The organism is Pseudomonas zhanjiangensis, from assembly GCF_041027545.1.
In the GTDB taxonomy this organism is placed as follows: Bacteria; Pseudomonadota; Gammaproteobacteria; order Pseudomonadales; family Pseudomonadaceae; genus Aquipseudomonas; species Aquipseudomonas zhanjiangensis.
In genome coordinates, this window is sequence record NZ_JBFTEG010000008.1 from 1 (window position 1) to 57,386 (window position 57,386).

Genomic DNA, 57,386 nt, shown 5'->3' on the forward strand with positions numbered 1-57,386 from the left:
GGATGACCCGCTTTCATGGCGTGGCCACCCGCTACCTCCCCAATTACCTGGGCTGGCGCCGCATGCTTGAGCGCTACCAGCAAAGCATTCGGCCAGTTCACTGCATCCAGGAGGCGGTAGGACGCACCGCGCAACACGCTATTGGGACATAGCCATAAAAAAGGGCAAGCATGCCAGGCATGCTTGCCCTCTACTTTTCCACGGCCGCCTACCCGGCCGTGGTCCAGTTCGTTGCAATCAGAAGTGGTATTTGACCAGGGCCTGTACGGCCGTCTGATCGAAACCATCGGTGCTGCCGTCGATGGGCTTGATGCCGTACTTGTTGTGCCACATGTTCAGCTCGGTACCGACGTAGAGCTTGCGCTCCTTGCCGAACAGCGCCTTGCCGGCGTCCCACTTGACCTGGATCGAGGAGCCGACCGAGGTCTGGGTGCCGGCGTCCTTGGACGGCGAGCGCCAGTCGACATAGCCGTCGATCACGAAATCCTGCTCGCCGATGGCGAAGGGGTAGGCGCCGGCCACGGTCAGCTGGGTGGCGTAGCCGTTACCCGCATCGCTGGCTTTGAAGTCATGATCGAAGAAGATGTGGTTGTTGATCTTGACCCGGTACAGGTTGGTCTGCAGGAAGGCGAAGCCGGGTACGTCCCAGTCGAAGCCCAGGCCGTACAGGTAGTTCTCGGTGCCGGGGCCGCCGTTGCCTTTTTCGTAGGTGAACGCCGCCTTGACGTCTTTCAGCGGGCCGGCGGACAGGTCCTGGCCGCTCAGCCAGCTGAGGCTGACCCGCGGGGAGAACTCCATGTAGTAGAAGTTGCTCTTGTCCTTGACCTCGAGGTTGCCGAAGTTGCTCCCGCGGTACTGCAGGTTGTCGGCATCGATGTAGTCGAGGAAGAAGAAGGCATCGCCCCAGACCCAGCCGCTGGCGTGCTCGAAGGTGTAGGTGGTCTGCGAGCGCTGCTCCTCGCCGTTGAAGTTCAGACGCTGGAAATTGCTGCCGTTGAGGTAGGTCAGGCTGTTGTCTTGCCAGAACAGGGTGTCGCCGGCGAGGGCCTGCTGGCCGCCGAGCAGGCCGGCAGAAAGCGCAATGCAGTGAGGCAGATGCTTCAGTTTCATCGGGTTTTCCTTATTTTTGGACTTACAGGGGTTCTCGGCCCTGCGGCGAACCGCAGGGCCGTACGGGAATAGCAGGGACAAGTCAGCTGGCCGGGTTGGCCGAGCTCAAGCCATCGCCGGGAGCCAGCGACGCTTGCTCGGGCTCGGCGTCCTGCGAGTTTTGCAGCACGCTGTGCAGATGGGCCTCGGGGTCGTAGTCGTTTTCTTCCAGCGCCTGATGCTCTTCGGGCAGGAAGAAGTTCAGCAGGATGGCGCTGAAGGCGCCGATGGTGATCGGCGAGCCGAAGATGTTCTTCAGGGCGTCGGGCATCTGCGACAGCGCCTCGGGTACGCCGGCCACGCCCAGGCCGAGGCCGAGGGAGATGGCCACGATCATCACGTTGCGCCGGTGCAGGCCGGCCTCGGTGAGGATCTTGATCCCGGCCACGGCGACGGTGCCGAACATGATCAGGGTGGCGCCGCCGAGCACCGGCTTGGGCATCAGTTGCAGCACCGCACCGACCGTCGGGAACAGGCCGAGCAGGACCAGGATGGCGGCGATGTAGAAGGCCACGTAGCGGCTGGCCACGCCGGTCAGCTGGATCACTCCGTTGTTCTGGCTGAAGGTGGTCATCGGCAGGCTGTTGAACATGGCCGCGAGGGCCGAGTTGCAGCCGTCGGCCAGCACCCCGGACTTGATCCGGCGCAGGTACAGCGGGCCACTGACCGGCTGCTTGGAGATGATCGAGTTGGCGGTCAGGTCGCCGGCGGTCTCCAGCGGGGTGATCAGGAAGATCACCGCGATGGGCACGAAGGCCACCCAGTCGAAGCTGAAGCCGTACTTGAACGGCACGGGCACGCTGACCAGCGGCACTTCGGCCATGTTGGCGAAGTCCACCTGGCCGTTGAACCAGGCGACGGCGAAGCCCAGGGCCAGGCCGACGATCACCGCCGACAGGCGCACCGATTGCGACTGGAAGCGGTTGAACACGACGATGGTGCCCAGCACCAGGCCGCCCAGGGCCAGGTGGTGCAGGGCACCGAGGTCCGGCGCGCCGAAGCCGCCGGCGATGTCGGTCATCGCCACCTTGATCAGCGACAGGCCCATCAGGCAGATGATGGTACCGGTGACCACCGGGGTGATGACCCGGCGCAGCCTGTTGATGAACTGGCTGAAGGCGATCTCGACGAAGGCGGCGCAGAAGCACACGCCGAAGATGGTCGAGAGGATCTCCTCCTCGCTGCCGCCGCGGCCCTTGACGATGAAGCCGGCGCTGAGAATCACGCTGAGGAAGCCGAAGCTGGTGCCCTGCAGGCACAGCAGGCCGGAACCTATGGGGCCGAAGCGCCTGGCCTGGACGAAGGTGCCGAGGCCGGAGACGAACAGCGCCATGCTCACCAGGTAGGGCACATGGGCACCGAGGCCGAGCACGTTACCGATGATCAGGGTGGGGGTGATGATGCCGACGAAGCTGGCCAGTACGTGCTGCAGGGCGGCGAACAGGGCCGGAGCGAGCGCCGGACGGTCGTCCAGTTGGTAGATCAGGTCACTGCCGCCTGCGGACGGAGTGGTGGCGGGGGTGGTGCGTGTCGTGGTCATCTCAGAGCCTGCCAGTTGTTTTTATATGGTCATGGGCTTGCATGAGGCTTCACGGCGCCTCTTCCTGATCGAATAAGCTGTCCGATCGGTCAGGATGTGGCGACTATACAACCTGTCGACAAGGTAAAAAACAATTTATTTGTAAATTGTGCACAAAAATGCCGGCCGGCATCTCTGGCATGCTGTCGAGGGGGAGGGCGAGGGCGAGGGTGGAGGCCGGCGCCGTGCGCCGGGGGTCAGCTGCCCGGTTGCAGGCCGCGGGCGACGTGCTCGGCCAGGCCGGTGCCGGCCTCGCTCATGGTCAGGTAGGTGCGGTCGGCGCCGGCGGCCTGGATGCGCTGGGCGATGTCTTCGTACATGGCATGGGAGACGATCAGCCCGGTGAAGCCGCGTTCGCGCAGCTTCTGGGTGGAGATGACCTTGGCCTCCTGGTCGTTCATGGCCAGGATCACCGCCTCGACCGCCGGCATCTCCAGGCGCTGCCAGAACATCTGGTCCTCGGCGTCGGCGAACTGCACGCGGCGCCCGGCCTGGGCACTGAGCTCGATCATGCCCGGGTCGGAGTCCAGGCTGAACAGCTTGAAGCCCTTGTCCTTGAGGTGGTCGTAGGCGGCGCGGCCGGTGCGGCCCATGCCGATGATGAGGATCTGCGCATCGCCGAGGGAGATCGGCTGTTCGTCCGGGTGGCGGATGTCGCGCTCCAGGGGAATCAGGCGCCTGGCCAGGCGCTCGTAAAGCGGGTGGGCGATGCGGTTCAACTGGGCGGAGATGACCAGTGACAAGGCCATGGTCAGCGCCAGCGGGATGGTCCACTGCGGCAACACCACGCTGGTCACGATCAGGCCGAACTCGCTGTAGTTGGTCAGGCTGACGCTGGTAAGGAAGGCACTGCGCGCGCGCAGGCGGAAGATCAGGAACAGGCCGAAGAACAGCACGCCCTTGAGCGGCAGCAGCAGCGACATCAGCAGGGCGAAGATCAGCGCATCGCCGTCCGGCAGGCCGCCGATGCCGATCTGCAGGAAGAAGCCGACCAGGAACATTTCCTTGATGCTCCACAGCGAGTTGGACAGCTCGACCGCGCGCTTGTGCTTGGCCAGCAGGGCGCCGAAGGCCAGGGCGCCGAGCTCCGAACTAAGGCCGAGCAGCTCGAAACCATAGCCACCGACCACCAGGGCCAGCAGCAGCCCCAGCAGCACCATCAGTTCCTCATGGCCGCTGGCGTCCAGCAGGCGGAACAGCAGCGGCCGCAGCAGCGGCAGGGCGAAGACCAGCAAGGCCCAGGGCGAAGGGATATCACCGCCGGCCAGGCTCATCACCACCAGGGCGATCAGGTCCTGGATGATCAACACGCCGATCGCCACCCGGCCGTGGAAGGCGCGCAGCTCGCGCTTGCTTTCCAGCACCTTGGCCGCCAGCACCGTGCTGGAAAAGGACAGGGCGATGGCCAGCAGCAGGCCCTGTTGCCAGGGCATGTCCACCAGCAGGAGTACGGCCGGCAGGAAGATCAGGCTGGACAGGGCGAAGTGCAGCAGGCCGCCGCCGATGACTTCGCGCCTGACCAGGTTGCTCAGCTTGAGCTTGAGGCCGACGGTGAACAGCAGCAGGAGTACGCCGACGTGGGCGATATGGGTCAGTGCCGCGCTGTCGTGCGGACCGATGCCCAGCCGTTCGCCGAGCGCCGCCAGGGCGAAGCCGGCGCCGAGGTAGCCGACCAGTGGCGGCAGGCCATAGGCGCGCGCCGCCAGTCCCATGATGAAGGCGAAGGCGATCCAGGTGGCTTCGATCATTGGCTGTCCTTTGTCGGCGTGACGCATGGGGTCGAGGCCGCATTGTACCGGGCTGGCAGAAGGCTATGTCTAGCGCGGGGTGCCTGGAGGCAAGGACGAACTGGCCGGACATGAAAAAGCCCGCATGGAGGCGGGCTTCGAGGCAGGGCAGGCCAGGCCTGCCGGAGACGGCACTCAGTCGATCTGGGCGCCCTGGGCGATCCAGGCGCCGATCAGCTCGCGCTCCTCGGTGGTCATCTGGGTGATGTTGCCCAGCGGCATGATCTGGCTGGCGACAGCCTGAGCCTCGATCTTCGCCGCCAGCTGATGGATCTGTTGCGGGCTGTCGAACATCACCCCGGCAGGTGCCGAGCTGAACATCGGGCTGCTCGGGCTGGCCGAATGGCACACGGTGCAGCGCTCCTGAATCACGCTGTTGACCTTGGCAAAGTCGCTGCCGGCGCTTGGCGCGGCTGCTGCAGCCGAGTCGCTGACCTCCACCTTGGCCACGGTGGCGGCAGGCGTGCTGCTCGCTGCAGCGACCGGGGCGGCGCTCGGTGCCTGGCGTACCGGTGCGGTGACGTAGGCCAGGCAGATCATGCCCAGGGCGGCGGCCGGCAGGGTCCAGGCGAACCTGTTGCTGTCGTGGCGGGTGTTGAAGTAGTGGCGCACCAGCACGGCCAGGATGGCGATGCCGGCCAGGATCAGCCAGTTGTATTGGCTGCCGTAGGTGCTCGGGAAGTGGTTGCTGATCATGATGAACAGCACCGGCAGGGTGAAGTAGTTGTTGTGCCGCGAGCGCAGCAGGCCCTTGGCCGGCAGGCGCGGGTCCGGGGTGGTGTTCTCCTCGATCGCCTTCACCAGGGCGCGCTGGGCCGGCATGATGGTGAAGAACACGTTGCCGACCATGATGGTGCCGATGATGGCGCCGACATGGATGTAGGCCGCGCGACCGCTGAAGATCTGGCTGAAGCCATAGGCCGCCGCGATCAGCAGGACGAACAGCACCGCACCGAGCAGGGCCGGTTGCTTGCCCAGGGCCGAGTCGCAGAGGAAGTGGTAGGCCACGTAGCCCGCCACCAGCGAACCGAGGCCGATGGCGATGGCGACGGCCGGGGCCATGTCACTGCCCGGGGCGATCAGGTAGAGGCTGGGGTTGAGGTAGTAGACCACCATCAACAGGGCCACGCCCGACAGCCAGGTGAAGTAGGCCTCCCACTTGAACCAGTGCAGGTTGTCCGGCATCTTCGGTGGGGCCAGCTTGTATTTTTCCAGGTGGTAGATGCCGCCGCCGTGGATCGCCCAGAGGTCGCCGGCCAGGCCGTCGCGTGGGTTCACCCGGTTGAGGTTGTTCTCCAGCCAGACGAAATAGAAGGATGCGCCGATCCAGGCGATGCCGGTGATCATGTGGATCCAGCGGATGCCCAGGTTCAGCCATTCAGTCAAATGTGCTTCCACAGTGTTTACCTCTTACCCGGTACCGGCAGGCCGGCGCCGGGCTTCTCTTATTGGTGGGGGTCGAGCAGTAACTGCTCTTGCTCGGTAAAGAAATGCTCATCGCAGTTGTTGCCGGAGCCACTGCGATCAACCACCAGGAAGTCATCCCGCTTTTCGATCGTCAGCACCGGGTGGTGCCAGACGCCGCGATGGTAATTAATGCCCTGCCTGCCGTTGCTGCGGAAGGCGCGGACCAACTCTGATGCAGGTGCATCGCCAACTGGCGCGACCACGATCAGAAAGGGGTGGCCGAGCAGCGGCACGAAGGCCTGGCTGCCCAGCGGATGGCGCTCCAGCATGCGCACGGTCAACGGCATCTGCAGCGCCTCGGCGCTGAAGATGCTGATGATGGCCCTGTCCTCGGGCAGGGCGGTCTCCACCGTGGCCAGCTTGTGGTAGCGGCGGGTGGAGCCGTTGTTGATCATGAAGAACTCGCTGCCCTCGGTCTCGATGACGTCGCCAAAGGGGGCGAAGGCTTCTTTGCTCAGGGGCTCGATGATCAGTTTGCGCATGTCGGTCTACTTGTTCTCTGTTGCGTGATGCCCCGGCTGTCAGCCGGGGGCCATGGCCTTACTTGCTGACTTTGCCGAACAGGCGCAGGCGGCTGATGCCCCCGTCGGGGAACACGTTGACGCGCACGTGAGTGATCGGGCCGAGGGCGTTGATCTGCTCGACGAACTCGTGCTCGGCGTGCATCGAGAGCTTCTGGCTGGGCAGCAGTTCGCGCCAGAACAGGCTCTGGGTCTCGATCTGCGCGTCGGTGCCGCCCTTGACGAAGGCGCCCTGGATCGAGCAGCTGTCCGGGTAGTTGCCCTTGAAGTGCAGGGTGTCGACGACGATGCGCTCGATCTCGCCCGGGTGGCCGAGGGCGACGATGACCCAGTCGTTGCCGGGGGTGCGCCGGCGCGCGGTTTCCCAGCCGTCGCCCATGTTGACGCCGCGGCCCGGGTTGAGGATGTTGCTCATGCGGCCGAAGTGCTCATCGGAGCAGGCCAGCGCGCGGCCACCATTGAGCGCGGCGGCCAGGTCGACCTGCTCGTTGTCGCCGACATTGCTCCAGTCGCGGAACGGCACGCCGTAAACGCGCAGGCGCGCCACGCCGCCATCGGGATAGATATTGAAGCGCAGGTGGGTGAAGGCCTGGGCGTTGTCGATCTCGTGGTAGTGGTGACTGTTGCCTTGCAGGGTCACCGCCGGCAGCACCTCGCTCCAGACGGTGGCGTCGGTCGGATCGCCGTCGGCGACGAAGCAGCCCTCCAGTGAGGCCGATGGCGGGAAGTTGCCGGTGAAGTGGCTGGTATCGATGTCCACGCCCTTGATCGAGCCCGGCACGCCGAGGCGGATTACCGCGTAGTCGTAGCCCTCGAAGCGCTTGCGCCGCGACTCCCAGCCGTCCATCCACTTGCCGTTGTCGTCGAACACGCCTTCCTTCCATACCGCGGGGGTCGGCTGGAACAGGCGGTTGACCTCGGCGAACCAGTCGTCGGTGACGAAGATGGCCTGGGTGCCGAGACGGGCATCGGCCAGGTTGACGTATTTCTCGAAGGGTACGGCGTAAGCTTTCATGTCGTATCTGCCTTGATGGTTAGGGCGTGAAAGGGGCGACTACAGCGCTTGCAGGCGGAACAGGGCGATCTTGTTGATCTCGCTCAGGGCGCGGGCGAATTCCTGCTCCGGCGAGTTGTGGATACGCTCTTCGAAGGCCGCGAGAATCTGGTGCCGGTTGCTGCCTTTCACCGCCATGATGAACGGGAAGCCGAACCTGGCCTTGTAGGCGTCGTTCAGTTCGGTGAAGCGGGCGAACTCCTCTGCGGTGCACTGGTGGATGCCGGCGCCGGCCTGTTCGGAGGTGCTCGATTCGGTCAGCTCGCCCTGGATGGCGGCCTTGCCGGCCAGGTCCGGGTGCGCGTTGATCAGGGCCAGCTGCACCTCATGACTGGCGCTGAGCAGCAGGTCGGCCATGCGCTGGTGCAGGCCGTCGACCTCGTCGATGCTCGAGTCCTGGCCCAATTCATAGGCCTTGTCGGCGACCCAGGGCGAGTGCTCGTAGATGTCGGCGAAGACCTTGACGAAGTCTTCGCGGCTGAGTCGGGAGGGGGTCAGGGTCTGGAAACGGCTCATTTCGCACTCTCTTTGAAGGGGTGGGTGGCGTGCCAGTGGCGGGCGATGTCGACGCGACGGGCGCACCAGACCTTGTCGTGGCTCTTCACGTAATCGAGGAAGCGCGCCAGAGAGGCCAGGCGGGCCGGGCGGCCGAGCAGGCGGCAGTGCATGCCGATCGACAGCATCTTCGGCGCTCCCTCCACGCCCTCGGCGTAGAGCACGTCGAAGGCGTCCTTGAGGTATTTGAAGAAATCGTCGCCCGTATTGAAGCCCTGCACCTGGGTGAAGCGCATGTCGTTGGTATCCAGCGTGTAGGGGATCACCAGGTGCGGCTTCTGCGCGGTGCTGGCCGGGTCCCAGTAGGGCAGGTCGTCGTCGTAGGTGTCGGAGTCGTAGAGGAAGCCGCCTTCCTCGCGCACCAGGCGGCGGGTGTTCGGGCCCAGGCGACCGGTGTACCAGCCCAGGGGACGCTCGCCGGTCAGTTCGGTGAGGATGCGGATGGCTTCGAGCAGGTGTTCGCGCTCGGTGGCTTCGTCCAGGTACTGGTAGTCGATCCAGCGGTAGCCGTGGCTGCAGATCTCGTGGCCGGCGCCGACCATGGCCTTGATCACCTCGGGGTGACGTTGGGCGGCCATGGCCACGGCGAACACGGTCAGCGGAATGCCGTGCCTGTCGAACAGCTTGAGCAGGCGCCAGACGCCGGCGCGACTGCCGTACTCGTAGAGCGACTCCATGCACAGGTTGCGCTCGCCCTGCAGGGGCTGGGCGGAGACCATTTCGGAGAGGAAGGCCTCGGATTCCTTGTCACCGTGCAGCACATTGCGCTCGCCGCCTTCCTCGTAGTTGAGGACGAACGACAGGGCGATGCGGGCGTCGCCCGGCCAGTGTGGGTGTGGTGGGTTATTGGCGTAACCGATCAGGTCGCGTGGGTAGTCAGCGCTCACTGCAGTCTTCCTTCTTGGTGTTGTGGCGATCTCTGCGCAGCCGGCGTTTTCGGTTGCGCAATCGCGATGAGCTAATTGTATACAAAGTGATTGGTATTTTGTAAATCTAAAATTCATCTGTTTTTCCACTGCTTGCTCATCTACAGGACTGAAGTCCAGTGTCGGCTACAGCTGGTGGGGCTGCAGCGGCGATTGCCTCGGGGCAACCCGGCGAAAGCAGGCGGCACAGCTATGCGCCGGCAAGTGATGTGAAAAAAGTGTGTACAATGTTTGTGTTAATTGTCTGTTTTAATGTTGCTGCGTGCTATGCTCGTGCCAGTTCCAGGCCGCCAAGGCCGGCTGCGTTCAACCGTATTCAATAAAAGTAGAGGAGGTGCGGCGTCTGCGGGGTGCGAATCCAGGCCGATGCCCATGACCAATGGGAAGACTGACGACACATGTTCTAGATGCGGCGCACGGCTGTCCTGGCAGTGCAATCAAGGTCGAGCTGTTTCGGGTCGAGAATGGACAGACCGAATTGCTCGGTACTGTGCTGACCAACCAGGACGGTCGCTGCGATGCCCCCATCCTGCAGGGCGATGACTACCGTAGCGGCGTCTATCAACTGCACTTCCATGCGGGCGACTACTACCGCGCGCGGGGCGTGGAATTGCCCAGCCCGGCTTTTCTCGATGTGGTGGTCTTGCGTTTCGGCATCGATGCCGACCAGGAGCACTATCACGTGCCGCTGCTGATCTCGCCGTACAGCTACTCCACCTATCGCGGTAGCTGAACGGTCGAGTGCTGCGCCGCCGCTGGCCAGCGGCGACGAAGCTGATGGCAGGGCCGTGAGCGCCTGCCATTTTCCTTGTCCATGGGGCCTCGGAGGACTCAGGTCCTGAAGCGGTTGACCAGTTCGTTGAGCTGGGTGGAAAGACCGGACAGGTTGTGCGAGTCGCTCAGGGCCGACTCTGCCAGCCCGGCAACCAGCTGCGCGTCGCCATGGATCATGCTGATGTGGCGGTTGATGTCTTCGGCGACCTGGTGCTGTTCTTCCGCTGCCGTGGCAATCTGCGCATTCATGTCGCGTATGACATCGACCGATTCGCGGATCAGGCCGAAGCTCGAGCGGGCCTCGGTGATGCTGGTGACCGTGCTTTGCGAGACCTCCAGGCTGGCATGCATCTGCTTGCCCATCTCCCGGGTGCGCTGGGCCAGGTTGCTCAGCAGTCCGTCGATCTCGGCGGTGGAGTCCGCGGTGCGCTTGGCCAATGCGCGAACCTCGTCAGCCACCACGGCAAAGCCTCGTCCTTGCTCGCCGGCGCGGGCCGCTTCGATGGCCGCGTTCAGGGCCAGCAGGTTGGTCTGTTCGGCGATCGAGCGGATGGTGCTGAGAATCGACTGGATGTTGTTGTTGTCCTGCTCCAGCTGCTGCATGGCGGCGGCGGACTGGGACAGTTCGCGGCTCAGTCGTTCGACACTGTTGACCGCCGCGTCGATCTGCAGCTGACCCTCCTGGGCTTGTTTCTGTCCGCTGTCGGCGGAGTCGGCGGCCTGCGAGCAGGAGCGCGCCACTTCGTTGGCGGTGGCGACCATCTCATGGAAGGCGGTGGAGACCATGTCGACCGACTCGCGCTGGCGCCCGGCGGCCTCGGCCATGTCCCCGGAAACCTTGGAGGAGGTGCTCGAGGTCTGCTGGATATGCTTGGCCGCCTGACCGATGCTGAGGATCAGCTGGCGTATGGCGGTGAGGAATTGGTTGAACCAGCCTGCCAGTTGCGCGGTTTCATCCTGGCCACGGACCGTCAGGGACTGGGTCAGGTCGCCTTCGCCCTGGGCGATGCCTTCCAGGCCATTGGCCACGGCACGGATCGGGCTGACGATGAGGCCGGCAAAGCTCGCGCCTACCAGGGCGAATATGGCGGCGAGCACGATGGCCAGCCCTGCGATGATCCAGGTCAGCTGGGTGACACTGGCCATCGCTTCCTGTTCGCTGATCAGGCCGACGAAGCGCCAGCCCAGTTGTTCGGAGGGCCAGACGTTGGCCATGTAGCGTTCACCGTCGATTTCGATCTCGACCAGGCCCTTGCCGGCGGAGGCCAGTGCCGCATAGCCGCCCTCCAACTCGCCGAGCTTCTTGAAGTTGTGCTCCGGATTGCGCGGGTCGACCAGGATGGTGCCGTTGTTTTCCATCAGCATCAGGTAGCCACTGTCGCCCAGCTTGATCTGCTTGACGATATCGGTCAGCTGCTTGAGCGAGACGTCGATGCTGATCACCCCGCCCGGGTTGCCGAGGGCATTGGCCACGCTGCGCACGGTGGCCAGCAGCACCGCATCATCGGGCGCCCAGTAATAGGCATCGGTGCGTACCGTTTTGCCCGGATTGTCGAGGGCCTTCTGATACCAGGGGCGTTTGCGCGGATCGTAGTTGCTCATCTTGGGATCTTCCGGCCACATGACGAAGCCGCCTTGGTGGGTGCCCAAGGATACGTAGGAATAGGCCGGGTGACTGGCACCGAGGCCGGCCAGCAGGGGGAGGATCTGCTTGTCCTTCTCGCCCGTGGGGATGCTGGCGGCGTCGGCACTGATGTATTGCTTGAGGCTGCCGTCGGACTGAGCGATCAGCGGGTGGTTGGCCAGGTATTCGACGTTCTGGTTGATGCCGTCGAAAAACAGCCGCATGGCGTTTTCGACCTGGCGGATCTCGCGTGCGCTGGTGTCGACGAATTCGGTCTTGGCGTCGCTGCGCAGATTGAACACCACCAGGGCGGCGACCAGCATGATGGGCACGCAGGCGATAACCGCGAAGGCCCAGGTCAATTTTTGTTTGATGTTCATAGAGGTTCCTGCTGGGTAGGCGCGCAGACGGTAGATGGTGGCTCCTATTCTGTCGGCTAATTGGCGCCTGGCTTTAGTCAATTACGACACAAACAGGATCGACATGCGCCGACCTACCGCCGAGTGTCGGCAAGCTGACTGGCTGTGGGACGAACAATCGCGGCGGTGGCAGCGCCTTGGGGAGGCGCTGCAGGGACTTGCGTGGCGCAGCGACTGGGTGAGCCGCTGCCTGGCGAACTCAGCGGCTGAGCAATGAGGCCGCGCCGGCGCCGCCGAACAGTGCCGCACTGGTGCGGTTGAACCATACCTGGCCTCTGCCCGAGCGCAGGTAACGCGCCGCGCCGTGGGCGCCGAGCCCGTAGAACAGCTTGCAACCCAGGTCGAGCGCGGCCCAGGTGGCGATCATCAGCAGCAACTGCGTGAGCATCGGCTGCTCGGCGCTGATGAACTGCGGCAGGAAGGCGGCGAAGAACAGGATGTCCTTGGGGTTGCTGGCGCCCAGGCCGAAGGCCTTCCAGAACAGGGCGCGAAAGCCCGGATTGACCGGTTGCTCTTCTACCTGTTGCGGCCGGCCTGCCAGGCGCGATTGCTGCCAGCTCTGCCAGGCCAGGTAGAACAGGTAGAGCGCGCCGGCCAGCTTGAGCAGGCTGAACAGGCGTTCCGAAGCCAGCAGCAGGGCGCCCAGCCCCAGGGCCGAGGCGCTAAGCAGGCAGATCGAGGCGGACACCCCTCCGAGAAAGGCCGGCAGCGAACGGCGCAGACCGTAATTCAGGCTGTTGCTGACCATCAACAGCGACAGCGGGCCCGGGATCAGGATCACCACCAGCGCGGCGCCGGCAAACAGCAGCCAGGTATCCAGACTCATTGCAACTCACTCCAGAAGTGGAAAAGCCCCGGCGCGGGTGCGCCGGGGCTCGATTCAGCTGAACGAAGCTTACAGGAAGGCAAACTTGGCGATAAAGATGATGCACAACGCGTACAGGCTGAGCGACACCTTGTTGCGCTGGCCGGTGAGCAACTTGAGTGTGGCGTAGGTCAGGAAGCCCAGGGCGATGCCGTTGGCGATGGAAAAGGTCAGCGGCATCATCACCACGGTGACGATGGCCGGGATGGTGTCGGTGAGGTCTTCCCAGTCGATGTGGGCCATGCCGCTCATCATCAGCATCGCCACGTAGATCAGCGCACCGGCGGTGGCATAGGCAGGGATCATGCCGGCCAGGGGAGCGAAGAACATCGCGGCGAGGAACAGCACGCCCACGGTCACGGCAGTCAGGCCGGTGCGGCCGCCGGCCGCGACGCCGGATGCGCTTTCCACATAGCTGGTCACCGGCGGGCAGCCGACCAGGGCGCCGACCACGCTCGAGGTGCTGTCGGCCTTCAGGGCCTTGGACAGGTTCTGGATCTTGCCGTCCTCGTCGACCAGCTTGGCACGATGGGCCACGCCCATCAGGGTGCCGGCAGTATCGAACATGTTGACGAACAGGAAGGACAGGATAACGCTGACCATGGCGACGTTGAGGGCGCCGGCGATGTCCATGGCCAGGAAGGTCGGCGCCAGGCTCGGCGGCATCGACACCAGACCGTTGTACTCGACCAGGCCCAGTCCCCAGCCGATGGCGGTGACGCCGAGCATGCTGAAGAGGATGGCACCGAACACGTTGCGGTGGCTGAGCACGGCGATCAGCAGGAAGCAGATCGCCGCCAGCAGGGCCGATGGGTCGCCGAAGGAGCCCATGGTCAGCAGGGTGGCCGGGCTATCGACGACGATGCCGGCGGTCTTCAGGCCGATCAGGCCGAGGAACAGGCCGACCCCGGCGCCCATGGCGAAGCGCAGGCTCATGGGGATGCTGTTGAGCAGCCACTCGCGGATGCGCGACAGGCTCATGATCATGAACAGAATGCCGGAGATGAACACCGCGCCCAGGGCAATCTGCCAGCTGTAGCCCATCTCGCCGACCACGGTATAGGTGAAGAAGGCGTTCAGGCCCATGCCCGGTGCCAGGCCCACCGGCCAGTTGGCGTAGAGGCCCATGAGGAAGCAGCCGAGCGCCGCCCCTATGCAGGTGGCGACGAAGGCGGCGCCGTGGTCGACACCCGCATTGGCCATGATATTGGGGTTGACGAAGATGATGTAGGCCATGGTGACGAAAGTCGTCAGGCCGGCAAGCAGTTCGGTCTTGATGCTGGTGCGGTGCTCGGTGAGCTTGAAGAAGCGATCAAGCAGGCCGGTGCCACCTATGACTGGGGCGTGAGTCGCAAGTTGTTCTTGTTTGGCGCTTTCCACAGCGGTACTCCTCATCTCTCTTGTTGTGTACCACCCAGAGTCAGTGCAAGGCACGGTGCGACTCTCTGAGGCAGGTGGTGCGTTGGGTGTGCTCTTCGGTGCATTTGTTGACCGTTGAGTCAGGAAGATGCACTGGCGCGATTATGCGTTTGTATACAAAAAAAGCAAATAATGTTTTTGGAGCGTTTTGCCTGGGCTTGCCGTCCTCGCTATCGCCCGGCTGAGGTCGGGAGGGGCTCTGCGAGAAACTGCTCTATCCTTAAAAAGATAATTAAAACAATGAGATGAATCCTTGTTTTGGGCCACGGCACGGCGCCGATCGACAATCTCTAGGCTGTTTGGCAGGCAGACACCGGCAACGGGATAAGCGTTTGGGTGATCAAAAAAGCTGCTTTTTATAAGAAATGGGTTTACGGCTCGTCCCGGGAGAACGCTGTTTCGGGCGGCGCAACGGGCAGCATTGAGGACGCTCGAGGCGCGGCAGTGCGGTACTCGAAGTGTGTGCTTGATAAGCGCCTTGTGTACAATGTGGGAAATTTTTCTCGGTCTTCGCGCGGCTGTCGCGTTTCAGATATCCGGGGAAAGGCAGTAGAGTCCTGGTCCAGGCGAACCCTTTTGATGCGAGCCAGCATGAACGAGCAATTGCAGCCCCTCAACAAACCCTCGCGCGCCGCCAAAGGCGGTCGCAGCGGCACCCAGGATGACGTCGTTTACGCCCATATCTTCGAAGCCATCCTCGAACAGCGCCTGGCCCCTGGTACCAAACTGAGCGAAGAGGCCCTGGGCGAGATCTTCGGCGTCAGCCGCACCATTATCCGCCGCGCCTTGTCACGCCTGGCCCATGAGGGGGTCGTGTTGCTGCGGCCCAATCGTGGTGCAGTCGTGGCCAGCCCCAGCGTGGAGGAGGCCCGGCAGATCTTCTATGCGCGGCGCATGGTCGAGCGCGCCATCACCGAGCTTGCGGTGATTCATGCGACGGCCGAGCAGTTGGCCGAGCTGAGGCAGATGGTCGAGGACGAACAGAGCAGTTTCTCGCGCGGCGACCGGGGGGCGGGCATACGTCTGTCGGGCGAATTCCACTTGAAGCTGGCCGAGGCCGCGATGAATGCACCGCTGATCAGCTTCCAGCGCAGCCTGGTGTCTCAGACCTCGTTGATCATTGCCCAGTATGAAAGCGGCGGCCGTTCGCACTGCTCCTACGACGAGCACAATCAGCTGATCGATGCCATCGAGGCGCGCGACACGGCCAAGGCGGTAAGCCTGATGATGCATCATATGGATCATATCGACAGCAAGCTCAACCTGGACGAGGAGAGCGCGTCCGACGACCTGCATGCGGTGTTCTCCCACCTGCTGCAGACCAAGAAGAAGCCAGGACGAGGAGCCCTCGATCGCTGACGCGCGCCCTGGCAGAGGCAGCGTGGCCGGTAGCGTCCTCGCGGCGCCATCCAATGACATTGGCGCCCGAGCCTGGCAGTCGTTACCGCCAAACAAAAATGCCCACCTCTAACGAGGTGGGCATTTTTGTTTGGCGGCCGCTGCGGTCATTACCTGGGACGGATTTACCAGTCGGGTTCAGCGGTACTCGCAGAGGTAGGCGGTATCGACTGCGACCTGCAGCTGGAACTTGCTGTTGGCCGGTACCGTGAACTGTTCGCCGCTGGCGAAGGTCTGCCAGTTGTCGCTGCCCGGCAGCTTGACGGTCAGTGCGCCTGCGACGACGTGCATGATCTCCAGTTGGCTGGTGCCGAACTCGTACTCGCCGGGCGCCATGACGCCGACGGTAGCCGGACATTCGCTCATGGCGAAGGCAATGGAGGCAACGTTGCCATCGAAGTATTCATTGACCTTGAACATCTCTGGTTCCTCGTAAGGGGCGGAAAAAGGCGGCCAGTATGCCCAAGCCCAATGCGCGCGTCATCCGCTTTGCATGGCGCTAGATGGGCAATACCAGCGGTAGCAGGCGTGCCGTGTTGCGTGCGTCTACCAGGGCGCGATGCTGTTGGCCGCTGAACTGCAGGCCGGCCAGTTTCAGGGCGCCATTGAGACCGACTGGGCGTTCCAGTCGGCGCACCTCGGCGAAGCGGCGCTTGAGGTTGAGGTGGGGGAGCTGGCTCAAGACACTGGTCAGCTGGTGCTGCTGCCAATCCTGCTCGAACTGGCGGCGATCGTAGTCGCCCCAACTGGTCCAGCCGGCCAGGTTGATCCTGTGCGCCAGCAGCCAGCGCTCGAACGCCACCCAGGTGTCCGGCAGTGGCGCCGCCGCATCGATATCGCTCTGCTTGATGTGCGTGAGCCGACGGCAGAAATCGGTCAGCTGTGGGCGTCGCAGTGGTCGCACGAAGCGTTCGAAGTGATCGACTTCGCGGCCGCCGGTGTCGACCAGGCTGGCGCCTATTTCGATGATTTCCATCTCCTCGAGTGGCCAGCCGCCTTCTTCGGTGGTGGCTTCCAGGTCGACTACCAGCCAGTGCTCCATAGGGCCTCCTTCGTGCTGGCGGCAGTATGCGAGGCCTTGGCTGTGCCGGTAAAGCCCATGTTAGGCTGGGTGCCCGTGATTCTGGAGGTGTGTTATGGCGAAGGTGGCCTTTATTGGGTTGGGTGTGATGGGGTATCCGATGGCCGGCCATCTGGCGCGCGCGGGCCATCAGCTGTGCGTCTACAACCGCACGGCGGCCAAGGCTGCGCAGTGGGTCGCGGAGTTTTCCGGAAGCAGCGCTTCGACACCGCGAGAGGCTGTGCAGGGTGCCGAGTTGGTGATGGTTTGCGTGGGCAACGACGATGACCTGCGCAGCGTGGTGCTCGGCCCCGATGGCGCCTTCGCCGCAATGGCGGCGGGCGCTGTGCTGGTCGATCACACCACCGCCTCGGCGAATGTCGCCCGCGAGCTGGCGGTGCTTGCCGCCGAGCATGAGCTGGGGTTTCTCGATGCGCCGGTATCGGGCGGTCAGGCGGGGGCGCAGAACGGCATATTGACGGTGATGGTTGGTGGTGAGCAGGTCTTCTATGACCGCGCCGCGCCGGTCATCGATAGCTATGCGCGGATGATCAAGCTGATGGGGCCTGTGGGCAGTGGCCAGTTGACCAAGATGGTCAATCAGATCTGTATCGGCGGCTTGGTTCAGGGCTTGTCCGAGGCCCTGCACTTTGCCCAGTGCGCCGGGCTTGAAGGGCATCTGGCTATGGAGGTGATCAGCAAGGGCGCGGCGCAATCCTGGCAGCTGGAGAACAGGCACAAGACCATGCTGGCCGGCGAGTTCGACTTTGGCTTCGCGGTCGACTGGATGCGCAAGGACCTCTCGATTCTGCTCGAAGAGGCCCGGCGTAACGGTGCGCAACTGCCGGTTACCGCGCTGGTCGATCAGTTCTATGCCGATGTGCAGGCGATGGGAGGCGGGCGCTGGGATACCTCCAGCCTGATCGCCCGACTAAAACCGTCCGGGCGAGCCTGAGCCGGCGTCCTGATCATTGGCCCTGGAGCGACTGCGGCGCGATCCTGCGGTAGTCGCCCGCGGTCGGGCGCCCAGGTGCCAAGTGCTACGCGTCTCGGTAGAATCGCGGTCCTGTGCCGATCTTGCCAATCGTTTGAGGTCCTACCGTCATGAACTGCCGAGCAGGCTGTGGCGCCTGTTGCATTGCTCCATCGATCTCTTCCCCCATTCCCGGCATGCCGCGGGGCAAGCCGGCCGGCGAGCGCTGCGTGCAGCTTTCCTGTGACAACCTGTGCAATCTGTTCGGCAGGGTGGAACGTCCGGCCGTCTGCTCGGCCTTTCGCGCCGACCCGGAGGTTTGTGGTGCGAGCCATGAGGAGGCCATTCGCCTGCTCGGCTGGCTGGAGCAAAGCACCGCCTGGGCGAGTTGATCGGAGCGAACTGTCGCGTCGCCGGACGGATAAGCCGTGCGGGGAGGCACAAAAAAGGCTGCCAGAGGCAGCCTTTTTTGTTGCGCGTCGCGTCGACCGTGGCCTATTTCAGGTCGCGCTGGGTAGGGCCGGTGTACAGCTGGCGCGGGCGACCAATCTTGTACGGGCTGGAGAGCATTTCCTTCCAGTGCGAGATCCAGCCGACGGTCCGCGCCAGGGCGAAGATCACGGTGAACATGCTGGTCGGGATGCCGATCGCCTTGAGGATGATGCCCGAGTAGAAGTCGACGTTCGGGTACAGCGAGCGCTCGATGAAGTACGGGTCGGTCAGGGCGATCTCTTCGAGGCGCATGGCCAGTTCCAGCTGTGGGTCATGCTTGATGCCCAGTTCTGCCAGAACCTGGTCGCAGGTCTGCTTCATCACGGTGGCGCGCGGATCGCGGTTCTTGTAGACGCGGTGACCGAAGCCCATCAGCTTGAACGGGTCATTCTTGTCTTTGGCCTTGGCGATGAATGCGTCGATGTTCGAGACGTCGCCGATCTCGTCCAGCATGCTCAGGACCGCCTCGTTGGCGCCGCCGTGGGCTGGGCCCCAGAGCGCGGCGATGCCGGCCGCGATACAGGCGAATGGGTTGGCGCCACTGGAGCCGGCGAGGCGTACGGTAGACGTCGAGGCATTCTGCTCATGGTCGGCGTGGAGAATGAAGATCTTGTCCATCGCATTGGCCAGCACCGGGCTGATCGGTTTGATCTCGCACGGGGTGTTGAACATCATGTGCAGGAAGTTTTCCGCGTAATTGAGGTCATTGCGCGGGTACATCATCGGCTGACCCATGGAGTACTTGTAGGTCATCGCGGCCAGGGTCGGCATCTTGGCGATCAGGCGCATGGCCGAGACTTCGCGGTGATGCGGATTATTGATGTCCAGGGAGTCGTGGTAGAAGGCGGACAGTGCGCCAACCACGCCACACATGATGGCCATCGGGTGGGCATCGCGGCGGAAGCCGTTGAAGAAGGTCTTCAGTTGCTCGTGCACCATGGTGTGGTTCTTGATGGTGCTGACGAACTGGGCCTTCTGCTCTGCGTCGGGCATCTCGCCGTTGAGCAGCAAGTAGCAGGTTTCCAGGTAATCCGACTTCTCGGCCAGTTGTTCGATCGGATACCCGCGGTGCAGGAGAATGCCCTTGTCACCGTCGATGTAGGTGATCTTCGACTCGCACGAGGCGGTGGACATAAAGCCAGGATCAAACGTGAAGCGGCCCGTGGCGGTGAGGCTGCGTACGTCAATTACGTCGGGACCAACGGTGCCGGTTAAAATGGGCAGCTCGACGGGGGCTGCGCCCTCGATGATCAACTGCGCTTTTTTGTCAGCCATGTGTGGCCTCCTAGTTATGCTTGAAATCATCAGACAGCCCCCCACGCAGGGCCCGCATCACTATAGTGAGATAAATTCGAAAGTCAATTTGCGAAAACCCAGGCAGCAGAAGGGTTTGAGCGTCTTTTTTGGGGGCAGGGCCGGGTTACTTACGCCATTTTCCAGAGGGGCGCAATGCGCTATTAGGTAGGGGGCTTTGCATTGTCATTAGTAACCTAACTGTCTATACTCTGCGGCCGACCGCCAAGGGCTTTGTGCCTGTATTTTGGTGGTTGTCACTTCTTGGGTGATGGGTACCTGACCAGTGCACTTCCCGACAACTTTGCCCTGATAGTTAGGGGCTCTCAGTGTGATAATAAAAGCCGTGAATAGCCAACGACCTGTAAACCTCGACCTTAGGACGATCAAACTCCCAGTCACCGCTTACACGTCCATTCTTCACCGTATTTCCGGTGTCATCCTGTTTCTCGGCATTGCCGTGCTGCTGTATGGGCTCGACAAGTCGCTGGCGTCTCAGGAAGGCTTCGCAGAGGTGAAAGAGTGCCTGACCAGCCCGCTGGTCAAGTTCGTGATTTGGGGATTGTTGTCCGCTCTGCTGTATCACCTTGTGGCAGGCGTGCGCCACTTGATCATGGACATGGGTATCGGTGAGACGCTGGAAGGCGGCAAGCTGGGCTCGCAAATCGTTCTCGTCGTCTCGGCGATCGTGATCCTGCTGCTGGGGGTATGGATATGGTAACCAACGTAACGAACCTGTCGCGTTCGGGGCTCTACGACTGGATGGCGCAGCGCGTCTCCGCGGTCGTTCTCGCGGCTTATGTGCTGTTCTTGCTCGGCTACGTGGTGTTCAACCCAGGTATGGGGTACGCCGAGTGGCATGGTCTGTTCTCCAATAATCCGATGCGCATCTTCAGTCTGCTGACCCTGGTCGCCCTCGGCGCCCATGCCTGGGTCGGCATGTGGACGATTTCCACCGACTACCTGACGCCGATGGCGCTGGGCAAGTGGGCGACTGCCGTACGTTTTCTCTTCCAGGCCGCGTGTGGCATTGCCATGTTCGCGTTTTTCGTCTGGGGCGTGCAGATTCTTTGGGGTATCTGATTCATGACTAGCATTCGCACTCTTTCCTATGACGCCATCATCATCGGTGGCGGTGGTGCCGGCATGCGCGCTGCGCTGCAACTGGCTCAGGGTGGTCACAAGACTGCCGTGGTGACCAAGGTCTTCCCGACCCGTTCGCACACCGTTTCCGCTCAGGGCGGAATCACCTGTGCCATCGCCTCGGCTGACCCGAACGACGATTGGCGCTGGCACATGTACGACACCGTCAAGGGGTCGGACTACATCGGTGACCAGGACGCTATCGAGTACATGTGCTCGGTGGGGCCGGAGGCCGTGTTCGAGCTCGAGCACATGGGCCTGCCGTTCTCGCGCACCGAGCAGGGGCGCATCTATCAGCGTCCGTTCGGCGGTCAGTCCAAGGACTTCGGTAAAGGCGGCCAGGCTGCTCGTACCTGTGCCGCGGCCGACCGTACCGGTCATGCGCTGCTGCACACCCTGTACCAGGCCAACCTCAAGGCCGGCACCTCCTTTCTCAACGAGTGGTACGCGGTCGATCTGGTGAAGAACCAGGACGGCGCAGTGGTTGGCGTCATCGCTATCTGTCTCGAGACCGGCGAGACCGTGTACATCCGCTCCAAGGCGGTTGTTCTGGCCACCGGCGGTGCGGGTCGTATCTATGCGTCCACCACCAACGCCCTGATCAACACCGGTGACGGTGTGGGCATGGCCCTGCGTGCCGGCGTGCCTGTGCAGGACATCGAGATGTGGCAGTTCCACCCGACCGGTATCGCCGGCGCCGGCGTGCTGGTGACCGAGGGTTGCCGCGGTGAGGGTGGCTACCTGATCAACAAGCACGGCGAGCGCTTCATGGAACGCTATGCCCCGAACGCCAAAGACCTGGCGGGTCGCGACGTGGTTGCGCGCTCCATGGTCAAGGAGATCATCGCCGGCAACGGCTGTGGTCCGGACGGCGATCACGTGATGCTCAAGCTCGATCACCTGGGCGAGGACGTGCTGCACAGCCGCCTGCCGGGTATCTGCGAACTGTCCAAGACCTTCGCCCACGTCGACCCGGTCGTCGCGCCAGTTCCAGTCGTGCCGACCTGTCACTACATGATGGGCGGTGTGGCCACCAACATCCATGGTCAGGCCATCACCCAGGACGCCAACGGCAACGACAAGATCATCGACGGCCTGTTCGCCGTGGGCGAAGTGGCCTGCGTGTCGGTGCACGGTGCCAACCGTCTGGGCGGCAACTCGCTGCTCGATCTGGTGGTATTCGGCCGCGCGGCCGGTATCCACCTGGAGAAGGCGCTGAAGGAAGGCGTGGAAGTCCGCGGTGCCAGCGAAACCGATATCGAACAGTCGCTCAAGCGTCTGTCCGGGGTCAACGAGCGCACCACCGGCGAGGACGTCGCGCCGCTGCGCAAGGAACTGCAGAACTGCATGCAGAACTACTTCGGTGTATTCCGTACCGGCGAATACATGCAGAAGGGCATCCAGCAGCTGGCCGACCTGCGCGAGCGTATCGCCAGCGTCAAGATCGCGGACAAGAGCCAGGCGTTCAATACCGCGCGGATCGAGGCGCTGGAGCTGCAGAACCTTCTGGAAGTGGCCGAGGCGACCGCGGTGGCCGCCGAGGTGCGTAAAGAGTCGCGTGGCGCCCATGCCCGTGAAGACTTCGAAGATCGCGATGACGAGAACTGGCTGTGCCACTCCCTGTATTTCCCGGGTGAGAAGCGCGTGACCAAGCGCTCCGTCAACTTCGCGCCGAAGACAGTGCCGGCGTTTGAACCCAAGGTTCGGACTTATTAAGGGTGACTGATATGTTGCAAGTCAGTGTTTATCGCTACAACCCGGAGCAGGACGCCGCGCCGTTCATGCAGGACTTCCAGGTCGATACCGGCGGCAAGGACATCATGGTCCTGGACGTGCTGGCGCTGATCAAGGAGCAGGATGAGGGTTTCTCCTATCGCCGCTCCTGCCGCGAAGGCGTATGCGGCTCCGATGGCATGAACATCAACGGCAAGAATGGCCTGGCCTGCATCACCCCGCTGTCGGCGGTGGTGAAGGGCAACAAGCTGGTCATTCGCCCGCTGCCCGGTCTGCCGGTTATTCGTGACTTGGTCGTCGATATGAGCATCTTCTACAAGCAGTACGAGAAGGTGCAGCCGTTCCTGCAGAACGACACGCCGGCGCCGGCGATCGAGCGTCTGCAGTCGCCGGAAGAGCGTGAAAAACTCGATGGTCTGTACGAGTGCATCCTGTGCGCTTGCTGCTCGACTTCCTGCCCCTCGTTCTGGTGGAACCCGGACAAGTTCCTCGGTCCAGCCGCACTGCTGCAAGCCTATCGCTTCCTGGCAGACAGCCGTGACACCAAGACCGACGAGCGCCTGGCGGCGCTGGATGATCCGTTCAGCGTGTTCCGCTGCCGCGGCATCATGAACTGCGTGAACGTTTGCCCCAAGGGTCTCAACCCGACCAAGGCAATCGGCCACGTACGCAACATGTTGCTGCAAAGCGGTACCTGATACATCGTTCTACCTGTAGCACCTGCGGCGCCGGCTTCAACTCCGGCGCCGTGGCTTAAGCCCGAACTGCAGCTCACAAAGCCGCGGTTCTTATTCGAAAAATATGACGACCAGCAGGGGCATCCGGGCTGGTACCCGGACTATCTGCGGGATCCGTGGTGGCTTTACCTAAGTCGCTGCTTCGCGACTTAGGAAGCCCGTGCGGTTTCTTCGCCGGTGGTGTCCCCTTACCGAGGGTGACCAAGCATGCAAGAAAGCGTGATGCAGCGCATGTGGGACAGTGCCCACCTATCCGGTGGTAACGCTGCCTATGTGGAAGAGCTCTATGAGCTTTACCTGCACGATCCCAACGCTGTGCCAGATGAGTGGCGCACATACTTCCAGAAGTTGCCGACCGATGGCCGTGCGGCTACTGATGTATCGCACTCGACGGTTCGCGATCACTTCGTGTTGCTGGCCAAGAACCAGCGCCGCGCTCAGCCAGTGTCTGCCGGCAGTGTCAGCAGCGAGCACGAGAAGAAGCAGGTTGAAGTCCTGCGCATGATCCAGGCCTTCCGCATGCGTGGCCATCAGGCCGCTCAACTCGATCCGCTGGGGCTGTGGCAGCGCCCGGTGCCGCGCGATCTGTCGATCAACCAGTACGGCCTCACCGATGGCGATCTGGACACCACCTTCCGCACCGGTGGTCTGTACATCGGCAAGGAAGAGGCTACTTTGCGCGAAATTCGCGATGCGTTGCAGCAGACATATTGCCGCACCATCGGCGCCGAGTTCACCCATATCGTCGATTCCGAACAGCGCGGCTGGTTTCAGCAGCGTCTGGAAAGCGTGCGTGGTCGCCCGCAGTTTTCCGCGGAAGTGCAGAGCCACCTGCTCGAGCGTCTGACTGCCGCCGAGGGCCTGGAGAAGTACCTGGGCACCAAGTACCCGGGCACCAAGCGCTTCGGTCTGGAGGGGGGCGAGAGCCTGATTCCGCTGCTAGACGAGGTGATCCAGCGTTCCGGCTCCTACGGTACCAAGGAGATCGTCATCGGCATGGCCCACCGCGGCCGTCTCAACGTACTGGTCAACACCTTCGGCAAGAACCCGCGCGACCTGTTCGACGAGTTCGAGGGCAAGAAGGTCGAGGGTCTGAGCTCGGGCGACGTGAAGTACCATCAGGGCTTCTCGTCCAACGTGATGACGCCCGGCGGCGAAGTGCACCTGGCCCTGGCGTTCAACCCCTCGCACCTGGAGATCGTATCCCCGGTGGTCGAAGGCTCGGTGCGCGCCCGCCAGGATCGTCGCACCGACGCCAATGGCGACAAGGTACTGCCCATTTCCATCCATGGTGACGCGGCATTCGCCGGCCAGGGTGTGGTCATGGAAACCTTCCAGATGTCGCAAACCCGCGCCTACAAGACTGGCGGGACCATCCACATCATCATCAACAACCAGGTTGGCTTCACCACCAGCCGCCAGGAAGATGCGCGCTCCACCGAGTACTGCACCGACGTGGCAAAGATGATCCAGGCGCCGATCTTCCATGTGAATGGCGATGATCCGGAAGCGGTACTGTTCGTGACCCAGCTGGCGGTCGATTACCGCATGCAGTACAAGCGCGATGTGGTCATCGACCTGGTTTGCTACCGCCGCCGCGGTCACAACGAGGCGGACGAGCCGAACGGCACCCAGCCGATTATGTATCAGCAGATCGCCAAGCAGCGCACCACCCGTGAACTCTATGCCGAGGCGTTGACCCAGTCCGGCAGCCATGACGACGAGCGCGTGCAACTGAAGATCGACGACTATCGCAACGCCCTGGACAACGGCCAGCACGTGGTCAAGAGCCTGGTCAAGGAGCCGAACAAGGAGCTGTTCGTCGACTGGCGTCCCTACCTGGGTCATGCCTGGACCGCGCGCCACGACACCCGCTTCGAGCTGAAGACCCTGCAGGACCTGTCCAACAAGCTGCTGCAGATTCCGGAAGGCTTCGTGGTTCAGCGTCAGGTGGCGAAGATCCTTGAGGACCGTCAGAAGATGGGCGCCGGTGCGTTGGCGATCAACTGGGGCTATGCGGAAACCATGGCCTACGCGACCCTGCTGTTTGAAGGGCACCCGATCCGCATCACCGGTCAGGACGTTGGCCGGGGCACCTTCTCGCACCGCCATGCGGTGCTGCACAACCAGAAGGATGGTGCCAGGTATCTGCCGTTGCAGAACCTGTACGTCAATCAGCCGAACTTCGACCTGTACGACTCGCTGCTTTCGGAAGAGGCAGTGTTGGCCTTCGAGTACGGTTACGCCACCACCACGCCCAATGCGCTGGTGATCTGGGAGGCGCAGTTCGGTGACTTCGCCAACGGCGCCCAAGTGGTGTTCGACCAGTTCATCTCCAGTGGCGAGCACAAGTGGGGGCGTCTCTGTGGCCTGACCATGCTGCTGCCGCATGGCTATGAGGGGCAGGGGCCTGAGCACAGCTCGGCGCGCCTGGAGCGTTACCTGCAGCTGTGCGCCGAGCACAACATGCAGGTATGCGTGCCGACCACGCCGGCGCAGATCTACCATCTGCTGCGCCGTCAGGTGATCCGTCCGCTGCGCAAGCCATTGGTCGTGTTGACTCCAAAGTCGCTGCTGCGCCACAAATTGGCCATCTCGACCCTGGAGGACCTGGCCGAAGGTTCGTTCCAGACGGTGATCCCGGAAATCGACTCGATCGACCCGAAAAAGGTCGAGCGGCTGATTCTGTGCAGCGGCAAGGTTTATTACGACCTGCTGGAGAAGCGCCGCAACGAAGGGCGCGAGGACATCGCCATCGTGCGCATCGAGCAACTCTATCCGTTCCCGGAAGAGGATCTGGCAGAGGTGCTGGCACCCTACAAGAACCTCAAGCACATCGTCTGGTGTCAGGAAGAACCGATGAACCAGGGCGCCTGGTACTGCAGTCAGCACCATATGCGCCGAGTGGCCAGCAACCACAAGAAGTCGCTGTTCCTCGAGTACGCCGGCCGTGAAGGCTCGGCAGCTCCGGCTTGTGGTTACGCATCGATGCACGCCGAACAGCAGGAAAAACTGCTGCAAGACGCCTTTACTGTTTAACGCCTGCGCCCAAGAGGCGGTCCGCTGAGGCCGCCTCGCAGCAGAAGAACCCGAATTTAAGGAACCACACACAATGGCTATCGAGATCAAAGCCCCTACCTTCCCGGAATCGGTTGCCGATGGCACCGTTGCCACCTGGCACAAGAAGCCGGGCGATGCGGTCAAGCGCGACGAGTTGATCGTCGACATCGAAACCGACAAGGTGGTGATCGAGGTGCTGGCCGAGGCCGACGGCGTCCTCGCTGAAATCATCAAGGACGAAGGCGACACCGTGCTCAGCAACGAGGTTCTGGGCAAGCTGGATGAAGGTGCCAGCGCCTCGGCGTCCGAGAGCAAGTCCGAGAGCAAGAAAGCCGATGAAGGCGAGGCCGAAGTGGCCAAGGACAAGTCGGCTGCGGACGAAGAGCAGATCCTCTCGCCGGCTGCGCGCAAGCTGGCCGAAGAAAACGGCATCGACCCGAACAGCATTGCCGGCACCGGCAAGGGCGGTCGTGTGACCAAGGAAGATGTGGTTGCCGCGGTCGAAGCCAAGAAGAAGGCCCCCGCCGGCAAATCCGCCGCACCTGCCAAGGCCGCCGAGGCCGAGGCGCCCAAGCTGGAAGTCGGCGACCGGGTCGAGAAGCGCGTGCCCATGACCCGTCTGCGCGCCAAGGTCGCCGAGCGCCTGGTCGAGGCGCAATCCTCCATGGCCATGCTGACGACCTTCAACGAGGTCAACATGAAGCCGATCATGGACCTGCGCAGCAAGTACAAGGACCTGTTCGAGAAGAAGCACAACGGCGTGCGCCTGGGCTTCATGTCGTTCTTCGTCAAGGCCGCCACCGAGGCGCTCAAGCGTCAGCCGGGGGTGAACGCCTCGATCGACGGCAGCGACATCGTCTACCACGGCTATCAGGATATCGGCGTAGCCGTATCCAGCGATCGCGGTCTGGTGGTACCGGTATTGCGCAACGCCGAGCACATGAGCCTGGCCGAGATCGAAGGCACCATCGCCGCATATGGCAAGAAAGCCAAAGATGGCAAGTTGACCATCGACGACATGACCGGTGGTACCTTCACCATCTCCAACGGCGGCGTGTTCGGCTCGCTGCTCTCGACCCCGATCGTCAACCCGCCGCAGACCGCAATTCTCGGCATGCACAAGATTCAGGAGCGCCCGATGGCGGTCAATGGCCAGGTGGTTATCCTGCCGATGATGTATCTGGCGCTGTCCTACGACCACCGCCTGATCGATGGTAAGGAAGCCGTGACCTTCCTGGTAACCATGAAAGACCTGCTGGAAGACCCGGCTCGTCTGCTGCTGGATATCTAAAAGCCAGTCTCTCCCTCGACGGCCCCCACAGGGGGCCGTCCGGTCTATTCGAGAAGGAATCAACTATGACTCAGAAATTCGACGTGGTAGTCATCGGTGCCGGCCCTGGTGGCTACGTGGCCGCCATCAAAGCGGCTCAGCTCGGCCTGAAGACCGCCTGTATCGAGAAGTACCAGGACAAGGACGGCAAGATTGCCCTCGGCGGTACCTGCCTGAACGTCGGCTGCATCCCCTCCAAGGCACTGCTCGACAGCTCCTGGAAGTACCATGAGGCCCAGTCCGGCTTCGCCATTCACGGCATCGAAGCCAAGGGTGTGAGCATCGACGTACCGGCGATGATCGCGCGCAAGGCGAATATCGTGAAGAACCTCACCGGCGGCGTGAGCACCCTGTTCAAGGCCAACGGCGTGACCCTGCTCGAAGGCCACGGCAAGCTGCTGGCTGGCAAGCAGGTAGAAGTCACCGCTCAGGACGGCACCACCCAGATTGTCGAAGCCGAGAACGTGATCCTGGCTTCGGGCTCCAAGCCGGTCGACATTCCGCCGGCTCCGGTCGACCAGGATGTGATCGTCGATTCGACCGGCGCGCTGGAATTCCAGAGCGTACCGAAGAAGCTCGGCGTGATCGGCGCCGGTGTGATCGGCCTGGAGCTGGGCTCGGTCTGGGCTCGCCTGGGCGCCGAAGTCACCGTGATCGAAGCGCTGGAAAAATTCCTTCCGGCTGCCGACGAGCAGATCGCCAAGGAAGCCCTGAAGACCCTGACCAAGCAGGGGCTGAAGATCCGCCTGGGTGCCCGGGTGACCGGTTCGGAAGTGAAGAAGAAGCAGGTTACCGTCAACTTCACCGATGCCGAAGGCGAGCAGATGCTGACCTTCGACAAGCTGATCGTAGCGGTCGGTCGTCGTCCGGTCACCACCGACCTGCTGGCCTCCGACTGTGGCGTGGACATGGATGAGCGCGGCTTCATCTACGTCAACGACCAGTGCGCCACCAGCGTGCCGGGCGTCTACGCCATCGGTGACGTGGTGCGCGGTGCGATGCTGGCGCACAAGGCCTCGGAAGAGGGCGTGATGGTCGCCGAGCGCATCGCCGGCCACAAGGCGCAGATGAACTACGACCTGATTCCTTCGGTCATCTATACCCATCCGGAGATCGCGTGGGTCGGCAAGACCGAGCAGCAGCTCAAGGCCGAAGGCGTTGCGGTCAACGTCGGCACCTTCCCGTTCGCCGCCAGCGGCCGGGCCATGGCGGCCAATGACACCGGCGGCATGGTCAAGGTCATCGCCGATGCCAGCAGCGATCGCGTCCTGGGCGTTCACGTGATCGGCCCGAGCGCCGCGGAGCTGGTGCAGCAGGGGGCGATCGGCATGGAGTTCGGCACCAGCGCCGAAGATCTGGGGATGATGGTGTTCTCCCACCCGACCCTGTCCGAGGCGCTGCATGAAGCGGCCCTGGCCGTGAATGGCCATGCCATTCACATCGCCAACCGCAAGAAGCGCTAAGCAGTCGTCGAGCGGGGGCGCGTCGGGGTAATGGCCGGCGCGGACCCAGTCTTGCGACTTGGCGACGAAGAAGAACCACGCGGGGTGGCCCGCGCTCGAGCCTGGTCTCGAACGCGGAATGCCCGGCGGACCGCCTGCAGAGGCGGTCACAGGTGGTGCGGCACCACAAGTGCAGCACCGAATGCGCAATACCTAACGAAGACGGTAGACAAGCATGAATCTCCACGAGTATCAGGGTAAGCAGCTGTTCGCTGAATACGGCCTGCCCGTATCCAAGGGCTTTGCCGTAGACACCCCGGAAGAAGCGGCAGCAGCCTGCGAGAAAATCGGTGGCACCGAATGGGTCGTCAAGGCTCAGGTCCATGCCGGTGGCCGCGGTAAAGCGGGCGGCGTGAAGCTGGTCAAGAGCAAAGAAGACGCCAAGGCCTTTGCCGCCAACTGGCTGGGCAAGCGTCTGGTGACCTACCAGACGGACGCCGACGGTCAGCCGGTCAGCAAGATCCTGGTCGAATCCTGCACCGATATCGCCAAGGAGCTGTACCTGGGCGCGGTCGTCGATCGTTCCAGCCGTCGCATCGTGTTCATGGCCTCCACCGAAGGCGGCGTGGACATCGAAAAAGTGGCCCACGACACCCCTGAGAAGATTCTCAAGGCCACCATCGATCCACTGGTTGGCGCACAGCCGTTCCAGGGTCGCGAGCTGGCCTTCCAGCTGGGCCTGGAAGGTGATCAGGTCAAGCAGTTCACCCACATCTTCGTTGGCCTGGCCAAGCTGTTCCAGGACTACGACCTGGCCCTGCTGGAAGTCAACCCGCTGGTGATCAAGGCCGACGGCAACCTGCACTGCCTGGATGCCAAGATCAACATCGACAGCAACGCCATGTACCGTCAGCCGAAGCTGCGCGCCATGCACGATCCGTCCCAGGACGATCCGCGCGAAGCCCATGCGGCCAAGTTCGAACTGAACTACGTGGCCCTGGAAGGCAACATCGGTTGCATGGTCAACGGCGCTGGCCTGGCCATGGGCACCATGGACATCGTCAACCTGCACGGTGGCCAGCCGGCCAACTTCCTCGACGTAGGCGGTGGCGCGACCAAGGAGCGTGTGACCGAGGCGTTCAAGATCATCCTCTCCGACGACAACGTCAAAGCGGTTCTGGTGAACATCTTCGGCGGCATCGTGCGTTGCGACATGATTGCCGAAGGCATCATCGGCGCAGTCAAGGAAGTCGGCGTGAAGGTTCCGGTGGTGGTTCGCCTCGAAGGCAACAACGCCGAGCTGGGCGCCAAGGTCCTGGCTGACAGTGGCTTGAACATCATCGCGGCAACCAGCCTGACCGACGCTGCTCAGCAAGTCGTCAAAGCTGCGGAGGGCAAGTAATGAGCGTCCTGATCAATAAAGACACCAAGGTCATCTGCCAGGGCTTCACCGGCTCGCAAGGTACCTTCCACTCCGAACAAGCCATCGCCTATGGCACCCAGATGGTTGGCGGCGTGACCCCGGGCAAGGGCGGCACCACCCACCTCGGCCTGCCGGTGTTCAACACCGTCAAGGAAGCGGTCGCTCAGACTGGCGCCACCGCCAGCGTGATCTACGTGCCGGCCCCGTTCTGCAAGGACTCGATCCTGGAGGCGGCCTTCGGCGGCATCAAGCTGATCGTCTGCATCACCGAAGGCATCGCGACCATCGACATGCTCGAAGCCAAGGTCAAGTGCGACGAGCTGGGCGTGGTCCTGATCGGGCCGAACTGCCCGGGCGTTATCACCCCGGGCGAGTGCAAGATCGGCATCATGCCCGGTCACATCCACCTGCCAGGCAAGGTCGGTATCGTGTCGCGCTCCGGCACCCTGACCTATGAAGCCGTGAAGCAGACCACCGATGCCGGCTTCGGCCAGTCCACCTGCGTGGGCATCGGCGGCGACCCGATTCCGGGTTCCAACTTCATCGACATCCTCAAGCTGTTCCAGGAAGACCCCAAGACCGAAGCGATCGTCATGATCGGTGAGATCGGTGGTTCGGCCGAGGAAGAAGCGGCTGCCTACATCAAGGCCAATGTGACCAAGCCGGTGGTGTCCTACATCGCTGGTGTGACTGCCCCCGCGGGCAAGCGCATGGGCCACGCCGGTGCGATCATCTCCGGCGGCAAGGGCACTGCGGACGAGAAGTTCGCCGCCCTGCAGGACGCCGGAGTGAAGACCGTGCGCTCGCTGGCCGATATCGGCAAGGCCCTGGCCGAGCTGACCGGTTGGGAAGTCAAGGGCGCCTGAGGCGTTCAGTGACGAACAAGAGGCCACCTTCGGGTGGCCTTTTGCTTTTTTACGGCATAACTGGTCGCAGTTCCTGAAGAACTCGACAAGCAGGCGCTATAGGCTCAAGCATTGCGTGGTTGCGGTCGATAAGCCTGTAGGAGTCGCTGCTCCCGTCCCTCAGCCTGTTCAGTCGTCAGAGGAAGCCCCATGCGTTGGTTTGCCGACCTGCGGATCGCCTACAAGATCGCCATAGTGCCAGCGGTACTCTGTACCTTGCTGGTTGTGTTGGGCGTGGTTTCGTCCTTGTCCCTGCGCAGCATGGCCGATCGGGTAGAGGTGGTGACCCGGGATCTGGGGCCGGGCATGGACCAGGTCGCTCAGGTCACCGACAGCATGGCGCGTCTGCAGCTGTCGGTGAGCCAGTATGCGCGCAGCGGCGCAGCCGACGCCGAGGCGCAGTTCGGCGAGTTGGAGCGGCGCCTGGGGCAGGCCCTGGAGCTGGCCGCAGAGCGCTTGCACGACCCCGAGCAGGGCCGCTTGCTGGAACAGCTGCAGGTGCTGCGCGAGCAGTACAGCCGGTTGTTCCGTGAGCAACTGGTGCCCCTCAGCCAGCAGCGGCAGGCGCTGGTCACCGGTGAGCTGGGGCAACATGGGCCGGACATCGAGAAAGTCCTGTCCACGGTACTGAGCGATGCCCAGATGAGCTTCAACCTGGATGCGGTGTTCTATGCCAGCGCCGGCATGCGTCATTTGCTGCTCGGCAGCCAGTATCTCTACCAGTTCCTGCAGGAAAATCAGGCCGAGCAGGCCGAGGCCTTTTCCCGGGAGCTGGACAATGCCCAGAGCATGCTCGGCGTGTTGCGCGACCGCAGTAGCAGCGAACGTCTGACTGGTCAGTTGAATCAGGCCCTGGCCAGTCTGGCGCTGTACAAGAGCGCCGCGGCCAAAGTGGTCGACCTGGTGGCCAGGCGCAACGAGACCCTGAGCCAGATGAGTCGAATCGATCCGCAGATCGCCAGCCTGGCCAGCCGTTTGCAGCAGAGCCTGATGGCCTCGATGCAGCAAGCCGCCAGCGCGGCGGATGCCACGGTGCTGCAGGTCAATCGCCTGCTCTGGGGACTGGTGGCGGCGGCCGTGCTGTTCGGTGGATTGGTGGCCTACGGGGTCGTCGCTGCCTTGCTGCGCTCGCTCAGGCAGATCAACCTGATGCTCCAGGACATGGCCGAAGGCGAGGGTGACCTGACCAAGCGCCTGCCCGTTCATGGTCGCGACGATCTCGGCCAACTGGCCAGCAACTTCAACACCTTCGTCGAGAAGATCCGTGCCACCGTGGCCCAGGTGGCACAGGCCTCGCAGACCCTGGAGCGGGCGGGCGAGGGCCTGCAGGCCTCGGCCCAGCGCGCGCACCAGGACGTCGAACTGCAGCGCGAGGAGAGCGCGCAGATCGCCTCGGCCATGACCCAGATGGCCGCCAGTGCCCAGGAAATGGCGCGCAGTGCCGAGCAGGGCCGGCAGCTGTCGGTAGACACTCGTCAGGCGGCGGCCCAGGGCCTGACGCGGGTGCAGGACAATCGCCAGGTGATGCATAGCCTGACCGACAAGGTCGAGCGGTTGGCGGTCGTGGTCGAGGCGCTCAGCAGCGACAGCGAGCGGATCGGCTCGGTGTTGGCGGTCATCCGTTCGATTGCCGAGCAGACCAACCTGCTGGCCCTCAATGCGGCCATCGAGGCGGCGCGGGCCGGGGACCAGGGGCGCGGTTTCGCCGTGGTGGCCGACGAGGTGCGCAGCCTGGCCCAGCGCACCCAGGCCTCCACCGAGGAAATCCAGGGCATCATCGGCGCCTTGCAGGATCGCAGCCAGTCCTCGATCGCCATGATGGGCGAGAGTCAGCAGGCCGTCGCACTGGCCAGTGACAGCGCCGAGCAGACCAGTGCTTCGCTGCAGCGCATCACCGCGGCGGTGGATGCCATCGACCAGAGTATCCAGCAGATGGCCACGGCGGCGGCCGAGCAGGCCAAGGTGGCCGAGGAGGTGGGTGTCGGGGTGGTACGTGCCAATGACATCAGCGAGGACACCTACGCCACCGTGGAGCGAACCCGCGCCGCGGCGCAGAGCATTGCCGACCTGGAAAGCCAGCTGAGCCGCTTGATCGATCAGTTCCAGACCTGAGGCCGGAGCCCCCCGGCGAGCGCGGCGGACCGGATAGTCCGGGGCTCGGCTGGTCGCGGACAAGTTATATAAATGCGACATCCGCGGGCGGCGGCTCGACGCGCAGACCGGCGCGAGTCGCCTGTCTCCGAGCATTGCTTTAAGGTGCGCGGCGCCAGGCCTCACAAGGGCTGCTGGCATCTCTAGCGGCCCGTTCATCCGACGGGCTTCACTTCCCTCGACCCTGGGGAATCTCTGCACCTCCCTCAAGAAACCCTGCTTTGGTAATGCCCTCCCAATGAATGTGTTGAAACGACAGGACCTGCTGGCCCTTGGCTTTATGACGTTTGCGCTTTTTCTCGGCGCCGGCAACATCATCTTTCCACCCAGTGCCGGCCTCGCGGCGGGTGAGAACCTGGGCCGGGCGGCGCTGGGCTTCTTGCTCACCGGGGTCGGCTTGCCGCTGCTCACGATCGTCGCCCTGGCTCGGGTCGGCGGCGGTATGTCGCTGCTCACCGCGCCACTGGGCAGGCGCGCCGGCGTGTTGTTCGCGGTCGCGGTGTACCTGGCCATCGGTCCGCTGTTCGCGACGCCGCGCACCGCCGTGGTGTCGTTCGAGATGGGCGTGGCGCCCTTTACCGGCAACAGTGGCGCACCGCTGCTGGTGTACAGCCTGGCTTATTTCGCGGCCGTGCTGTTCCTGTCGCTCAATCCCGGGCAGTTGGTCGATCGCGTCGGCAAGTTCATTACCCCGGTATTGCTGGCCGCGTTGCTGGTCCTCGGTGGTGCAGCGCTGCTGCTGCCGGCCGGGCCTGTCGGAGCGACGTCTGCCGATTACCAGGCGGCACCCTTCGTCCAGGGTTTTCTGCAGGGCTACCTGACCATGGATACCCTGGGCGCGCTGGTGTTCGGCATCGTGATCGCCTCGGCCATCCGCGACCGTGGGGTGACCGATCCCAGGCTGATTACCCGTTATTCGGTGGTGGCGGGCCTGATCGCCGCACTGGGACTGTCGCTGGTGTATCTGGCGCTGTTCTACCTGGGCGCGACCAGCCAGGGCATCGCCGGCGAGGCGCAGAACGGCGTACAGATTCTGACCGCCTATGTGCAGCACACCTTCGGCACTGCCGGCAGCCTGCTGCTGGCGACCGTCATCACCCTGGCTTGCCTGACGACCGCTGTGGGCCTGCTGACCGCCTGCGGTGAGTTCTTCAGCAGCCTGCTGCCGGTCTCCTATCGCATGGTGGTGGTGGTCTTTGGCCTGTTCAGCCTGCTGGTGGCCAATCAGGGGCTGACGCAGCTGATCAGCGTGTCGATCCCGGTACTGGTGGGCCTCTACCCGCTGGCTATCGTACTGGTCGCATTGAGCCTGCTGGACAGCCTGTGGCTGTCGTCGCGCCGGGTGTTCGTGCCGGTGATGGCGGTGACGCTGGTGTTCGGTGTGGTCGATGGCCTGGCCGCCGCCGGCTTCAAGCACTGGGCACCGGCATGGTTCGGCGAGCTGCCGCTGGCCGGCCAGAGCCTCGGCTGGCTGGTGCCCGTGCTGCTGACCCTGCTCCTGGCGACCCTGTGCGACCGCCTGCTGGGTCGCCGGCAGCAGGACGCACTGGCTTAGTGCTGGCGAAGGTCAGCCGCCATTGCCCAGGTTGAAATGACGCACCTGGGTGTGTAGCCGTTCTGCCAGCTGCGCCAGGCCGTAACTGGCCTCGGTTACTTCGTTGGAGCCTCGGGCATTGCCGCTGGCCAGATCGCGAATCATCTCGATGCGCTGGCTGATGTCGTTGGCCACGGCCGCCTGCTGCTCCGCGGCGCTGGCGATCTGGATGGCCATCTCGGTGATCTCGCGGTTGGCGCCGGTGATGGTGTCCAGTGCCTGGCCCGCTTCGATCGCCTGGCTGGCGCCATTCTGCGCCTGGCTGCGGCTCTGGCTCATCGCAGTCGAGGCTTTCTGGGCGCCGGCCTGAAGCCGCTCGATCATGCCCTGGATTTCCGTGGTGGAATCCTGGGTGCGCTTGGCCAGCGAGCGCACTTCATCGGCCACCACGGCGAAGCCGCGACCCTGCTCGCCGGCGCGCGCCGCCTCGATGGCCGCATTGAGGGCCAGCAGGTTGGTCTGATCGGCGATGCTGCGAATGACATCGAGGATGCTGCCGATATCGGCGGTGTCCTGCGCCAGGGTCTGGACCACGGTGGCGGCGTCACCGATGTCGTCGGACAGGGCGCCGATCGAGTCGACCATCTGCCCGACCAGTTTCTGGCCCTGTCTGGCGGCCTGGTCGGCGCGCTGGGCGGCCTGGGCGGTCTGGGTCGAGTGACGGGCGACTTCCTGCACGGTCGCGGCCATTTCGGTCATGGCCGCCGCCACCTCGGTGGTGTGCAGTTCCTGCTCCTTGAGGTTGTGCTGGGTGGTGCTGGTGGTGCTGGTCAGCTGCGAGGCAGAAACGCTGAGCTCGCTGCTCGAGTGCAGCACGTTGCTGACGATTTCCCGCAGCTTGCCCACCATCTGGCCGAAGGAGTGCGACAGTACCCCGAATTCGCCGCCACGCTGCTCGGCGAGCTGGGCGCCCAGTTCGCCGGCGGCGACCTTGCGCGCGTCATCGCTCAGGCGTAGCAGGGCGCCGCTGACCTTGCGCCGGATGGCGAAGATGCCCAGTACGGCGATCACCACCAGCAACAGCACCATGGCTGTCACCGCCAGCATGTAGCGCTCGCCTATCTGGGTGTAGTGAGCCACGGCGCTGCCGGTGCGCTGGTCGAGCAAGGCATAGAAGTCATCGACCGGCTGCATGATCTTGGCTTTTTCCCGGTGGTATTCGGCGTTGTGCATCAAGCGACTGGCCAGCGCCAGGTCGGGTTCGCCGCGGCGGCTGTAGCCACCCTGGCTATCGGCGAACTGGCCTTTGACGGCATTCATCGCCTCGGTTTCGATCAGCACCAGGGTGTCCGAGTTGGCCTGCGCCTCGGCCAGCTTGTCCATTTCGGCTGCGCTGAAGCCCTGGCGGCGCATCAGTTCGAGCAACGGCACGGTCTCGCCGTTGGCGCGTGGCGCCGGCAGGCCGGCGGCGATGAAGTCCCAGTACAGGCGCTCGTACTGCTGCGGGCGGGGCTGCTTGCCGTTGCGAATGTCGAGCACCTGCCAGTACTGCTGTTCGTAGCGCGGCTCGCCGCTCACCGCATAGGTCCGGGCCAGTCGGGTCAGGTCGTCGGAGCTCTGACGCAGCTCATCGGCGAGCAGGTAGGACTGGTAGCGGTTTTCCTGGCTCTCGGTCAGGTGGGCCTGATTGAGGATCATCAGGATGACCAACGCCGATAGCGACAGGGTGCAGAGGATAATGGCGGAAAAAATGCAGAAGAATAGGCGTTGCACGGACATGGCGGCGCTCCTTGGCAGTGTAATTGTGACTTCCTGTCAGGGGACGAGCGCCCTGCTCATGTACGCGGGAGCAGGGATGTCGAAAAGGGGTGCGCTGTGCGCCCTGATGGTGCGTTTCGACCTCAAGCTTTAGCCAAGAACCAGCGCTTTGCAAGGTGCAAAACGCGCTGTTTTGGTGCCAGCTGCACCATGGCTGTGCGCCGCCGCGTCGGGCAACACAGCTTAGCTCTGCTGGCTATAATCGGCGCTGCCCAACAAGGAGTTCCCATGCCGATCAGCGACTACTACCTGCCGCATCTATTCGCCGTTCTCTGGTTTGTGATCTGTTGGGGAGGCTACACCCGTTATGCCCACGTCAAAGGCACCACCACCCCTTGCCTGGCCAGCGTGCTGCATCTGTATCGAGAGGACTGGATGCGGCGCATGCTGCTGCGGGAAAACCGTATCGCCGACGCCAGTGTGGTCGGCAACCTCGAACGCAATGCCTCGTTCTTCGCATCCAGTACCCTGATCATCCTCGCCGGCATCCTCACGGTGCTGGGCGCCTCCGACCGCGCCGTGTCGCTGCTGGCCGAACTGCCGTTTGTCCAGGCGGCCAGCCGCGAGCTGGCCGAGGTCAAGTTGCTTGGCCTCGGCGTGGTATTCGTCTATGCGTTCTTCACCTTCAGTTGGTGCATGCGCCAGTACAATTTCGCCGCCGTGCTGGTCGGTTCGGCGCCCATGGTCGGTGAGCGGCATGTCACCGAGCAGGAGCGCAAGGCGTTCGCCGAGCGCGCCGCAAGGGTGATCTCGATGGCCGCCAACCAGTTCAACTACGGCCTGCGTGCCTATTACTTCGGCATGGCGGCCCTGGCCTGGTTCATCAACCCCTGGTTCTTCATGCTGGTCACGACCGGCGTGGTGCTGGTGCTGTATCGGCGCGAGTTCCATTCCGATGTGCTGGAGGTGATGGTTTACACCCCGACCCCATTGACCGAGTCGCTCAAGGAGAAACACGAATGAGCCTGCCGTTCTGGTGCATTTTCATCAGCGCGCTGCTGATCTTTCTGGCCAAGGCGCCCGTTGCCCGGGCCATGCAGCAGGAGGCCGGAGCCTACGACAACCGCCTGCCGCGCAATCAACAGGCCCGCCTGACCGGCTTCGGCGCGCGGGCCCTGGCGGCCCACCTCAACAGCTTCGAGGCCTTTCCGCTGTTTGCCGTGGGCGTGCTGATGGCCCACGTCAGCGACACCCAGGGTCCCTGGGTCGATGGGCTGGCCGTGTTGTTCGTGATCGCGCGGGTGCTGTACCTGCTGTGCTACTGGGCCGACTGGCACTGGCAGCGCAGTCTGGTCTGGGGGGTAGGGCTGCTGTGCAGCCTGCTATTGATGCTCAGCCCGCTGCTCTGATCCCGCGCGTTCGCCAAGGCCCGCTGTAGGCGGGCCTTGGGCCGGGGCGTTCGTGAATGTGAATGGAACAGACGCTGGCTTACTGGCCGTCGATGGCCTCTTTGGCTTGCTCGCCGGCCTCTTCCATCGTCGCGGCCGCTTCCTGTGCGGCCTCTTCGACTTTTTCGCCAGTGGTTGGCTCGGTACCGGTCATCTCTTCGGCTTTTTGCTCGATGGCTTCGCTCGTCGCCTTGGCGGCATCCTCGACGGACTCGGCGGCTTGCGAGAGTGAGTCCTTGGCCGATTCCATTTTGTCTTCCGGGGTGTCGTCACAGGCAGTCAGCGCCAGGGAGGCGGCGAGAATCAGGGCGTAGGTGAATGGTTTTCCCACGGGAGTACTCCTTGTGCGATTGCATAGGTGCCAGGTTTGCCCTGGCCTTGCCGTTGGAGCACGGCCGGTTCGGCGAAGTTCCCTCGAGTATCGTCCAGAACCCGCTGGTCAGTTGTGCCGAGGCCCGCGGCAGACGCTATCATTCGCGTTTTTTCGACGCCAATAGGACCAAATTGATGAGCGAGAAGCCGATTCTCGAGCGGGCGCAGCGCTTTCTCGAGGCGTTGCGCCAGTGCCAGGTGCTGGGTATCAGGGTGCACGCTGCCGGGCCGAGCGACTTGACCCTGTGCCTGCCCTACAGCCCGCGGATCGTCGGTAATCCCGAGACCGGGGGCGTGCATGGCGGTGCGATCACCACCCTGATGGACACCACCTGTGGCATCTCCACCGTGTGCGTGCTGCCCGAATTCGAGATCTGTCCGACCCTGGACCTGCGCATCGACTACATGCACCCGGCCGAGCCAGGCAAGGATGTGTTCGGTTTCGCCGAGTGCTACCGGGTCACCCCGAATATCATCTTCACCCGCGGCTATGCCTATCAGGACGACCCGGCGCAGCCGATCGCCCACGTGGTCGGTACCTTCATGCGCATGGGCAAGGGTGCCCAGGGCGGGCGGCAACTGCAGCAGCGTATCCAGGGCGGTGACGCATGAGCGAGCTGAATCTGGAGCGGCTGGTGCGCCAGGCCCATGAGCACAATGACTACGACCCGCTGCTCAATCTGATTCCCTATGCCAAGCTGATTGGCATCGAGTGCCTGCGCCTGGGCGATGACATGGTATTTCGCCTGCCGGCCAACAAGGACAACATCGGCAATCCGATTCTGCCGGCGATCCACGGCGGAGTAATAGCCGGTTTCATGGAGCATGCGGCCATGCTTCACCTGCTGATGTTCATGGGTATTCCACATTTGCCTAAAATCATCGACTTCTCGATAGATTACCTGCGCGCCGGTCATTATCGTGACACCTACGCCCAGTGCCAGGTGTGGCGGCAAGGTCGCCGCGTCGCCAATGTGGCGATCACCGCCTGGCAAACCAATCAAACCGAGCCCATCGCCACGGCCCGCGCGCACTTCAAGGTCGATGAGCCTTGAGGTTGCCGCCCAGGCAGCGTTCGGCGCTCGAGCAAGGAACCCTCAATGGATGCGTTGCTGATTCTCGGTGGCTTGCTGCTGATTCTCGCCGGCCTGGTCTGGCTGGTGGTGCGTGCCTTCGGCACCGGCCTGCTGTGGGGGTGGGCCAGCCTGCTGCCGCCGCTGACGCTGTTGTATGTCGTGCGTCACTGGCGGCGCGCGCGCAAGGCCCTGGCGCTTTGCGCCCTGGGGTTCATACCGCTGGTGGTCGGCCTGGCGCTGCTCGCCAGCCATGACGCCGAGCGTCTGGAGGCGATCCTCAGCCTGCGCTGGCTGGAGCCGGAAACCAAGGCAGCGGCCGACCTGGCCATCGATCTGCGCGGGGAGCTCAATGGCCAGCCGTTCGAACCCCGGCAGGGCGAGCTGGTCGACGGCGTGCTCAGGTTGAGCGAGGGCCAGGACTTCTTCGCCCGCAAGGAGCTGTTGATCCGCTTGCCACAGCCAATCAAGGGCGGTGTGCGCCTGGACCTGCTGCCGGGCGATGAAGGGCCCTGGCCGGAGGTCGAGATCAGCTGGCTGGAGCTCGAGCAGGAGTTGCCCGAGGCGCGCCGGCTGACACGTGGCTATAGCCTGCACCTGGATCTGCAACCGCTGCCGCCGAACAAGCTGACCGGCGATTTTCACCTGGTGTTGCCGCCCAGGTTCAAGACCACCCTCAGCGGCAAGGTCGAGCTGTTCACCAATGGCCTGCGCTTCCGTGATGGCCAGGTCGACCGCCGGGTCGACTCGCTCGACACCCTGGCCTATGTGATCGAGGACTATCTGCAACGGCGCTTCGCCACGCGCCTGGTGCAGTTGCAGCCATTGCCGGCGGTGATGCTGCCGGCGCGCAGCCTGGAGCTGGTTGTCGAGGCGCGCATCGATGGCCAGCCCCAGCAGCTGCCGATCCAGCTTACCAAGCGTGAGTCCCGTGGCTGGGCGGTGCAGGGCGACAGCTTCAAGCCGCTGGCGGCGCCCGGCAGCGTCGCGCCGGCCAGCGCGCCAAGCGCAGCATCGGCCGGCGAGGCGAGCAGCGAGCGGGTGGCGCGTCCGCTCGACCGCCGCCTGCGTTTCAGTCTGGAAGGCCTGCTACGCAGCCCCAGTCGCTACCAGAATCTGAGCATGCGGGTCGCCACCGAGCGAGGCAACACCGCCGAAGGGCGCTTCCAGGGCATCGATGCCGATGGCCGGATCATCCTGCGTCAGCGCCTGAGCGGCACGGGCGAAGCCAGCTACAGCCTGCGCCCGGAGGAAGTCGTGCGTATCGAGTTGCTCGAGCCTTGAGCTAAACACTTGAAATCCTGGACGAAGCCCCCATCTGCATGACACCCGCCGCGTTGCGGCTCAGTCATCAATGTGGAGTTAGACGACCATGAGTGTGGAAACTCAAAAAGAAACTCTGGGCTTCCAGACCGAGGTGAAGCAGCTGCTTCACCTGATGATCCATTCGCTGTATTCGAACAAGGAGATCTTCCTCCGCGAGCTGATTTCCAACGCCTCGGATGCCGTCGACAAGCTGCGTTTCGAGGCGCTGGCCAAGCCCGAGCTGCTCGAGGGCGGCGCGGAGCTGAAGATCCGCGTCAGCTTCGACAAGGAGGCCAATACGGTCACCCTCGAGGACAACGGCATCGGCATGAGCCGCGACGAGGCGGTCACCCACCTGGGTACCATCGCCAAGTCCGGCACCTCGGACTTCCTGAAGAACCTCACCGGTGACCAGAAGAAGGACTCGCACCTGATCGGCCAGTTCGGTGTCGGCTTCTACTCGGCGTTCATCGTCGCCGATCGTGTCGACGTGTTCACCCGTCGCGCCGGTCTTGCCGCCAGCGAAGGGGTGCACTGGGAGTCCCACGGCGAGGGCGAGTTCAGTGTCGCTAGTATCGACAAGCCGGAGCGTGGCACCCGCATCGTCCTGCACCTGAAGAAGGACGAGGGCGAATTCGCCGACGGCTGGCGCCTGCGCAACATCATCAAGAAGTATTCCGACCACATCGCCCTGCCGATCGAGCTGCCCAAGGAGTTCCACGGCGAGGAGAAGGACAAGCCGGCAGAAATCGAGTGGGAAACCGTCAACCGTGCCAGCGCGCTCTGGACCCGTCCGCGTGCCGAGGTCAAGGACGAGGAATACCAGGAGTTCTACAAGCACGTCGCCCATGATTTCGACAACCCGCTGGCCTGGAGCCACAACAAGGTCGAGGGCAAGCTGGAGTACACCTCGCTGCTCTACGTGCCGGGCCGTGCGCCATTCGACCTGTACCAGCGCGACGCCTCCAAGGGCCTCAAGTTGTACGTGCAGCGCGTGTTCATCATGGATCAGGCCGACGAGTTCCTGCCGCTGTACCTGCGCTTCATCAAGGGCGTGGTCGATTCCAACGACCTGTCGCTGAACATCTCCCGCGAGATCCTGCAGAAAGACCCGATCATCGATTCGATGAAGTCGGGCCTGACCAAGCGCGTGCTGGACATGCTGGAGAAGCTGGCGAAGAACGAGCCCGAGCAGTACAAGGCGTTCTGGAAGAATTTTGGCCAGGTGCTCAAGGAAGGTCCGGCCGAAGACTTCGCCAACAAGGAGAAGATCGCCGGATTGCTGCGCTTCGCCTCGACCCATGAGGCCGGTGGCGAACAGGTCGTTGCGCTGGCCGACTACCTGGGCCGGATGAAGGAAGGCCAGGACAAGGTCTACTACCTGACCGGCGAATCCTACGCCCAGGTGAAGAACAGCCCGCACCTGGAAGTCTTCCGCAAGAAAGGCATCGAGGTACTGCTGCTCACCGACCGCATCGACGAGTGGCTGATGAGCTACCTGACCGAGTTCGACGGCAAGTCGTTCGTCGACGTGGCCCGTGGCGACCTCGACTTGGGCAAGCTGGACTCGGAAGAGGACAAGAAGGCCCAGGAGGAGGTGGCCAAGGCCAAGGAAGGGCTGGTCGAGCGCCTGAAGAGCGCGCTGGGCGACGAGGTGGCGGAAGTGCGGGTATCGCACCGCCTCACCGATTCGCCGGCGATCCTGGCGATCGGCGAGCAGGACCTGGGGCTGCAGATGCGCCAGATCCTCGAGGCCAGCGGGCAGAAGGTGCCGGAATCCAAGCCGATCTTCGAGTTCAATCCGAGCCACCCGCTGATCGAGCGCCTGGATGCTGAGCCGGACGAAGACCGCTTCGGCGACCTGTCGCACATCCTCTTCGATCAGGCGGCGCTGGCCGCGGGTGACAGCCTGAAGGACCCGGCCGCTTACGTGCAGCGTCTGAACAAGCTGCTGGTCGAACTTTCGGCCTGAAGCGTCGATCGGGGAGGGTAATGCCCACCCCGATCGTCCCGCGCAGAAAGACAAACGCCCCGACTGGTTCGGGGCGTTTGCATTTCTGCTGCTAGGCGTTTTTGCGCTTAGTCGCGGCGATGCACCGATTGGCCGGCGGCGAAGGTTTCCTTCACCGTGCGGTCGTCGCCGAGCATGCACAGGGCGAACAGCTTCTCGGCCAGGGTCTTGGCCTGCTGCATGCGGTAGCTGATCAGCGGTGTGGCGCAATAGTCGAGCACGACGAAGTCGGCGTCCTTGCCGCTGGCGAAGTTGCCGATCTTGTCGTCCAGGTACAGCGCCTGGGCGCCGCCGAGGGTGGCCAGGTACAGCGACTTGAAGGGATCGAGCTTCTTGCCCTGCAGCTGCATGACCTTGTAGGCCTCGTTCAGTGACTGCAGCTGGCTGAAGCTGGTGCCGGCACCGACATCGGTACCCAGGCCGACGCGCACGCCGTGCTGCTCCAGCTTGTTCAGGTCGAACAGGCCGCTGCCGAGGAACAGGTTGGAGGTGGGACAGAAGGCCACGGCCGAACCGGTCTCGGCCAGGCGCTGGCACTCCTCGTCGCACAGGTGAACGCCATGGGCGAATACCGCGCGCTCGCCGATCAGGCGGTAGTGGTCGTAGACGTCCAGGTAGCCCTTGCGTTCGGGGAACAGTTCCTTGACCCAGGCGATCTCCTGGCGGTTCTCCGACAGGTGGGTGTGCATATACAGACCTGGATATTCAGCGTACAGCTGGCCGGCCAGGGTCAGTTGCTCCGGGGTGCTGGTCGGGGCGAAGCGCGGGGTCACCGCATAGTGCAGGCGGCCCTTGCCGTGCCAGCGCTCGATCAGCTCCTTGCTGTCGGCATAGGCTGACTCCGGCGTATCGGTCAGGTAGTCCGGGGCATTGCGGTCCATCATCACCTTGCCGGCGATCATGCGCAGGTTGAGCGCCTCGGCGGCCTCGAAGAAGGCGTCCACCGACTGCTTGTGCACGGTGCCGAATACCAGGGCGGTGGTGGTGCCGTTGCGCAGCAGTTCCTTGAGGAAGATGCCGGCGACATCCGCGGCATGGGCCTTGTCCTCGAACTGGCGCTCGGTGGGGAAGGTGTAGGTGTTGAGCCAGTCGAGCAGTTGCTCGCCGTAGGAGGCGATCATGCCGGTCTGCGGGTAGTGGATATGGGTATCGATAAAGCCGGGCGTGATCAGCGCGTCCGGGTATTCACTGACCGGCGTGCCCTCGAATCTGGGCAGCAGCTCGGCGGCGTGGCCAACCGCGGCGATGCGGCCGTCCTCGACGACCAGCAGGCCATCCTCGAAATATTCGTAGGACTGCTCGACGCCGACCACGGCAGGGTCGGCGACGCTGTGCAGGATGGCGGCGCGGTAGGCATGGGTGGTGGTACTCATGGCGATCTCTAGTCAGTCATTGAAGGGGGGCAGGGCGCTGCGCCGCAGCGGCGCGCCGGCATGGCCTCAGGCCTGGTTGCGGCGCGAGGCCGGCAGCAGCTTGGCGATGCTCGGCTGGCCCTTTTTCAGGTCCTGGCCGAAGGCGGCGTTGTAAGTGGCGATCACCTCGCCGGCGATGGAAATGGCGATCTCCGCCGGCAGCTTGCCTTTGACCTCGGCCAGGCCCATGGGGCAACGCATGCGCTGCATGACTTCGGGGGCGAAGCCGCGATCGCGCAGACGGTGCTCAAACTTGACCCGCTTGGTCTGCGAGCCGATCAGGCCGTAGTAGGCGAAGTCGTTGCGCTTGAGAATGGCCGCGGTCAGTTCCAGGTCGAGCTGGTGATTGTGGGTCATGACGATGTAGTAGCTGCCCGCGGGCATGCTGTCGACCTCGTCGACCACCTCGTCGCTGACCACTTTCTCCACTCCGGCAAGGATCTGCGCGGGGAACTCGTTCTCCCGCGAATCGATCCAGCGCACCTTGCATGGCAGGCTGGCGAGCAGGGGCACCAGGGCGCGGCCGACATGACCGGCGCCGAACACGGCGATCTGCGCCTGCGGCTGGCCCATCGGCTCGAACAGCAGGACGGTGGCGCCGCCACAACACTGGCCCAGGCTGGCACCCAGGCTGAAACGCTCCAGGCGGGTGTCCTGGCTACGATTTGCGAGCATCTCGCGGGCCAGTTCCATCGCCTTGTATTCCAGGTGACCGCCGCCGATGGTCTCGAAGATACGCTCGGCGGTAACCACCATCTTCGAGCCGGCATTGCGCGGCGTCGAGCCGCGCTCTTCGATGATGGTCACCAGCACGCAAGGCTGGCCTTGCTGCTGCAGGTCGGCGAGGGCACTGATCCAGCTCATTTACTCAGCCTCCAGGACGGCGAGGTTTGCCCCGGGCGGGGCAGACGCCAGTTGCTCGGCGACGGCTCCAGCAGCGGAACCGGTGCTGGCTGTGCCGGTCGGGTTTTCGCTTCGGTGTGCTTTGTCATTGTTTTACACCCGTTTGGTCGTTCATCCTCGGTCCGGTGGAAAACGCTTGGCGGTTTTCCCGGGGTGGCCATCCACCGGACCGAGGGTTCGCGTTACGCCGTTTCAACCTCGGCCGCGCAGGCGGCCTTGGCTGGCAACTGCAGTTTCTTCATCTGCTCCACGCCCCAGAGCACGCGCTCTGGGGTAGCCGGCGCGTCGATCGCCGGCTGCACCCGGTAGTCGCCCAGGCTGGCTACCGCATCCTTGATCGCGCACCACACGGCGATGCCGAGCATGAACGGCGGCTCGCCCACTGCCTTGGAATGGAACACCGTGTCTTCCGGGTTCTTGCGGTTCTCCACCAGCTTGACCCGCAGGTCCAGTGGCATGTCGGCGATCGCCGGAATCTTGTAGCTGGCCGGGCCGTTGGTCATCAGCTTGCCCTTGGCGTTCCACACCAGCTCTTCCATGGTCAGCCAGCCCATGCCCTGGACGAAGGCACCTTCCACCTGGCCGATGTCGATGGCCGGGTTCAGCGAGGCGCCAACATCATGCAGGATGTCGGTGCGCAGCATCTTGTACTCGCCGGTCAGGGTGTCGACGATGACCTCGGCGCAGGCCGCGCCATAGGCGAAGTAGTAGAACGGCCGGCCGGCGGCCTTGTCACGGTCGTAGTAGATCTTCGGCGTGCGGTAGAAGCCGGTGGACGAGAGCGAGACCTGGGCGAAGTAGGCCTTCTGGATCAGCTCCTCGAACGACAGGAACTGTTCGCGCACCCGCACCTGGCCGTTGCGGAACTCGACGTCTTCCGGGGTGACCTTGTACTCGCGCACGAGGAAGTCGACCAGGCGCTGCTTGATGGTCTCGGCGGCGTTCTGCGCGGCCTTGCCGTTGAGGTCGGCGCCGGAGGACGCGGCGGTCGGCGAGGTGTTGGGCACCTTGTCGGTGTTGGTCGCGGTGATCTGGATGCGTGAGATATCCACCTGGAACACTTCGGCGACGACCTGGGCGACCTTGGTGTTGAGGCCTTGGCCCATCTCGGTGCCACCATGGTTAAGGTGGATGCTGCCGTCGGTGTAGACGTGGATCAGCGCGCCGGCCTGATTGAGGAAGGTGGCGGTGAAGCTGATGCCGAACTTGACCGGGGTCAGCGCCAGGCCCTTCTTCAGCACCGGGCTTTTTTGGTTGAACTCGATGATTTCACGGCGGCGCTTGGCGTACTCGCTGCTGGCTTCCAGTTCGGCGGTCATCTCGGCGAGCATGTTGTGCTCGACGGTCTGGTGGTAGTGGGTGACGTTGCGCTCGTCCTTGCCGTAGTAGTTGAGCTTGCGCACGGCCAGTGGGTCCTTGCCCAGGCTGCGCGCGACCGCATCCATGACTTCCTCGATGGCGACCATGCCCTGGGGGCCGCCGAAGCCGCGGTAGGCGGTATTCGAGGCGGTATTGGTCTTGCAGCGGTGGCCGTTGATGGTGGCATTGCCGAGAAAGTAGGCGTTGTCCGAGTGGAACATGGCGCGGTCGACGATCGAGCCGGACAGGTCCGGCGAATAGCCGCAGTTGCCCGCCAGTTCGAGCTGGATGCCGTGCAGCAGACCGTCGTCGTTGAAGCCGACGTCGTACTCGACATAGAAGGGGTGGCGCTTGCCGGTGATGCTCATGTCCTCCATGCGCGGCAGACGCATCTTGGTCGGCCGGCCGGTGAGGTGGGCGATCACCGCACAGAGGCAGGCCGGGCCCGCGGCCTGGGTTTCTTTGCCGCCGAAGCCACCCCCCATGCGGCGCATGTCGATGACGATCTTGTGCATCGGCACGCCTAGTACCTCGGCGACCAGTTTCTGCACTTCGGTGGCGTTTTGCGTCGAGGTGTAGACGATCATGCCGCCATCCTCGGTGGGCATCACCGAGGAGATCTGGGTCTCCAGATAGAAGTGCTCCTGACCGCCGATATGCAGCTTGCCCTGCAGGCGGCGCGGCGCGCCGGCCAGCGCTGCCGCGGAGTCGCCGATGCGGTGCTGGTGGCTGTCGAGCACGAAGTGCTGCTTGCGCAGCGCCTGTTCGACGTCGAGCACCGGCTCGAGGTCTTCGTATTCGATGACCGCAGCCATGGCCGCCTTGCGCGCGGTCTCCAGGCTGTCGGCGCCGACCGCGACTACCACCTGGCCGACGTATTCGACCTTGCCGTCCGCCAGCAAGGGGTCGCCGGCGACCACCGGACCGATGTCCAGCTGGCCGGGTACGTCCTGGCTGGTGATGGCGATGGCTACGCCGGGAATCTCGTAGCAGGGCGAGGTGTCGATGCTGACGATACGGGCGTGGGCGCGGTCGCTCAGGCGTGCATAGACGTGCAGCTGGTTGGGGAACTCCAGGCGATCGTCGACGTACACGGCCTCGCCGGACACGTGCTTCTCGGCGCTCTCGTGCTTGACGCTGCGGCCGACGCCGGTGGTGATGTCGGCGCGGAACAGTTCGGCCAGCTCGGCCTGGGTCTTCGGGGTCTGGTGATGGTTAGACATAGGCGGTCACCCGGGTTTCGACTTCGGGAGCTTGCAGCTCGAGGAAGAATTTACGCAGCAGGTTCTGCGCGGTGAGCAGGCGGTATTCCTTGCTGGCACGGAAGTCGCTGAGTGGCGTGAAGTCCTCGGCCAGGGCGGCGCAGGCACGCTCGACGGTCTCGGCGCTGCAGGCTGCGCCCGCCAGGGCGGCCTCGCAGGCGGCGGCACGCTTGGGAATGGCGGCCATACCGCCGAAGGCGATGCGCACTTCGCACACCACACCGTCTTCGATCTGCAGGTTGAAGGCGGCGCAGACGGCGGAAATGTCGTCGTCGAGGCGCTTGGACACCTTGTAGGCCCGGAACGCCTGGTTGTTCCGGGCCCGCGGGACGATGATCTTCTCGATGAATTCGCCTTCCTGACGGGCGGTGACCTTGTAGTCGAGGAAGTAGTCGTCCAGGGCCAGGGTACGTGTGCTGCTGCCCTGGCGCAGGACGATCTGCGCACCCAGGGCGATCAGCAGCGGCGGGGCGTCGCCGATGGGCGAGGCGTTGCCGATATTGCCGCCCAGGGTTCCCTGGTTGCGGATCTGCAGGGAGGCGAAGCGGTGCAGCAACTCGCCGAAATCCGGGTATTCCCTGGCTAGTGCTTGGTAGCAGTCGGTCAGGGCGGTGGCGGCGCCGATCTCGATGCTGTCCTCGCTGACCTCCACGCGCTTCATCGATTCGATATGGCCGACGTAGATCATCACCGGCAACTCGCGGTGGAACTGGGTGACCTCCAGGGCCAGGTCGGTGCCACCGGCGAGCAGGCGCGCCTCGGGGTTGGCGGCATAGATGTCGGCCAGGTCGGCGACGGTCAACGGCAGCAGGCAGCGCTTGTCACCGCTGTTCAGTTCGGCTGTTTCGCGCGGGGCGATGGCCTTGAGCTGGGCGACGGTCTCGGCTTCGAATGCGTCGAACTGGTCCGGCTGCTTCTGGCAGCAGGCCTGTTCGGCGGCATCGATGATCGGGCGGTAGCCGGTGCAGCGGCAGAGGTTACCGGCCAGCGCTTCGAGGGTCTCGGCCTTGTTGAAGCCATCCGCCTTCTTTTGTAGGGCGAATAGCGACATGACGAAACCGGGGGTGCAGAAGCCGCACTGCGAGCCGTGGCAGTCGACCATGGCCTGCTGCACGCTGTGCAGTTTGCCCTGGTGCTTGAGGTCCTCGACGGTGATCAGCTGCTTGCCATGCAAGGAGGCGACGAAGGTCAGGCAGGCATTGAGGGTGCGGTAGCGCACGCGCTCGCCGTCCAGTTCGCCGACCACCACGGTGCAGGCACCGCAGTCTCCAGAGGCGCAGCCTTCTTTGGTGCCGGGTTTGCCGAGGTGCTCACGCAGGTAATTGAGCACGGTGAGGTTTGGGTCGAGTTGCTGCTCGCTGCGCAGCTCCCGGTTGAGTAAAAACTGGATCAAGGACGACCTCCAGGCACTTTATTGTTCTTTACGAGCGGCTCGTAGGGGCGGCATCAGACGCGACGCCTGCTTGTGCGGCGTTCTGACGCGGCCGTTCATGGGGCAAATCTAGAGTTTTCTGACTTTTGGGTCAACAAATATTTGACTCTGCGGTCAGGAGGTTGTCATGCGTTTCGGTTATGAGCAGGTGGATATGCCTCTAGCCCTGTTTCCAGCATTCGATACACGCTTGTTGGTAGGCCGCGCGCAAGCTTTAGGCCTCCACTGTAGGCGGCGCTAGCCGCAACCAATTTGTTGGGACTCTTGTCCTGGATGCATGGAGGCGCTGTGAACTGGGCTGTCGCCGAGGCGGATTGGCGACTGATAGCCGCGCAAGGCTACCCCGTCCCGGCTGCAAGGCGCTGGAATCGATCGGGCCCAGCGGCCGGGCCCTGGAATGGGCCCGGCAGAGGTGCTGTCGCGGTGGGCGTCCGCATGACGAAGGGGCAGAGTGGGGGGCGATTACCTGTTCGGCTTGCCGCCGCCTTTGCCGCCGCCACCGCTGCCTTTGCCGCCACCCGAGCCTGCGTCGCTGACCACCATCACGCCGGACATGCCGCTCCAGGCTGACGCCTCCAGACCATTGCGCGCACGGACCCGATAGCTGTAGCGACCGCTGCCGACGTCGTCCTCATAGGCGCGGATCGCTGCGTCGCTGATCGCCACTATCGTTGTCGAGGTGATAGAGCCATTCTTCTTGTGCAGGGTATTGCGCTCCAGGTCGAAGCCGGTGAGGTTCTCGCCGTCGTGGTTCCACTCCACTCGTACCCACTGGTTGCCATCGCCCTGCGGGTCTATCACCTGAGAGCTGGCGAGTTGGGGCGCTGTGGGCGTCGTCGGAGGTTGCGGCGGTTCACCGCCCAGGGCCAGCGCGCCGGCGATATTCAGCCGGCCATGGCGAGTCCAGTTCTGCATGTTCTGGCCCTGGGCGCCAGTTTTGTCGGCGCCGTCCTCCAGGCGCTGGCGGACCACCTGGTTGCACGGCAGACCCGCCCATGTGCAGTTCGCCGGGGCCAGCGCCGCACCGGAGGCGCCACCGGCTTTCAGGCTTTGGTAGAGATCTGCCCAGACCAGCGCAGCGCCGCCGGCCACCAATGGTGTCGCCATCGAAGTACCGTCCCACCAGTCGACGCAGCTGTCGGTTCCGGGCGGATAGGCGCCTGCGCACTTGGCGTCCGGTAGAATGCCGATAATGGTTTCACCCGGCGCGGCCAGGGACACCCAGTCATCGAAGTTCTGGCTGTAGGTGGAGAAACTGGGGCGATAGTCATCGTCATCCGAGGCGGCGACCGCGATCACCGTCGAGTTGCCATTGGTATCGGTGCAGGCGGCCGGGTAGAAGCGCTGGGTATTGCCGTTGTTGCCGGCGCCGGCCACCAGTAACACGCCCTGGTCGACGGCAAACTGCACCGCATCGCATTCGGCATTGGACGGATCGGTGGGGGTGATATTGCCGCCTTCATCGATAAAGTCGCTGCCGTAGCTCATGGTGATCACGTGATACTGGCTGCGCACCAGGCTGCCGCCGGCCATGCGGTCGCTGGCTGCCTCCGTGATGGCGGCCGCCGAGGCCGACACCGGGCAGAGCCCAACCTCGAACAGGCTGATACCGTCGGTGACCCATTCCAGGTAGCAGACCTTGAAGATGCCGGCGCTGGTATTCCAGGCGACGCCGGCGATGCCCTCGCCATTATCGGTGTTGGCGACTATTTCCGAGGCGGTAAAGGTGCCATGGCCGAGGTTGTCGCAGGCAGGGGCCGACGGTGGGCAAGAATCACCAATTAGACTCTGGCCTTCCACATAATTGACCTGTTCCAGGCATTTGCCGTTGAGCTCGATGGCCGCACAATCGGCGCCGCTGTCCAGCACCGCCACCTTGGCCGTGTCGTATGCCACAGAACTGGTGGTAGCGGTGCCCAGGGTGATATCCCAGGCTTCGGGGGCATCGATATCCGCATCCAGGGTGCCGGTGGCGCTGCTGAAGATTGGGCCGAAGATGGTCTGCATAACAGTCGTGTGGGCTTGTGCGGTGTTGTGCAGATACCACTGCTCGGCGAAATAGTTGCCTCCGCCAGCCGGGGTAGGGCCGGGTTCCTCGCTCGGCACCACCAGCAGGCGGTAGTAGTCGGGCTCGGCGTAGAGCACGTTGGGGTTGGCCCGGTAGGCGGCGACTTGGGCCATCACCGAGCCGGCCGGGACGGTCACCACCTGCACGCCAATGCCGGGAATTTCCTTGGCGGGCATGGCCGAGGCGCTGCGATGGGCCTGGGTGACCAGCGCGGCCGCCGTGCCCGGTTTGAACTTGACCAGCACACGGTCCGGCGCATAGCGCTCAAGCGGGCGGGCCTGAGCGTGCGCCAGCTGGCCGGTGAGCGCGGGTTGGGCATTAAGCAGGGTGGGTAGCAAGAGTGCACAGAAAAAGACTGACAACACCGAAATCGGGCGCATGGCACATTTCTCCCCCGATGCACCGATGTGAAAGGGAGTGATGCACCGTAGCAGGACGCGAAAATGATGGATCTCCAAGGAAAGGGTAGAAGCTTTGAATGACAGGGCCAGATCGAATGTAACGAACGGTAGCCATCTGGGCGACCGGTCGTCCGGATTCTTTACGGCCCCTGAGCGACTGCAAGGAATCTGCAACATCCCCAACAAGGTGCCGCCGACTGCTCGGGAAAACGGGCGCCGAGCGCAGTGCCGGTGGACGCGGCGTGGGCTGATCAGGCTGCTGGCAGGCCAGCTGCCCTGAAGTGCCAGCCGCCTGATCGCCTCGCCGACGTTCCGCGCACTCATCGCTTGCCTGCGGCGGGATCTCGACCGGTCGTCAGCCTGTAGGCCGCAGGTTGGCGTGCGACCATCTGCCCAGCCGCGCTCTCTTGCGCCGAAACCCGGGGCAGGGTGACCTTGGCCGAGTAGCGCCCTGTGATACACTCGCGCCCTGCGCTTAGCCGTCCATCGCCGTGCCTGGCGGGGGCCGTGCAGCCACGCCGCTTGCCCTAAATAGGTCAGATAGAGCCTAAGGAATTCCATGACGTTCAAGGCACCGGATAGCCTCGCCGAGCAGATCGCTCGCCATCTTGCAGAGCGCATCATTCGTGGTGAACTGAAGCCGCGCGAGCGAATTCAGGAACAGAAGGTCACCCAGGCGCTCAATGTCAGCCGAGGTTCGGTGCGTGAGGCCCTGTTGATTCTCGAACGTCGTCACCTGATCGCGATTCTGCCGCGGCGCGGCGCCCAGGTCAGCGAATTGACTGCGCACAATGTAAGAAGCCTCTACGCCCTGATGATGGAACTGTACATCCTGCTCGCCCGGGCAGTGGCAGACGCGTGGCGCGACGAGGCGGACCTGGCGCCGTTCCTGGCCATTGAACAGCGCCTGATCGACAGTCTGCAGCGCGGGGATATCCACGCCTTTGTCGCGCACAGCTTCGATATCATGCGCGCGGCCTATCCGTTTGCCGACAATCCCTATCTGCAGGAAACCGTGGAGAACCTGCTGCCGGCAATTGGCCGTACCTACCACCTGGCGCTGGAGCGACGCACCGGCGAGATGGGCCAGTTCCTCGATACCTTCCGCCAGTTGCTGCAGGCCATCATCGACCGCGACCAGGTGCGCGCCCGCGAACTCCTGATCGGTTACGGCGAGCGCAACTGCCAGTTGGTGCTGGCCGCGCTGGCCGAGCGCTAGGGAAGGCTGAACATGCGCCTCAAGTGCATCAAACTGGCCGGTTTCAAGTCGTTCGTCGACCCGACTACAGTGACCTTTCCCAGCAATATGGCGGCGGTCGTTGGCCCCAATGGCTGCGGCAAGTCCAACATCATCGACGCGGTTCGCTGGGTGATGGGCGAGAGTTCGGCGAAGAATCTCCGTGGCGAATCGATGACCGACGTCATCTTCAACGGCTCCAACACGCGAAAGCCGGTGACCCAGGCCAGCATCGAGCTGGTCTTCGACAATTCCGATGCGACCCTGATCGGTGAATACGCCGGCTACAACGAGATATCCATTCGCCGGCGGGTGACCCGCGACAGCCAGAACACCTATTTCCTCAACGGCACCAAGTGCCGACGCCGCGACATCACCGACATCTTTCTCGGCACCGGCCTGGGCCCGCGCAGCTATTCGATCATCGAACAGGGGATGATCTCCAAGCTGATCGAGGCCAAGCCCGAGGATCTGCGCAACTTCATCGAGGAAGCCGCCGGCATCTCCAAGTACAAGGAGCGCCGGCGCGAGACCGAGAACCGCATTCGCCGCACCCATGAGAACCTGGCGCGCCTGACCGACCTGCGCGAGGAGCTCGAGCGCCAGCTCGAGCGCCTGCACCGCCAGGCCCAGGCCGCAGAGAAGTACCAGCAATACAAGGCCGAGGAGCGCCAGCTCAGGGCTCAGCTCACGGCCCTGCGCTGGCAGGCGCTGAACGAGCAGGTGGGCCAGCGTGAGGCGGTGATCGCCAATCAGGAGGTCGGCTTCGAGGCGCTGGTGGCCGAGCAGCGCAATGCCGACGCCAGCATCGAGCGGCTGCGCGATGGCCACCATGAATTAAGCGAGCGCTTCAATCTGGTGCAGGGGCGTTTCTATTCGGTCGGCGGCGATATCGCCCGGGTCGAACAGAGCATCCAGCACGGTCAACAGCGCCTGCGTCAGCTGCAGGACGACCTGCGCGAGGCCGAGCGTGCGCGCCAGGAAACCGAGTCCCACCTCGGCCATGACAGCACCCTGCTGGCCACCCTTGGCGAAGAGTTGGCGATGCTCGAGCCCGAGCAGGAGTTGACCGCCGCCGCTGCCGAGGAGGCTGCCGCCGCGCTGGAAGAGTCCGAAAGCGCCATGCACGGCTGGCAGGAGCAGTGGGATGCCTTCAACCAGCGCAGCGCCGAGCCGCGCCGCCAGGCCGAGGTCCAGCAGTCGCGCATCCAGCAGCTGGAGCAGAGCCTGGAGCGCCTGACGGAACGCCAGCGTCGCCTCGACGACGAACTGCAGCAGTTGGCTGCCGATCCCGAGGATGCCGCCATAGCCGAACTCGGCGAACAGATCGCCGCCGCAGAGCTGGAGCAGGATCAACTGCAGCGCGATGAGCAGCGTCAAGCCGAGCAACTGCAAATGCTGCGTGACGAGTTGCAGCAGGCCGGCCAAGCCCAGCAGCAGGCCCAGGGCGAGTTGCAGCGGCTGAACGGCCGACTGGCTTCGTTGGAGGCCCTGCAGCAGGCGGCGCTGGATCCGGGCAAAGGCGCCGGCGATTGGCTGCGCGACCAGCACCTGCTCGATTTGCCGCGTCTGGCCGAAGGCCTGCGGGTCGAGGCCGGCTGGGAGCTGGCGGTGGAAACCGTGCTGGGCGCCGATCTGCAGGCGGTGCTGCTGGACGAGGTCCTGCTGCAAGGGCTGTCCAGTTCGGCGCTGCAGGGCTTCAGTCAGGGCGAGCTACGCCTGGCCAGTCCGGCCAGGGGCGGCGAACGGGTCGCCGGCAGCCTGCTGGATAAGGTCGAAGCGAGCAGCGACCTGGCGCCCTGGCTGGGCAAGGTCAGGCCGGTCGAGACCCTGGACGATGCCCTGGCCGCCCGCGCAGCCTTGGCCGAGGGCGAAAGCCTGATCAGCCGCGACGGTTTCTGGGTCGCTCGGCATTTTTTGCGAGTGCGGCGCGCCAGCGAGGCCGAAAGCGGCGTGCTGGCCCGCGGCCAGGAACTGCAGCGGCTGGAGCTGGAGCGCGAGGAGCGCGAGGCGGCGTTGGCGTTGCTCGATGAGCGGCTGCTGGAACTGCGCGACAGCCAGCGCCAGCTGGAGGAGGGGCGTGAGCGGCAGCGCCGCGAGCTGCAGGATCGAGCGCGGGTGCTGGCCGAGCTGAAGGCGCAGTTGTCCGCCGGTCAGGCCAAGGTCGAGCAGCTGGCCCTGCGCCGCAATCGTCTTGGCAGCGAGCTGAGCGAGCAGGCCGAGCAGCGCGAGCTGGAGCAGGAGCAATTGGGCGAGGCGCGCTTGCAGCTGCAGGACGCGCTGGATGCGATGGCGGTCGACAACGAGCAGCGCGAAAGTCTGTTGGCAAGCCGCGATGCGTTGCGTGAGCGCCTCGACCGGATGCGCCAGGACGCCAGGGCGCACAAGGATCACGCCCACCAGTTGGCCGTGCGTCTGGGCTCGCTCAGGGCGCAGCACGACTCCACTCGCCAGGCCCTCGAGCGTCTGCAGCTGCAAGCCGAGCGGCTGCACGAGAAGCGCGAGCAGCTCAGTTTCAACCTTGAGGAGGGCGAGGCGCCGCTGGAGGAGCTGCGCCTGAAGCTGGAGGAGCTGCTCGAGCGGCGCATGGCCGTGGAGGACGAGCTCAAGCTGGCCCGCCTGGCCCTGGAGGACGCCGACCGCGAGCTGCGCGATGCGGAGAAGCGCCGTAGCCAGGCCGAGCAGCAAGCCCAGTTGTTGCGGGGGCAACTGGAGCAGCAGCGTATGGAGTGGCAGTCGCTGAGCGTCCGGCGCAAGGCCCTGCAGGAGCAGCTGCTGGAGGACAACTACGATCTGCACGGCGTGCTCGCCAGTCTGCCGGCCGAAGCCAGCGAACAGTCCTGGGAAGAGGAGCTGGAACGCCTGGCCGGTCGGATCCAGCGCCTGGGGCCGATCAACTTGGCGGCCATCGACGAATACCAGCAGCAGTCCGAGCGCAAGCGCTACCTGGACGCCCAGGATGCCGATCTGGTAGAGGCCCTGGACACCCTGGAGAACGTCATTCGCAAGATCGATAAGGAAACCCGCAACCGTTTCAAGGAAACCTTCGATCAGATCAACGGCGGGCTGCAGGCACTGTTTCCCAAGGTGTTCGGTGGCGGAAACGCCTATCTGGAACTCACCGGCGAGGACCTGCTCGATACCGGCGTTACCATCATGGCGCGGCCGCCGGGCAAGAAGAACAGCACAATCCACCTACTTTCGGGCGGCGAGAAGGCGTTGACTGCACTGGCCCTGGTGTTTGCCATCTTCCAGCTCAACCCGGCACCGTTCTGCATGCTCGATGAGGTGGACGCACCGCTGGATGATGCCAACGTCGGACGCTATGCGCGGCTGGTCAAGGAAATGTCGGAAAAAGTGCAATTCATCTATATCACCCACAACAAGATCGCCATGGAGATGGCCGATCAGTTGATGGGCGTGACCATGCATGAGCCGGGCTGCTCGCGTTTGGTCGCCGTGGATGTGGAGGAGGCCCTGGCCATGGTAGAGGCATGACGCGACTGGCGGTGTAAAGTTGCCTTTCGTCGTGCTAGCTTAACGTCCACTTTTGTCATACGTGGGAAACGCCTGTCAGAACATGGAGTTGGCGCCACGTTATTGGGTTAGCAAAAGGGCTTGGATGCCTTTAATTTATGAATTTTCAACTAGGGGTCAGGGTATTTCATGGAATTCGGTCTGCGCGAGTGGCTGATCGTCATTGGCATCATTGTGATCGCGGGCATCTTGTTCGACGGGTGGCGGCGCATGCGCGGCGGCAAGGGGCGGCTGAAGTTCAAGCTGGACCAGTCGCTGGCCGACCTGCCGGACGATGGCAGTGACCCCGATCTGCTCAGCACGCCGCGGGTCGTCGAGCGCCAGCGTGAGCCGTCGCTGGACGAGCACGACCTTCCGGCCATGAGCGCCCGCGAGTTGAATCGTCGGCGCCCCAGCGAGCCGCAACAAGGCGACCTCAACCTCGGCCTGGACGAGCCCGTGCCGACCCTGCTCAACCCGGTCGACCAGGGCGGCGAAAAGGCCGCCGAGGAAACGGGCAAGGTCAACGGCAAAGAACTGCCGCCTGTCGAAGAAGTGCTGGTGATCAACGTGGTGGCCCGCGAGGGCGAGGGCTTCAAGGGGCCGGCGCTGCTGCAGAACATCCTGGAAAGCGGCCTGCGTTTCGGCGAGATGGACATCTTCCACCGCCACGAAAGCATGGCCGGCAACGGCGAAGTGCTGTTTTCCATGGCCAACGCGCTCAAGCCGGGCACCTTCGACCTGGACGATATCGAGGGCTTCAACACCCGCGCGGTGAGTTTCTTCCTCGGCCTGCCGGGGCCGCGGCATCCCAAGCAGGCGTTCGACGTGATGGTCGCCGCGGCGCGCAAGCTGGCCCATGAGCTCAATGGCGAGCTCAAGGATGACCAGCGCAGCGTGATGACCGCCCAGACCATCGAGCATTACCGCCAGCGCATCGTCGAGTTCGAGCGCAAGCAGCTGACCAGCAAGCGCTGAACCAGTTTTTTGTAGGGTGGGTCGGGCCGCGAAGCGG

Annotated in this window: 45 protein-coding genes and 4 pseudogenes; 26 read left to right on the forward strand and 23 right to left on the reverse strand. The window is 63.7% G+C overall.

From position 1 onward, the window contains the following. Positions 1 to 152, forward strand: a pseudogene (locus tag AB5S05_RS11370) (IS1595 family transposase); the annotation flags it as partial. 85 nt (positions 153 to 237) lie between these two features. Here AB5S05_RS11370 and AB5S05_RS11375 read toward each other — a convergent pair. From AB5S05_RS11375 to puuE, 8 genes are all read right to left on the reverse strand, one after another. Beyond that, the gene (locus tag AB5S05_RS11375) at positions 238 to 1,110 is read right to left on the reverse strand and encodes an outer membrane protein OmpK (protein WP_369287638.1); all 873 of its coding nucleotides are present in this window, start codon (positions 1,108 to 1,110) and stop codon (positions 238 to 240) included. Between the two features lie 82 nt (positions 1,111 to 1,192). Continuing rightward, positions 1,193 to 2,689 (reverse strand): nucleobase:cation symporter-2 family protein, encoded by a 1,497-nt coding sequence (locus AB5S05_RS11380; protein WP_369287639.1) that lies wholly within the window; start codon positions 2,687 to 2,689, stop codon positions 1,193 to 1,195. A 236-nt stretch (positions 2,690 to 2,925) separates the two neighbouring features. Beyond that, on the reverse strand, positions 2,926 to 4,476 hold the full coding sequence (locus tag AB5S05_RS11385) for a cation:proton antiporter domain-containing protein (RefSeq protein WP_369287640.1): 1,551 nt from the start codon (positions 4,474 to 4,476) through the stop codon (positions 2,926 to 2,928). Between the two features lie 174 nt (positions 4,477 to 4,650). After that, the gene (locus AB5S05_RS11390) at positions 4,651 to 5,913 is read right to left on the reverse strand and encodes a urate hydroxylase PuuD (RefSeq protein WP_369287641.1); all 1,263 of its coding nucleotides are present in this window, start codon (positions 5,911 to 5,913) and stop codon (positions 4,651 to 4,653) included. Positions 5,914 to 5,960: 47 nt separating this feature from the next. Next, positions 5,961 to 6,464, reverse strand: coding sequence for an ureidoglycolate lyase (locus AB5S05_RS11395; protein ID WP_369287642.1), 504 nt, complete (start codon positions 6,462 to 6,464; stop codon positions 5,961 to 5,963). 58 nt (positions 6,465 to 6,522) lie between these two features. Then, positions 6,523 to 7,518, reverse strand: a complete 996-nt coding sequence (gene alc, locus AB5S05_RS11400; protein ID WP_369287643.1) for an allantoicase — start codon at positions 7,516 to 7,518, stop codon at positions 6,523 to 6,525. Positions 7,519 to 7,557: 39 nt separating this feature from the next. Continuing rightward, on the reverse strand, positions 7,558 to 8,073 hold the full coding sequence (gene uraD, locus AB5S05_RS11405; RefSeq protein WP_369287644.1) for a 2-oxo-4-hydroxy-4-carboxy-5-ureidoimidazoline decarboxylase: 516 nt from the start codon (positions 8,071 to 8,073) through the stop codon (positions 7,558 to 7,560). Next, complete coding sequence (gene puuE, locus AB5S05_RS11410) at positions 8,070 to 8,999, reverse strand: allantoinase PuuE (protein WP_369287645.1); 930 nt, start codon at positions 8,997 to 8,999, stop codon at positions 8,070 to 8,072. Before puuE ends, uraD begins: the two co-directional genes overlap by 4 nt. Before the next feature lie 418 nt (positions 9,000 to 9,417). On the opposite strand from puuE, the gene uraH reads away from it, so the two are divergent. Then, positions 9,418 to 9,771, forward strand: coding sequence for a hydroxyisourate hydrolase (uraH, locus tag AB5S05_RS11415; protein ID WP_369287646.1), 354 nt, complete (start codon positions 9,418 to 9,420; stop codon positions 9,769 to 9,771). A gap of 98 nt (positions 9,772 to 9,869) precedes the next feature. Here the strand turns inward: uraH and AB5S05_RS22170 are convergent, their stop codons facing one another. From AB5S05_RS22170 to AB5S05_RS11430, 4 genes and pseudogenes are all read right to left on the reverse strand, one after another. Next, positions 9,870 to 10,637, reverse strand: a complete 768-nt coding sequence (locus AB5S05_RS22170) for a methyl-accepting chemotaxis protein (RefSeq protein ID WP_438943572.1) — start codon at positions 10,635 to 10,637, stop codon at positions 9,870 to 9,872. Between the two features lie 87 nt (positions 10,638 to 10,724). Beyond that, a pseudogene (locus AB5S05_RS22175) lies at positions 10,725 to 11,816 on the reverse strand (cache domain-containing protein); the annotation flags it as partial. 238 nt (positions 11,817 to 12,054) lie between these two features. Then, a complete protein-coding gene (locus tag AB5S05_RS11425) occupies positions 12,055 to 12,681 on the reverse strand; it encodes a LysE family translocator (protein ID WP_369287648.1) in 627 nt (208 codons plus the stop codon). Between the two features lie 69 nt (positions 12,682 to 12,750). Beyond that, positions 12,751 to 14,100: an NCS2 family permease gene (locus AB5S05_RS11430; protein WP_369287649.1), complete on the reverse strand. Its 1,350-nt coding sequence runs from the start codon at positions 14,098 to 14,100 to the stop codon at positions 12,751 to 12,753. A gap of 630 nt (positions 14,101 to 14,730) precedes the next feature. On the opposite strand from AB5S05_RS11430, the gene AB5S05_RS11435 reads away from it, so the two are divergent. Continuing rightward, positions 14,731 to 15,498: a GntR family transcriptional regulator gene (locus AB5S05_RS11435; RefSeq protein WP_369287650.1), complete on the forward strand. Its 768-nt coding sequence runs from the start codon at positions 14,731 to 14,733 to the stop codon at positions 15,496 to 15,498. Positions 15,499 to 15,675: 177 nt separating this feature from the next. Here the strand turns inward: AB5S05_RS11435 and ppnP are convergent, their stop codons facing one another. Both ppnP and AB5S05_RS11445 read right to left on the reverse strand, forming a co-directional pair. Continuing rightward, positions 15,676 to 15,957 (reverse strand): pyrimidine/purine nucleoside phosphorylase, encoded by a 282-nt coding sequence (gene ppnP / locus AB5S05_RS11440; protein ID WP_369287651.1) that lies wholly within the window; start codon positions 15,955 to 15,957, stop codon positions 15,676 to 15,678. Positions 15,958 to 16,036: 79 nt separating this feature from the next. Further along, entirely contained in the window at positions 16,037 to 16,579 is a 543-nt protein-coding gene (locus AB5S05_RS11445) for a 3'-5' exonuclease (RefSeq protein WP_369287653.1), read from the reverse strand. A gap of 94 nt (positions 16,580 to 16,673) precedes the next feature. Between AB5S05_RS11445 and AB5S05_RS11450 the strand changes: the two genes are divergently transcribed. Both AB5S05_RS11450 and AB5S05_RS11455 read left to right on the forward strand, forming a co-directional pair. Continuing rightward, on the forward strand, positions 16,674 to 17,552 hold the full coding sequence (locus AB5S05_RS11450; RefSeq protein ID WP_369287654.1) for an NAD(P)-dependent oxidoreductase: 879 nt from the start codon (positions 16,674 to 16,676) through the stop codon (positions 17,550 to 17,552). A 149-nt stretch (positions 17,553 to 17,701) separates the two neighbouring features. After that, on the forward strand, positions 17,702 to 17,962 hold the full coding sequence (locus AB5S05_RS11455) for a YkgJ family cysteine cluster protein (protein ID WP_369287655.1): 261 nt from the start codon (positions 17,702 to 17,704) through the stop codon (positions 17,960 to 17,962). A gap of 103 nt (positions 17,963 to 18,065) precedes the next feature. On the opposite strand, the gene gltA is transcribed toward AB5S05_RS11455, so the two are convergent. Continuing rightward, on the reverse strand, positions 18,066 to 19,337 hold the full coding sequence (gene gltA, locus AB5S05_RS11460; protein WP_369287656.1) for a citrate synthase: 1,272 nt from the start codon (positions 19,335 to 19,337) through the stop codon (positions 18,066 to 18,068). 352 nt (positions 19,338 to 19,689) lie between these two features. Here gltA and sdhC point away from each other — a divergent pair, with 352 nt between their 5' ends. The 12 genes and pseudogenes from sdhC (at position 19,690) to brnQ (ending at position 34,835) form a co-directional block, all read left to right on the forward strand. Then, a complete protein-coding gene (gene sdhC, locus AB5S05_RS11465; RefSeq protein WP_369287807.1) occupies positions 19,690 to 20,076 on the forward strand; it encodes a succinate dehydrogenase, cytochrome b556 subunit in 387 nt (128 codons plus the stop codon). Continuing rightward, complete coding sequence (gene sdhD, locus AB5S05_RS11470) at positions 20,070 to 20,438, forward strand: succinate dehydrogenase, hydrophobic membrane anchor protein (protein WP_369287657.1); 369 nt, start codon at positions 20,070 to 20,072, stop codon at positions 20,436 to 20,438. Before sdhC ends, sdhD begins: the two co-directional genes overlap by 7 nt. Before the next feature lie 3 nt (positions 20,439 to 20,441). Beyond that, a complete protein-coding gene (gene sdhA / locus AB5S05_RS11475; protein WP_369287658.1) occupies positions 20,442 to 22,214 on the forward strand; it encodes a succinate dehydrogenase flavoprotein subunit in 1,773 nt (590 codons plus the stop codon). Positions 22,215 to 22,225: 11 nt separating this feature from the next. Beyond that, entirely contained in the window at positions 22,226 to 22,930 is a 705-nt protein-coding gene (locus AB5S05_RS11480; protein WP_369287659.1) for a succinate dehydrogenase iron-sulfur subunit, read from the forward strand. Between the two features lie 246 nt (positions 22,931 to 23,176). Continuing rightward, entirely contained in the window at positions 23,177 to 26,008 is a 2,832-nt protein-coding gene (locus AB5S05_RS11485) for a 2-oxoglutarate dehydrogenase E1 component (RefSeq protein WP_369287660.1), read from the forward strand. Between the two features lie 73 nt (positions 26,009 to 26,081). Further along, positions 26,082 to 27,320 carry a 2-oxoglutarate dehydrogenase complex dihydrolipoyllysine-residue succinyltransferase gene (odhB, locus tag AB5S05_RS11490; RefSeq protein ID WP_369287661.1) on the forward strand — a complete coding sequence of 413 codons (1,239 nt, stop codon included), beginning with the start codon at positions 26,082 to 26,084 and terminating at the stop codon, positions 27,318 to 27,320. 65 nt (positions 27,321 to 27,385) lie between these two features. Beyond that, positions 27,386 to 28,822, forward strand: coding sequence for a dihydrolipoyl dehydrogenase (lpdA, locus tag AB5S05_RS11495; RefSeq protein WP_369287662.1), 1,437 nt, complete (start codon positions 27,386 to 27,388; stop codon positions 28,820 to 28,822). Positions 28,823 to 29,036: 214 nt separating this feature from the next. After that, positions 29,037 to 30,203 carry an ADP-forming succinate--CoA ligase subunit beta gene (gene sucC / locus AB5S05_RS11500; protein ID WP_369287663.1) on the forward strand — a complete coding sequence of 389 codons (1,167 nt, stop codon included), beginning with the start codon at positions 29,037 to 29,039 and terminating at the stop codon, positions 30,201 to 30,203. Continuing rightward, positions 30,203 to 31,090, forward strand: a complete 888-nt coding sequence (gene sucD, locus AB5S05_RS11505; protein WP_369287664.1) for a succinate--CoA ligase subunit alpha — start codon at positions 30,203 to 30,205, stop codon at positions 31,088 to 31,090. Before sucC ends, sucD begins: the two co-directional genes overlap by 1 nt. A 1,038-nt stretch (positions 31,091 to 32,128) precedes the next feature. Continuing rightward, positions 32,129 to 32,386: pseudogene (locus tag AB5S05_RS22180) on the forward strand (HAMP domain-containing protein); the annotation flags it as partial. Between the two features lie 141 nt (positions 32,387 to 32,527). Further along, positions 32,528 to 33,241: a methyl-accepting chemotaxis protein gene (locus tag AB5S05_RS22185; protein ID WP_438943573.1), complete on the forward strand. Its 714-nt coding sequence runs from the start codon at positions 32,528 to 32,530 to the stop codon at positions 33,239 to 33,241. A gap of 277 nt (positions 33,242 to 33,518) precedes the next feature. Continuing rightward, entirely contained in the window at positions 33,519 to 34,835 is a 1,317-nt protein-coding gene (gene brnQ / locus AB5S05_RS11515) for a branched-chain amino acid transport system II carrier protein (RefSeq protein WP_369287666.1), read from the forward strand. 12 nt (positions 34,836 to 34,847) lie between these two features. Here the strand turns inward: brnQ and AB5S05_RS22190 are convergent, their stop codons facing one another. Both AB5S05_RS22190 and AB5S05_RS22195 read right to left on the reverse strand, forming a co-directional pair. After that, positions 34,848 to 35,723, reverse strand: coding sequence for a methyl-accepting chemotaxis protein (locus tag AB5S05_RS22190; protein WP_438943574.1), 876 nt, complete (start codon positions 35,721 to 35,723; stop codon positions 34,848 to 34,850). Continuing rightward, positions 35,715 to 36,593 (reverse strand): annotated as a pseudogene (locus tag AB5S05_RS22195) (HAMP domain-containing protein); the annotation flags it as partial. The pseudogene AB5S05_RS22195 and the gene AB5S05_RS22190, both read right to left, overlap by 9 nt. A 267-nt stretch (positions 36,594 to 36,860) precedes the next feature. Here AB5S05_RS22195 and AB5S05_RS11525 point away from each other — a divergent pair. Next, the gene (locus tag AB5S05_RS11525) at positions 36,861 to 37,595 is read left to right on the forward strand and encodes a DUF599 domain-containing protein (protein WP_369287668.1); all 735 of its coding nucleotides are present in this window, start codon (positions 36,861 to 36,863) and stop codon (positions 37,593 to 37,595) included. Then, positions 37,592 to 37,981 carry an MAPEG family protein gene (locus tag AB5S05_RS11530; protein ID WP_369287669.1) on the forward strand — a complete coding sequence of 130 codons (390 nt, stop codon included), beginning with the start codon at positions 37,592 to 37,594 and terminating at the stop codon, positions 37,979 to 37,981. Before AB5S05_RS11525 ends, AB5S05_RS11530 begins: the two co-directional genes overlap by 4 nt. Positions 37,982 to 38,060: 79 nt before the next feature. On the opposite strand, the gene AB5S05_RS11535 is transcribed toward AB5S05_RS11530, so the two are convergent. Beyond that, on the reverse strand, positions 38,061 to 38,351 hold the full coding sequence (locus AB5S05_RS11535; RefSeq protein ID WP_369287670.1) for a hypothetical protein: 291 nt from the start codon (positions 38,349 to 38,351) through the stop codon (positions 38,061 to 38,063). 176 nt (positions 38,352 to 38,527) lie between these two features. Between AB5S05_RS11535 and AB5S05_RS11540 the strand changes: the two genes are divergently transcribed. From AB5S05_RS11540 to htpG, 4 genes are all read left to right on the forward strand, one after another. Then, complete coding sequence (locus tag AB5S05_RS11540; protein WP_369287671.1) at positions 38,528 to 39,004, forward strand: PaaI family thioesterase; 477 nt, start codon at positions 38,528 to 38,530, stop codon at positions 39,002 to 39,004. Then, positions 39,001 to 39,447 (forward strand): PaaI family thioesterase, encoded by a 447-nt coding sequence (locus tag AB5S05_RS11545; protein ID WP_369287672.1) that lies wholly within the window; start codon positions 39,001 to 39,003, stop codon positions 39,445 to 39,447. The genes AB5S05_RS11540 and AB5S05_RS11545 overlap by 4 nt, the downstream gene beginning before the upstream one ends. 45 nt (positions 39,448 to 39,492) lie before the next feature. After that, positions 39,493 to 40,749 (forward strand): biotin protein ligase-related protein, encoded by a 1,257-nt coding sequence (locus AB5S05_RS11550; RefSeq protein ID WP_369287673.1) that lies wholly within the window; start codon positions 39,493 to 39,495, stop codon positions 40,747 to 40,749. A gap of 88 nt (positions 40,750 to 40,837) precedes the next feature. After that, on the forward strand, positions 40,838 to 42,742 hold the full coding sequence (gene htpG, locus AB5S05_RS11555) for a molecular chaperone HtpG (protein ID WP_369287674.1): 1,905 nt from the start codon (positions 40,838 to 40,840) through the stop codon (positions 42,740 to 42,742). Between the two features lie 107 nt (positions 42,743 to 42,849). On the opposite strand, the gene guaD is transcribed toward htpG, so the two are convergent. From guaD to AB5S05_RS11580, 5 genes are all read right to left on the reverse strand, one after another. Beyond that, positions 42,850 to 44,154: a guanine deaminase gene (gene guaD / locus AB5S05_RS11560; protein ID WP_369287675.1), complete on the reverse strand. Its 1,305-nt coding sequence runs from the start codon at positions 44,152 to 44,154 to the stop codon at positions 42,850 to 42,852. A gap of 66 nt (positions 44,155 to 44,220) precedes the next feature. Further along, positions 44,221 to 45,057 (reverse strand): xanthine dehydrogenase accessory protein XdhC, encoded by an 837-nt coding sequence (gene xdhC / locus AB5S05_RS11565; protein ID WP_369287676.1) that lies wholly within the window; start codon positions 45,055 to 45,057, stop codon positions 44,221 to 44,223. A 221-nt stretch (positions 45,058 to 45,278) separates the two neighbouring features. After that, positions 45,279 to 47,678: a xanthine dehydrogenase molybdopterin binding subunit gene (xdhB, locus tag AB5S05_RS11570; protein WP_369287677.1), complete on the reverse strand. Its 2,400-nt coding sequence runs from the start codon at positions 47,676 to 47,678 to the stop codon at positions 45,279 to 45,281. Next, a complete protein-coding gene (gene xdhA, locus AB5S05_RS11575; protein ID WP_369287678.1) occupies positions 47,671 to 49,110 on the reverse strand; it encodes a xanthine dehydrogenase small subunit in 1,440 nt (479 codons plus the stop codon). The genes xdhB and xdhA overlap by 8 nt, the downstream gene beginning before the upstream one ends. A 501-nt stretch (positions 49,111 to 49,611) precedes the next feature. Further along, positions 49,612 to 51,597: a S8 family peptidase gene (locus AB5S05_RS11580; protein WP_369287679.1), complete on the reverse strand. Its 1,986-nt coding sequence runs from the start codon at positions 51,595 to 51,597 to the stop codon at positions 49,612 to 49,614. A 580-nt stretch (positions 51,598 to 52,177) separates the two neighbouring features. On the opposite strand from AB5S05_RS11580, the gene AB5S05_RS11585 reads away from it, so the two are divergent. The 3 genes from AB5S05_RS11585 to zipA all read left to right on the forward strand — a co-directional run bounded on the left by AB5S05_RS11585 (position 52,178) and on the right by zipA (position 57,349). Continuing rightward, the gene (locus AB5S05_RS11585; protein WP_369287680.1) at positions 52,178 to 52,837 is read left to right on the forward strand and encodes a GntR family transcriptional regulator; all 660 of its coding nucleotides are present in this window, start codon (positions 52,178 to 52,180) and stop codon (positions 52,835 to 52,837) included. 12 nt (positions 52,838 to 52,849) lie between these two features. After that, positions 52,850 to 56,353 carry a chromosome segregation protein SMC gene (smc, locus tag AB5S05_RS11590; RefSeq protein WP_369287681.1) on the forward strand — a complete coding sequence of 1,168 codons (3,504 nt, stop codon included), beginning with the start codon at positions 52,850 to 52,852 and terminating at the stop codon, positions 56,351 to 56,353. Between the two features lie 168 nt (positions 56,354 to 56,521). Beyond that, positions 56,522 to 57,349, forward strand: a complete 828-nt coding sequence (zipA, locus tag AB5S05_RS11595) for a cell division protein ZipA (RefSeq protein ID WP_369287682.1) — start codon at positions 56,522 to 56,524, stop codon at positions 57,347 to 57,349. Positions 57,350 to 57,386: the final 37 nt, after the last annotated feature.

Excerpts from the sequence above, each read along its gene's own strand:
- ppnP (WP_369287651.1), bottom strand. The coding sequence starts at position 15,957 with ATGTTCAAGGTCAATGAATACTTCGATGGCAACGTTGCCTCCATTGCC.
- smc (WP_369287681.1), top strand. The coding sequence starts at position 52,850 with ATGCGCCTCAAGTGCATCAAACTGGCCGGTTTCAAGTCGTTCGTCGAC.
- guaD (WP_369287675.1), bottom strand. The coding sequence starts at position 44,154 with ATGAGTACCACCACCCATGCCTACCGCGCCGCCATCCTGCACAGCGTC.
- sdhA (WP_369287658.1), top strand. The coding sequence starts at position 20,442 with ATGACTAGCATTCGCACTCTTTCCTATGACGCCATCATCATCGGTGGC.
- AB5S05_RS11425 (WP_369287648.1), bottom strand. The coding sequence starts at position 12,681 with ATGAGTCTGGATACCTGGCTGCTGTTTGCCGGCGCCGCGCTGGTGGTG.
- sdhD (WP_369287657.1), top strand. The coding sequence starts at position 20,070 with ATGGTAACCAACGTAACGAACCTGTCGCGTTCGGGGCTCTACGACTGG.
- AB5S05_RS11445 (WP_369287653.1), bottom strand. The coding sequence starts at position 16,579 with ATGGAGCACTGGCTGGTAGTCGACCTGGAAGCCACCACCGAAGAAGGC.
- AB5S05_RS11375 (WP_369287638.1), bottom strand. The coding sequence starts at position 1,110 with ATGAAACTGAAGCATCTGCCTCACTGCATTGCGCTTTCTGCCGGCCTG.
- AB5S05_RS22170 (WP_438943572.1), bottom strand. The coding sequence starts at position 10,637 with ATGGCCGAGGCCGCCGGGCGCCAGCGCGAGTCGGTCGACATGGTCTCC.
- htpG (WP_369287674.1), top strand. The coding sequence starts at position 40,838 with ATGAGTGTGGAAACTCAAAAAGAAACTCTGGGCTTCCAGACCGAGGTG.
- brnQ (WP_369287666.1), top strand. The coding sequence starts at position 33,519 with ATGAATGTGTTGAAACGACAGGACCTGCTGGCCCTTGGCTTTATGACG.
- alc (WP_369287643.1), bottom strand. The coding sequence starts at position 7,518 with ATGAAAGCTTACGCCGTACCCTTCGAGAAATACGTCAACCTGGCCGAT.
- AB5S05_RS11385 (WP_369287640.1), bottom strand. The coding sequence starts at position 4,476 with ATGATCGAAGCCACCTGGATCGCCTTCGCCTTCATCATGGGACTGGCG.
- AB5S05_RS11585 (WP_369287680.1), top strand. The coding sequence starts at position 52,178 with ATGACGTTCAAGGCACCGGATAGCCTCGCCGAGCAGATCGCTCGCCAT.
- AB5S05_RS22190 (WP_438943574.1), bottom strand. The coding sequence starts at position 35,723 with ATGGTGGGCAAGCTGCGGGAAATCGTCAGCAACGTGCTGCACTCGAGC.
- sucC (WP_369287663.1), top strand. The coding sequence starts at position 29,037 with ATGAATCTCCACGAGTATCAGGGTAAGCAGCTGTTCGCTGAATACGGC.
- xdhB (WP_369287677.1), bottom strand. The coding sequence starts at position 47,678 with ATGTCTAACCATCACCAGACCCCGAAGACCCAGGCCGAGCTGGCCGAA.
- AB5S05_RS11380 (WP_369287639.1), bottom strand. The coding sequence starts at position 2,689 with ATGACCACGACACGCACCACCCCCGCCACCACTCCGTCCGCAGGCGGC.
- AB5S05_RS11580 (WP_369287679.1), bottom strand. The coding sequence starts at position 51,597 with ATGCGCCCGATTTCGGTGTTGTCAGTCTTTTTCTGTGCACTCTTGCTA.
- AB5S05_RS11525 (WP_369287668.1), top strand. The coding sequence starts at position 36,861 with ATGCCGATCAGCGACTACTACCTGCCGCATCTATTCGCCGTTCTCTGG.
- gltA (WP_369287656.1), bottom strand. The coding sequence starts at position 19,337 with ATGGCTGACAAAAAAGCGCAGTTGATCATCGAGGGCGCAGCCCCCGTC.
- AB5S05_RS11545 (WP_369287672.1), top strand. The coding sequence starts at position 39,001 with ATGAGCGAGCTGAATCTGGAGCGGCTGGTGCGCCAGGCCCATGAGCAC.
- xdhC (WP_369287676.1), bottom strand. The coding sequence starts at position 45,057 with ATGAGCTGGATCAGTGCCCTCGCCGACCTGCAGCAGCAAGGCCAGCCT.
- AB5S05_RS22185 (WP_438943573.1), top strand. The coding sequence starts at position 32,528 with ATGACCCAGATGGCCGCCAGTGCCCAGGAAATGGCGCGCAGTGCCGAG.
- AB5S05_RS11455 (WP_369287655.1), top strand. The coding sequence starts at position 17,702 with ATGAACTGCCGAGCAGGCTGTGGCGCCTGTTGCATTGCTCCATCGATC.
- AB5S05_RS11540 (WP_369287671.1), top strand. The coding sequence starts at position 38,528 with ATGAGCGAGAAGCCGATTCTCGAGCGGGCGCAGCGCTTTCTCGAGGCG.
- AB5S05_RS11395 (WP_369287642.1), bottom strand. The coding sequence starts at position 6,464 with ATGCGCAAACTGATCATCGAGCCCCTGAGCAAAGAAGCCTTCGCCCCC.
- uraD (WP_369287644.1), bottom strand. The coding sequence starts at position 8,073 with ATGAGCCGTTTCCAGACCCTGACCCCCTCCCGACTCAGCCGCGAAGAC.
- sucD (WP_369287664.1), top strand. The coding sequence starts at position 30,203 with ATGAGCGTCCTGATCAATAAAGACACCAAGGTCATCTGCCAGGGCTTC.
- AB5S05_RS11480 (WP_369287659.1), top strand. The coding sequence starts at position 22,226 with ATGTTGCAAGTCAGTGTTTATCGCTACAACCCGGAGCAGGACGCCGCG.
- AB5S05_RS11485 (WP_369287660.1), top strand. The coding sequence starts at position 23,177 with ATGCAAGAAAGCGTGATGCAGCGCATGTGGGACAGTGCCCACCTATCC.
- AB5S05_RS11550 (WP_369287673.1), top strand. The coding sequence starts at position 39,493 with ATGGATGCGTTGCTGATTCTCGGTGGCTTGCTGCTGATTCTCGCCGGC.
- AB5S05_RS11435 (WP_369287650.1), top strand. The coding sequence starts at position 14,731 with ATGAACGAGCAATTGCAGCCCCTCAACAAACCCTCGCGCGCCGCCAAA.
- zipA (WP_369287682.1), top strand. The coding sequence starts at position 56,522 with ATGGAATTCGGTCTGCGCGAGTGGCTGATCGTCATTGGCATCATTGTG.
- lpdA (WP_369287662.1), top strand. The coding sequence starts at position 27,386 with ATGACTCAGAAATTCGACGTGGTAGTCATCGGTGCCGGCCCTGGTGGC.
- AB5S05_RS11530 (WP_369287669.1), top strand. The coding sequence starts at position 37,592 with ATGAGCCTGCCGTTCTGGTGCATTTTCATCAGCGCGCTGCTGATCTTT.
- AB5S05_RS11450 (WP_369287654.1), top strand. The coding sequence starts at position 16,674 with ATGGCGAAGGTGGCCTTTATTGGGTTGGGTGTGATGGGGTATCCGATG.
- uraH (WP_369287646.1), top strand. The coding sequence starts at position 9,418 with ATGGGAAGACTGACGACACATGTTCTAGATGCGGCGCACGGCTGTCCT.
- odhB (WP_369287661.1), top strand. The coding sequence starts at position 26,082 with ATGGCTATCGAGATCAAAGCCCCTACCTTCCCGGAATCGGTTGCCGAT.